54 protein-coding genes, 1 tRNA gene and 1 pseudogene (2 of these 56 running past the window's edge) are annotated in these 57,203 nt (G+C 58.2%); 17 read left to right on the plus strand and 39 right to left on the minus strand.

What is annotated here, in order from left to right:
• Positions 1 to 306, minus strand: partial view of an alpha/beta hydrolase gene (locus B0G81_RS19170; RefSeq protein WP_134143165.1) — the beginning only. 573 nt of this gene lie to the left of the window's left edge; only the first 306 of its 879 coding nucleotides appear in the window; it begins with the start codon at positions 304 to 306; the stop codon falls past the left edge of the window.
• A 94-nt stretch (positions 307 to 400) separates the two neighbouring features.
• Here B0G81_RS19170 and B0G81_RS19175 point away from each other — a divergent pair, with 94 nt between their 5' ends.
• Positions 401 to 1,303, plus strand: coding sequence for a LysR family transcriptional regulator (locus B0G81_RS19175; protein WP_134138001.1), 903 nt, complete (start codon positions 401 to 403; stop codon positions 1,301 to 1,303).
• Between the two features lie 12 nt (positions 1,304 to 1,315).
• On the opposite strand, the gene B0G81_RS19180 is transcribed toward B0G81_RS19175, so the two are convergent.
• Positions 1,316 to 1,507: a hypothetical protein gene (locus tag B0G81_RS19180; protein WP_106279230.1), complete on the minus strand. Its 192-nt coding sequence runs from the start codon at positions 1,505 to 1,507 to the stop codon at positions 1,316 to 1,318.
• Positions 1,508 to 1,568: 61 nt separating this feature from the next.
• On the minus strand, positions 1,569 to 2,477 hold the full coding sequence (locus B0G81_RS19185; protein ID WP_116139937.1) for a LysR family transcriptional regulator: 909 nt from the start codon (positions 2,475 to 2,477) through the stop codon (positions 1,569 to 1,571).
• A 141-nt stretch (positions 2,478 to 2,618) separates the two neighbouring features.
• Between B0G81_RS19185 and B0G81_RS19190 the strand changes: the two genes are divergently transcribed.
• The 3 genes from B0G81_RS19190 (at position 2,619) to B0G81_RS19200 (ending at position 7,176) form a co-directional block, all read left to right on the plus strand.
• Positions 2,619 to 4,739, plus strand: a complete 2,121-nt coding sequence (locus tag B0G81_RS19190) for a 3-hydroxyacyl-CoA dehydrogenase NAD-binding domain-containing protein (RefSeq protein WP_134138002.1) — start codon at positions 2,619 to 2,621, stop codon at positions 4,737 to 4,739.
• An 85-nt stretch (positions 4,740 to 4,824) separates the two neighbouring features.
• On the plus strand, positions 4,825 to 6,033 hold the full coding sequence (locus tag B0G81_RS19195) for an acyl-CoA dehydrogenase family protein (protein ID WP_134138003.1): 1,209 nt from the start codon (positions 4,825 to 4,827) through the stop codon (positions 6,031 to 6,033).
• A 12-nt stretch (positions 6,034 to 6,045) separates the two neighbouring features.
• Positions 6,046 to 7,176, plus strand: a complete 1,131-nt coding sequence (locus B0G81_RS19200) for an acyl-CoA dehydrogenase (RefSeq protein WP_134138004.1) — start codon at positions 6,046 to 6,048, stop codon at positions 7,174 to 7,176.
• A 113-nt stretch (positions 7,177 to 7,289) separates the two neighbouring features.
• Here B0G81_RS19200 and bfr read toward each other — a convergent pair whose 3' ends face one another.
• Positions 7,290 to 7,766 (minus strand): bacterioferritin, encoded by a 477-nt coding sequence (bfr, locus tag B0G81_RS19205; protein ID WP_134138005.1) that lies wholly within the window; start codon positions 7,764 to 7,766, stop codon positions 7,290 to 7,292.
• Between the two features lie 708 nt (positions 7,767 to 8,474).
• On the opposite strand from bfr, the gene B0G81_RS19210 reads away from it, so the two are divergent.
• Complete coding sequence (locus B0G81_RS19210; RefSeq protein WP_134138006.1) at positions 8,475 to 10,274, plus strand: cytochrome P450; 1,800 nt, start codon at positions 8,475 to 8,477, stop codon at positions 10,272 to 10,274.
• Positions 10,275 to 10,310: 36 nt separating this feature from the next.
• Positions 10,311 to 11,366 carry a pyridoxal-phosphate dependent enzyme gene (locus B0G81_RS19215; protein ID WP_134138007.1) on the plus strand — a complete coding sequence of 352 codons (1,056 nt, stop codon included), beginning with the start codon at positions 10,311 to 10,313 and terminating at the stop codon, positions 11,364 to 11,366.
• Positions 11,367 to 11,533: 167 nt separating this feature from the next.
• Here B0G81_RS19215 and B0G81_RS19220 read toward each other — a convergent pair whose 3' ends face one another.
• Both B0G81_RS19220 and B0G81_RS44745 read right to left on the minus strand, forming a co-directional pair.
• Entirely contained in the window at positions 11,534 to 12,079 is a 546-nt protein-coding gene (locus B0G81_RS19220; protein WP_134138008.1) for a thioesterase family protein, read from the minus strand.
• Between the two features lie 94 nt (positions 12,080 to 12,173).
• Positions 12,174 to 12,428 carry a hypothetical protein gene (locus B0G81_RS44745; RefSeq protein WP_243856541.1) on the minus strand — a complete coding sequence of 85 codons (255 nt, stop codon included), beginning with the start codon at positions 12,426 to 12,428 and terminating at the stop codon, positions 12,174 to 12,176.
• 525 nt (positions 12,429 to 12,953) lie between these two features.
• Here B0G81_RS44745 and B0G81_RS19230 point away from each other — a divergent pair.
• Positions 12,954 to 14,288, plus strand: a complete 1,335-nt coding sequence (locus B0G81_RS19230; protein ID WP_166679027.1) for a site-specific integrase — start codon at positions 12,954 to 12,956, stop codon at positions 14,286 to 14,288.
• Between the two features lie 830 nt (positions 14,289 to 15,118).
• On the opposite strand, the gene B0G81_RS19235 is transcribed toward B0G81_RS19230, so the two are convergent.
• Entirely contained in the window at positions 15,119 to 16,783 is a 1,665-nt protein-coding gene (locus B0G81_RS19235; RefSeq protein ID WP_134138010.1) for a P-loop NTPase fold protein, read from the minus strand.
• Between the two features lie 710 nt (positions 16,784 to 17,493).
• Here B0G81_RS19235 and B0G81_RS19240 point away from each other — a divergent pair.
• Both B0G81_RS19240 and B0G81_RS19245 read left to right on the plus strand, forming a co-directional pair.
• A complete protein-coding gene (locus tag B0G81_RS19240) occupies positions 17,494 to 17,799 on the plus strand; it encodes a hypothetical protein (protein WP_166679028.1) in 306 nt (101 codons plus the stop codon).
• 202 nt (positions 17,800 to 18,001) lie between these two features.
• Complete coding sequence (locus tag B0G81_RS19245) at positions 18,002 to 18,769, plus strand: hypothetical protein (protein ID WP_134138011.1); 768 nt, start codon at positions 18,002 to 18,004, stop codon at positions 18,767 to 18,769.
• A 480-nt stretch (positions 18,770 to 19,249) separates the two neighbouring features.
• Here B0G81_RS19245 and B0G81_RS19250 read toward each other — a convergent pair.
• Both B0G81_RS19250 and B0G81_RS19255 read right to left on the minus strand, forming a co-directional pair.
• Positions 19,250 to 19,510, minus strand: a pseudogene (locus B0G81_RS19250) (SIR2 family protein); the annotation flags it as partial.
• Between the two features lie 45 nt (positions 19,511 to 19,555).
• Complete coding sequence (locus B0G81_RS19255) at positions 19,556 to 20,122, minus strand: hypothetical protein (protein ID WP_134138013.1); 567 nt, start codon at positions 20,120 to 20,122, stop codon at positions 19,556 to 19,558.
• A gap of 1,715 nt (positions 20,123 to 21,837) precedes the next feature.
• Between B0G81_RS19255 and B0G81_RS19265 the strand changes: the two genes are divergently transcribed.
• Together B0G81_RS19265 and B0G81_RS43715 are read left to right on the plus strand one after the other, a co-directional pair.
• Positions 21,838 to 22,518 carry a DUF2971 domain-containing protein gene (locus tag B0G81_RS19265; RefSeq protein WP_166679029.1) on the plus strand — a complete coding sequence of 227 codons (681 nt, stop codon included), beginning with the start codon at positions 21,838 to 21,840 and terminating at the stop codon, positions 22,516 to 22,518.
• A 320-nt stretch (positions 22,519 to 22,838) separates the two neighbouring features.
• The gene (locus B0G81_RS43715; protein ID WP_166679030.1) at positions 22,839 to 23,240 is read left to right on the plus strand and encodes a hypothetical protein; all 402 of its coding nucleotides are present in this window, start codon (positions 22,839 to 22,841) and stop codon (positions 23,238 to 23,240) included.
• Here the strand turns inward: B0G81_RS43715 and mauJ are convergent.
• From mauJ to B0G81_RS19290, 3 genes are all read right to left on the minus strand, one after another.
• Entirely contained in the window at positions 23,237 to 24,667 is a 1,431-nt protein-coding gene (mauJ, locus tag B0G81_RS19270; RefSeq protein WP_166679031.1) for a methylamine utilization protein MauJ, read from the minus strand. The two genes, B0G81_RS43715 and mauJ, sit on opposite strands and share 4 nt — an antisense overlap.
• A gap of 636 nt (positions 24,668 to 25,303) precedes the next feature.
• On the minus strand, positions 25,304 to 25,618 hold the full coding sequence (locus tag B0G81_RS19280; protein WP_134138018.1) for a hypothetical protein: 315 nt from the start codon (positions 25,616 to 25,618) through the stop codon (positions 25,304 to 25,306).
• Positions 25,619 to 26,879: 1,261 nt separating this feature from the next.
• A complete protein-coding gene (locus B0G81_RS19290) occupies positions 26,880 to 27,194 on the minus strand; it encodes a hypothetical protein (protein ID WP_208328543.1) in 315 nt (104 codons plus the stop codon).
• A 264-nt stretch (positions 27,195 to 27,458) separates the two neighbouring features.
• Here B0G81_RS19290 and B0G81_RS19295 point away from each other — a divergent pair, with 264 nt between their 5' ends.
• Positions 27,459 to 28,472 carry an IS110 family transposase gene (locus tag B0G81_RS19295; protein ID WP_134138019.1) on the plus strand — a complete coding sequence of 338 codons (1,014 nt, stop codon included), beginning with the start codon at positions 27,459 to 27,461 and terminating at the stop codon, positions 28,470 to 28,472.
• Positions 28,473 to 29,248: 776 nt separating this feature from the next.
• Here B0G81_RS19295 and B0G81_RS19300 read toward each other — a convergent pair.
• From B0G81_RS19300 to B0G81_RS43720, 11 genes are all read right to left on the minus strand, one after another.
• On the minus strand, positions 29,249 to 30,604 hold the full coding sequence (locus tag B0G81_RS19300; protein WP_134138020.1) for a restriction endonuclease subunit S: 1,356 nt from the start codon (positions 30,602 to 30,604) through the stop codon (positions 29,249 to 29,251).
• A complete protein-coding gene (locus B0G81_RS19305) occupies positions 30,601 to 32,043 on the minus strand; it encodes an N-6 DNA methylase (protein ID WP_134138021.1) in 1,443 nt (480 codons plus the stop codon). Before B0G81_RS19305 ends, B0G81_RS19300 begins: the two co-directional genes overlap by 4 nt.
• Positions 32,044 to 32,057: 14 nt before the next feature.
• Positions 32,058 to 35,411: a type I restriction-modification system endonuclease gene (gene hsdR, locus B0G81_RS19310; protein WP_134138022.1), complete on the minus strand. Its 3,354-nt coding sequence runs from the start codon at positions 35,409 to 35,411 to the stop codon at positions 32,058 to 32,060.
• A gap of 418 nt (positions 35,412 to 35,829) precedes the next feature.
• Positions 35,830 to 36,096, minus strand: a complete 267-nt coding sequence (locus tag B0G81_RS19315; protein ID WP_134138023.1) for a hypothetical protein — start codon at positions 36,094 to 36,096, stop codon at positions 35,830 to 35,832.
• 318 nt (positions 36,097 to 36,414) lie between these two features.
• Positions 36,415 to 37,188 carry a hypothetical protein gene (locus B0G81_RS19320; protein WP_134138024.1) on the minus strand — a complete coding sequence of 258 codons (774 nt, stop codon included), beginning with the start codon at positions 37,186 to 37,188 and terminating at the stop codon, positions 36,415 to 36,417.
• Entirely contained in the window at positions 37,185 to 37,430 is a 246-nt protein-coding gene (locus B0G81_RS19325) for a hypothetical protein (RefSeq protein ID WP_134138025.1), read from the minus strand. The genes B0G81_RS19320 and B0G81_RS19325 overlap by 4 nt, the downstream gene beginning before the upstream one ends.
• A 7-nt stretch (positions 37,431 to 37,437) precedes the next feature.
• Positions 37,438 to 38,265 (minus strand): hypothetical protein, encoded by an 828-nt coding sequence (locus B0G81_RS19330; RefSeq protein WP_134138026.1) that lies wholly within the window; start codon positions 38,263 to 38,265, stop codon positions 37,438 to 37,440.
• Complete coding sequence (locus B0G81_RS19335; protein ID WP_134138027.1) at positions 38,252 to 38,872, minus strand: hypothetical protein; 621 nt, start codon at positions 38,870 to 38,872, stop codon at positions 38,252 to 38,254. Before B0G81_RS19335 ends, B0G81_RS19330 begins: the two co-directional genes overlap by 14 nt.
• Before the next feature lie 497 nt (positions 38,873 to 39,369).
• Positions 39,370 to 39,600, minus strand: coding sequence for a hypothetical protein (locus B0G81_RS19340; RefSeq protein ID WP_134138028.1), 231 nt, complete (start codon positions 39,598 to 39,600; stop codon positions 39,370 to 39,372).
• Between the two features lie 119 nt (positions 39,601 to 39,719).
• Positions 39,720 to 40,094: a hypothetical protein gene (locus B0G81_RS19345; RefSeq protein WP_166679032.1), complete on the minus strand. Its 375-nt coding sequence runs from the start codon at positions 40,092 to 40,094 to the stop codon at positions 39,720 to 39,722.
• On the minus strand, positions 40,042 to 40,215 hold the full coding sequence (locus B0G81_RS43720; RefSeq protein WP_166679033.1) for a hypothetical protein: 174 nt from the start codon (positions 40,213 to 40,215) through the stop codon (positions 40,042 to 40,044). The genes B0G81_RS19345 and B0G81_RS43720 overlap by 53 nt, the downstream gene beginning before the upstream one ends.
• Before the next feature lie 507 nt (positions 40,216 to 40,722).
• Between B0G81_RS43720 and B0G81_RS19350 the strand changes: the two genes are divergently transcribed.
• Positions 40,723 to 41,061 carry a hypothetical protein gene (locus B0G81_RS19350; protein WP_134138030.1) on the plus strand — a complete coding sequence of 113 codons (339 nt, stop codon included), beginning with the start codon at positions 40,723 to 40,725 and terminating at the stop codon, positions 41,059 to 41,061.
• Positions 41,062 to 41,377: 316 nt separating this feature from the next.
• Here the strand turns inward: B0G81_RS19350 and B0G81_RS19355 are convergent, their stop codons facing one another.
• On the minus strand, positions 41,378 to 41,722 hold the full coding sequence (locus tag B0G81_RS19355) for an antitoxin MazE-like protein (protein ID WP_208328544.1): 345 nt from the start codon (positions 41,720 to 41,722) through the stop codon (positions 41,378 to 41,380).
• A gap of 344 nt (positions 41,723 to 42,066) precedes the next feature.
• On the opposite strand from B0G81_RS19355, the gene B0G81_RS19360 reads away from it, so the two are divergent.
• A complete protein-coding gene (locus B0G81_RS19360) occupies positions 42,067 to 43,047 on the plus strand; it encodes a hypothetical protein (RefSeq protein ID WP_134138032.1) in 981 nt (326 codons plus the stop codon).
• A 67-nt stretch (positions 43,048 to 43,114) separates the two neighbouring features.
• On the opposite strand, the gene B0G81_RS19365 is transcribed toward B0G81_RS19360, so the two are convergent.
• The 6 genes from B0G81_RS19365 to B0G81_RS19385 form a co-directional block, all read right to left on the minus strand.
• Positions 43,115 to 44,226, minus strand: a protein-coding gene (locus B0G81_RS19365) for an IS3 family transposase (protein WP_134138033.1) whose coding sequence is annotated in 2 segments (ribosomal slippage) — positions 43,115 to 43,977 and positions 43,977 to 44,226 — 1,113 coding nt in all. Because the reading frame shifts where the segments join, the coding sequence is not laid out codon by codon here.
• Between the two features lie 237 nt (positions 44,227 to 44,463).
• On the minus strand, positions 44,464 to 44,886 hold the full coding sequence (locus B0G81_RS19370) for a phage antirepressor KilAC domain-containing protein (protein WP_166679034.1): 423 nt from the start codon (positions 44,884 to 44,886) through the stop codon (positions 44,464 to 44,466).
• Positions 44,879 to 45,091 carry a hypothetical protein gene (locus tag B0G81_RS43725; RefSeq protein WP_166679035.1) on the minus strand — a complete coding sequence of 71 codons (213 nt, stop codon included), beginning with the start codon at positions 45,089 to 45,091 and terminating at the stop codon, positions 44,879 to 44,881. The genes B0G81_RS19370 and B0G81_RS43725 overlap by 8 nt, the downstream gene beginning before the upstream one ends.
• A 151-nt stretch (positions 45,092 to 45,242) precedes the next feature.
• Complete coding sequence (locus tag B0G81_RS19375; protein WP_134138035.1) at positions 45,243 to 46,460, minus strand: YdaU family protein; 1,218 nt, start codon at positions 46,458 to 46,460, stop codon at positions 45,243 to 45,245.
• 25 nt (positions 46,461 to 46,485) lie between these two features.
• Positions 46,486 to 47,016 (minus strand): AlpA family transcriptional regulator, encoded by a 531-nt coding sequence (locus B0G81_RS19380; RefSeq protein ID WP_243856545.1) that lies wholly within the window; start codon positions 47,014 to 47,016, stop codon positions 46,486 to 46,488.
• A 10-nt stretch (positions 47,017 to 47,026) separates the two neighbouring features.
• The gene (locus B0G81_RS19385) at positions 47,027 to 47,329 is read right to left on the minus strand and encodes a hypothetical protein (RefSeq protein WP_166679036.1); all 303 of its coding nucleotides are present in this window, start codon (positions 47,327 to 47,329) and stop codon (positions 47,027 to 47,029) included.
• Positions 47,330 to 47,448: 119 nt separating this feature from the next.
• Here B0G81_RS19385 and B0G81_RS19390 point away from each other — a divergent pair, with 119 nt between their 5' ends.
• The 3 genes from B0G81_RS19390 (at position 47,449) to B0G81_RS19400 (ending at position 48,977) form a co-directional block, all read left to right on the plus strand.
• Entirely contained in the window at positions 47,449 to 47,652 is a 204-nt protein-coding gene (locus B0G81_RS19390) for a hypothetical protein (protein WP_134138037.1), read from the plus strand.
• 3 nt (positions 47,653 to 47,655) lie between these two features.
• On the plus strand, positions 47,656 to 47,910 hold the full coding sequence (locus B0G81_RS19395; RefSeq protein ID WP_134138038.1) for a hypothetical protein: 255 nt from the start codon (positions 47,656 to 47,658) through the stop codon (positions 47,908 to 47,910).
• 143 nt (positions 47,911 to 48,053) lie between these two features.
• On the plus strand, positions 48,054 to 48,977 hold the full coding sequence (locus tag B0G81_RS19400) for a BRO family protein (RefSeq protein WP_134138039.1): 924 nt from the start codon (positions 48,054 to 48,056) through the stop codon (positions 48,975 to 48,977).
• Positions 48,978 to 49,331: 354 nt separating this feature from the next.
• Here B0G81_RS19400 and B0G81_RS19405 read toward each other — a convergent pair.
• From B0G81_RS19405 to thrS, 9 genes are all read right to left on the minus strand, one after another.
• A tRNA-Pro gene (locus B0G81_RS19405) sits at positions 49,332 to 49,408 on the minus strand.
• Between the two features lie 63 nt (positions 49,409 to 49,471).
• The gene (locus tag B0G81_RS19410) at positions 49,472 to 49,885 is read right to left on the minus strand and encodes a MerR family transcriptional regulator (protein ID WP_134138040.1); all 414 of its coding nucleotides are present in this window, start codon (positions 49,883 to 49,885) and stop codon (positions 49,472 to 49,474) included.
• A gap of 46 nt (positions 49,886 to 49,931) precedes the next feature.
• The gene (locus tag B0G81_RS19415) at positions 49,932 to 50,342 is read right to left on the minus strand and encodes an integration host factor subunit alpha (RefSeq protein WP_134138041.1); all 411 of its coding nucleotides are present in this window, start codon (positions 50,340 to 50,342) and stop codon (positions 49,932 to 49,934) included.
• 69 nt (positions 50,343 to 50,411) lie between these two features.
• Positions 50,412 to 52,847: a phenylalanine--tRNA ligase subunit beta gene (pheT, locus tag B0G81_RS19420; protein WP_134138042.1), complete on the minus strand. Its 2,436-nt coding sequence runs from the start codon at positions 52,845 to 52,847 to the stop codon at positions 50,412 to 50,414.
• 164 nt (positions 52,848 to 53,011) lie between these two features.
• Entirely contained in the window at positions 53,012 to 54,025 is a 1,014-nt protein-coding gene (gene pheS / locus B0G81_RS19425) for a phenylalanine--tRNA ligase subunit alpha (protein ID WP_166679037.1), read from the minus strand.
• 158 nt (positions 54,026 to 54,183) lie between these two features.
• Positions 54,184 to 54,543, minus strand: a complete 360-nt coding sequence (gene rplT / locus B0G81_RS19430; RefSeq protein WP_006052502.1) for a 50S ribosomal protein L20 — start codon at positions 54,541 to 54,543, stop codon at positions 54,184 to 54,186.
• A 29-nt stretch (positions 54,544 to 54,572) separates the two neighbouring features.
• Positions 54,573 to 54,770 (minus strand): 50S ribosomal protein L35, encoded by a 198-nt coding sequence (gene rpmI / locus B0G81_RS19435; RefSeq protein WP_012433738.1) that lies wholly within the window; start codon positions 54,768 to 54,770, stop codon positions 54,573 to 54,575.
• A 249-nt stretch (positions 54,771 to 55,019) separates the two neighbouring features.
• Positions 55,020 to 55,544 (minus strand): translation initiation factor IF-3, encoded by a 525-nt coding sequence (infC, locus tag B0G81_RS19440; protein WP_074263967.1) that lies wholly within the window; start codon positions 55,542 to 55,544, stop codon positions 55,020 to 55,022.
• A 49-nt stretch (positions 55,545 to 55,593) separates the two neighbouring features.
• A protein-coding gene (thrS, locus tag B0G81_RS19445; RefSeq protein ID WP_134138043.1) for a threonine--tRNA ligase crosses the window boundary here: on the minus strand, positions 55,594 to 57,203 show its 3' portion. 298 nt of this gene lie beyond the right edge of the window; 1,610 of the gene's 1,908 nt are visible here — the last part of the coding sequence; the start codon falls outside the window, past its right edge; the stop codon is at positions 55,594 to 55,596.

Genomic DNA, 57,203 nt, shown 5'->3' on the forward strand with positions numbered 1-57,203 from the left:
GCCGATCACGGCGAAGCGGTCGAAACCTTGCGCACGCATTAGCGCGACCTGATCGGCGGCCATGCGCCGTTTCGAATAGTTCGCGTGGTCGTGTGTGCCCTGCGGTTTGCCGCTGTCGCCGTAGCCGCGCAAATCCGCGGCGATCAGCGTGAAGTGCCGCGCCAACGTCGGTGCGACCTTGTGCCAGATCGCGTGAGTTTGTGGATGCCCATGCAGCAGCAGCAAAGCCGGCCCGTTGCCGCCGCGAATCGCGTTGATGCGAATGCCGTCGACCTCGGCCGACGCGTCTGTGAAACCTGCAAACATCATTGCCTCCCCTGTTTGAATGAAGTCTAATTGATGCCTGCAGCGATATGGTTTCTATTGGCGCAATCCGGAATTAACTTTTAGGAACGAATCGATGGACGGCTTTTCCGACCTCAATCTGTTCGCGCTGGTGGCGCGCCATCGCAATCTCGCCGCGGCTGCACGCGAACTCGGCGTCACGCCGCCGTCCATCAGCAAGCGGCTCGCGCAACTCGAACAGCGTCTCGGCGTGCGTCTCGTGAACCGCACCACGCGGCGCGTCAGCCTGACGGCGGAGGGCGAGATTTATCTGGCGAATGGCTCGCGCATCCTCGACGATCTCGCCGAACTCGAACAACTGGTCACGCAGAGCCGCGCCGAGCCGACCGGTCTGTTGCGCGTGAATGCGTCGTTCGGTTTCGGCCGCGCGCACATCGCCCCGGCCATTTCGCGTTTCAGCGAGCGGTTCCCGTCGATGAAGATTCAGTTGCATCTGACGGACCGGCCGGTCAGCTTGCAGGAGGAAGGCTTCGATCTCGGGATTCGTTTCGGCGAAGTGCCGGATGCGCGCATCAACGCGCGCTTGCTGCTGAAGAACCAGCGCGTCGTATGCGCGTCGCCGGCTTATGTGAAGCGGCACGGCGCACCGCAAATGCCGCACGATCTCACGCGGCATGCCTGCCTCGTCCTACGCGAAAACGAATCGGCGTACGGCACGTGGCATTTTTCGCGCGGCAAGAAATCGGAGACGGTGAAGGTGGACGGTCCGTTGAGCAGCAACGACGGCAGCGCCGTGCTGAAGTGGGCGCTCGACGGCCGCGGCGTCGCTGTGCGTTCGGCGTGGGAAATCGCGGGGCACTTAAGGCGCGGCGAACTGGTGCCGCTTCTCGCCGACTGGGCGCTGCCGAACGCGGACATTCACGCGATCTATCTGGAGCGGCACCGCTTGTCGGCCAAGCTGAGGACGTTTATCGATTTTCTCGGCGACGAGTTGCGCGAGAGCGTACAGACCGCCTAGCGAGACGCGTGCTCACCCTGCCCGCTTATTGCGCTGTTGGGCCCGGCTAGCGCGCCAGCGCAGCACTAAGCTGATGAGCGCGGCAAAGGCGGCAGTCGCCACGTAACCGGCGAGACGAATCGCGTCTTCGCCCGGCAAGCGGGAGATCAACAGAACAACTACGGCAAGTGCCAGCACGGCTAGAAGTCCGATGATCCATTTCATCTCTTGTCTCCGCTCTTTTTGCGTAGCATACCTGCGCGAGATACAAGATGAACCTCGTCGTTTACGCGGGCAAGCCTCTGCCCGTGCCATGCGCCTGCTGCAAAATGAAATCGATGAACGTCGACGCCGCGCGCGTGTGATGCCGGTTCGGCATATACAGCATGTACATGTGCGTCCCGAAGATGCTTAAGCGCCATTCATCGAGCGCGGTGAGCACGTCGCCGCGGCGCAGATCGTCCTGCACCACATAATCCGGCACGAGGCCCACGCCGAGTCCCGCAAGCACCGCCTGGCGCAAGAACAGAAAGTTCTCGGAGATGATGCTCGGCTCCAGCAGCACTTCATGCCGTTCATCGCGCAAATATGCGGCTACCCGCAACTGCCGGCCGACCACTGCAGCGGTAATCAGCGGCGCCGTGCGCAGATCGTCGAGCCGCTGCGGCATGCCGTGCCTGTCCGCAAAATCCGGCGACGCGCATGCCACATACCGCACCGGCCCCATGTCGCGCGCGACGAGGTTTTGCGGCGGCTCGGACATCACGCGCACGGCGATATCGACTTCATCGCGCATCAGGTCTTCAACGCGGTTCTCGAACATCACATCCAGTACGATGCCCGGATAAAGCCGCTTGAACGCGATCAGCCAGTCCGACATGACGAGTTGCCCGTAACCGCTCGGCACGCTCAGCCGCACGCGCCCTTGCAGACTTTGCCCGAGCGTGGTGACGGATTCGCGCGCGGCGAGCAGCGCGTTCTGGATCGTGCGGCCATGTTCGTAGAGTTGCAGACCGATCTCGGTCGGTTCGACCCGGCGCGTGGTGCGCCTCACCAGTTGCAGCCCGATGGAACGCTCCAGCTGATTCAGGTGGTAGCTCACGTTCGCGCGGCTCATTTTCAGCCGGCGCGCGGCTTCACTGAGATTGCCCGCGTCCAGAATGTCCACCAGCAGGGTCAGCGAGTTGACGTCCATGGCGGCGCCTTTGTCAAATAAACTTTGACAGTCTGTCAACCGCCCATGTAATTGTCAATAAACCTTGACCGACTCACAATCGGGACAGTTCGCCAGACCCGGCATGCTCTGCCATGCGGCCCATCACAATCAGGAGACGCCATGACCCCCAACCCTTCGGCCGATGTTGTCACGCGCGAATTGCGCGGCAAGGTGCTGCTCGTGACGATCGACCATGCGCCGGTCAATGCGTTATCCGCCGACGTGCGGCGCGGCCTGCTCGCCGCCGTCGAAGCCGCGGATGCCGACAAGGCCGTGGAGGCCGTGCTGATCATCGGCGCGGGGCGCAATTTCATCGCCGGCGCGGACATTCGCGAGTTCGGCAAGCCGCCGGTGCCACCCTCGCTGCCGGACGTGTGCAACCGCATCGAGGCGTGCACGAAGCCGGTAATCGCTGCGATTCATGGCGCGGCGCTCGGCGGCGGTCTGGAAGTGGCGCTCGCGGCGCATTACCGGATTGCCGTCGACGGCGCGAAGCTCGGCTTGCCTGAAGTGCAACTCGGCCTGTTGCCGGGCGCGGGCGGCACGCAGCGCACGCCGCGTTTGATCGGCGCGCAGGCCGCGCTCGATCTGATTCTGAGCGGCCGCCACGCCAGCGCGAAGGAAGCGCTCGCGTTCGGTCTGATCGACCGTCTCGGCAGCAGCGACGACATCCTCGCCGAAGGGTTCGCGTACGCGCACGAGTTGCTGGCCGCCCACGCGCCGGTGCGCCGCACGCGCGACGCGTCGGCACTCAGCGAGCGCGCCGCGAGTCTCGCCGCCGTCGCCACGGCGCGGGCGGAAACCGCGAAGAAATCGCGTGGCCTGTTCTCGCCGCTGAAAATCGTCGACGCCGTCGAGGCCGCCATCGAACGGCCTTTCGACGACGGTCTGCGGCTCGAACGCAAGCTGTTCCTCGAATGTATCGACAGCCCGCAGCGCGCCGGTCTGATTCACGCGTTCTTTGCCGAGCGCGAAGTGCTCAAGGCGCCCGAAACGCGCGACGCCAAACCACGCGCGCTGAACGCGATTGGCGTGGTGGGCGGCGGCACGATGGGCGCGGGCATTGCCGTCGCGGTGCTCGACGCGGGCTTGCCGGTGACGATGATCGAACGCGACGACGCGTCGCTCGCACGCGGCCGCGCGCACATCGAAAAAGTCTACGACGGCCTGATCGCCAAAGGCCGCCTGAGCGTGGAAAAGAAAGCGGCGCTCATGGCGCGCTGGAGCGGCAGCACGTCGTACGATGCGCTCGCCGGCGCCGACCTCGTGATCGAAGCCGTATTCGAAGACCTCGCCGTCAAACAGGCCGTATTCGCCGAACTCGATCGCGTCTGCAAAGCGGGCGCGGTGCTCGCGACCAATACCTCGTATCTCGACATCGACGCGATCGCGTCGAGCATTTCGCGTCCCGCCGACGTGATCGGCCTGCACTTCTTCTCGCCTGCCAACATCATGAAGCTGCTGGAAGTGGTGGTGCCGAAGCAGGTCAGCGCCGACGTAGTCGCCACCGCGTTCGAGCTGGCGAAAAAGTTGCGCAAGACGCCGGTGCACGCGGGCGTGTGCGACGGCTTTATCGGCAACCGCGTGCTCGCCGTGTATCGCAGCGCCGCGGACGCCATGATGGAAGACGGCGCCTCACCCTATCAGATCGACGCAGCCGTGCGCGCGTTCGGCTTTCCGATGGGACCGTTCCAGGTGGTGGATCTGGCGGGCGGCGACATCGGCTGGGCGGCACGCAAACGGCGAGCGGCCACGCGCAATCCCGCAGCGCGTTATGTGCAGATCGCCGACCGTCTTTGCGAGCGCGGCTGGTTCGGCCAAAAGACCGGACGCGGCTTCTATCTGTACCCCGAAGGATCGCGCAGCGGCACGCCCGACCCGGAAGTCGAAGCGATCATCGATGCCGAACGCGTGCGCGCCGGCATCGCGCCGCGCAGTTTCACTGACGATGAAATCATCCGCCGCTACATGGCCGCGATGATCAACGAAGGCGCCAACGTCGTGCACGAGCGTATCGCGCTGCGGCCGTTGGATGTCGACGTGACGTTCCTGTACGGCTACGGCTTCCCGCGCTATCGCGGCGGTCCGATGAAATACGCGGACATGGTCGGCCTGCCGACGATCCTCGCCGACATTCGCGAGTTCGCCAAACAAGACCCGCTCTTCTGGAAGCCCTCGCCGCTGCTGGTCGAACTGGTGGAGCGCGGCGCAGATTTCGCGAGCCTGAACCAGAGCGTCTGAAACGGCGCATCATCGTCGACTTGCATCAGGCTGACCGGACGCGCGCGTGCGCGCCGGTCGCTCAACCCAATTCGGAACACCCGCCATGGATCTGAACTTCACTCCCGAGGAAGAAGCCTTCCGCGCCGACGTGCAGGCCTTTCTGCGCGACAAGCTCCCGCAACGTCTCGCCGACAAGGTCCACGGCGGCCGCCGTCTTACGCGCGACGACATGGCCGAGTGGCACGCCATTCTCAACGCGCAAGGCTGGCTCGCCAATCACTGGCCTAAAGAGTACGGCGGCCCGGGTTGGAACGCGGTGCAAAAATTCATCTTCGAAAACGAATGCGCGCTGGCCGGCGCGCCGCGCGTGGTGCCGTTCGGCGTCAACATGCTCGGCCCGGTGCTGATCAAATACGGCAGCGAAGCGCAAAAGCGTCATTGGCTGCCGCGTATTCTCGACGGCTCGGACTGGTGGTGCCAGGGTTATTCGGAACCCGGCGCCGGCTCCGATCTCGCCTCGGTCAAAACCACCGCCGTGCGCGGCATCGACGCGCAGGGCGAGCACTACATCGTCAATGGACAGAAGACATGGACCACGCTCGGCCACTACGCGAACATGATCTTCTGCCTCGTGCGTAGCGCGACCGATGTGCGCAAACAGGAAGGCATCAGCTTCCTGCTGATCGACATGAAGACACCGGGCGTCGAAGTGCGCCCGATCATCACGCTCGACGGCGAACACGAAGTCAACGAAGTGTTTTTCACCGACGTGCGCGTGCCGGTCCAGAACCTCGTCGGCGAAGAGAACAAGGGTTGGACCTACGCCAAGTATCTGCTCACGTATGAGCGCACCAATATTGCGGGCGTCGGCTTCTCGGTGGCCGCGTTCAATCGCCTGCGCAAGATTGCAGCGAAACAGCGGCGCAATGGCAGGCCGCTCGCGGAAGACGCCGCGTTCGCGACTCGCATGGCGCGCGTCGAGATCGATCTGGAGAACATGAAGACCACCAACCTGCGCGTGATCGCGGCAGTGGCGGGCGGCGGCGTGCCCGGCGCCGAAAGTTCGATGCTGAAGATTCGCGGCACGGAGATCCGTCAGGAAATCTCGTCGCTTACGCGGCGCGCGATGGGTGCGTACGCGCAGCCGTTCATCGAGGAAGCCTTGCATGACGGCTTCGACGGTACGCCCGTCGGCCCGGACGAAGCCGCGAGCGCCGCGTCGCTGTATTTCAACAATCGCAAGCTGTCGATCTTCGGCGGCTCGAACGAAATCCAGAAGAACATCATTTCCAAAATGATCCTGGGACTGTAAGGGGCGCACGTCATGAATTTCCAGCACACCGAAGACCGCCGCATGCTGGCGGATACGCTGAACCGTTTTGTCAGCGAGCAGTACGGTTTCGCCACGCGCGACCGGATCGCTCAGTCTCACCAGGGCTATAGCAGCGACTTGTGGAGCCGCTTTGCCGAGCTCGGCATTATCGGCGCACTGTTCGATGAAGCGGATGGCGGTTTCGGCGGCGGCGGTTTCGATATCGCCGTAGTGTTCGAGAGCTTGGGCCGTGGTCTCGTGGTCGAACCGTTTCTCGATACGCTGATCGTCGGCCGTGCCATTGCGCGCAGCGGCAACGAAGCGCAGAAGGCCGCGCTCGCGGAATTGATTGACGGCTCGCGGATCGTCGCGCTCGCGCACGGCGAACCGGACAGCCACTATGAACTATCCCGCGTAACGACGCGCGCGGAGCGAAGCGGCTCCACGTGGCGACTAAACGGAGCCAAGGCCGTGGTTCAGCACGGCGAGCACGCTTCGCTTTTTCTGGTCTCGGCACGCACCAGCGGTGATGACGATAGCGAAGCAGGCGTGACGCTCTTTCTCGTGCCGCGCGATACGCCCGGTGTCGGCGTGCGCGGCTATCGCAAGATCGACGGCGGCCGCGCTGCTGAAGTGACCTTCGACAACGTCACGCTGAACGACGGCGCATTGCTCGGCACGATTGACGCGGGCTTCGCGACACTCGAATACGCGATTGGCTGCGGCGTGCTCGCGTTGTGTTCCGAAGCCATCGGCGCGATGGATGTCGCCAAAGACTACACGCTCGAGTATCTGCGCACGCGCAAACAGTTCGGCGTGCCGATCGGCAGCTTTCAGGCATTGCAGCATCGCATGGCCGATCTGCTGCTGGAGATCGAGCAGGGCCGCTCAGCCGTGATCAACGCCGCGGCGGCCCTCGGCGCCGAGCGCAAGGTGCGGGAGCGCGCGATGTCGGCGGCCAAGTACAGCATTGGGCGAATCGGCGCGCTAGTCGCGGAAGAATGCATTCAGTTGCATGGCGGTATCGGCATGACGTGGGAACTGCCGCTCGCCCGCTACGCGAAGCGCCTCGTGATGATCGATCATCAACTCGGCGATGAGGACCATCATCTCGAACGATTCGTGGCGCTAGGCCGCGAATAAAGCGCCCACCGCGCGGCCATTTCCCGCCAGTCGCCTCACGATGGGGCGCTTGACGCTCAGCCCGATCCGCCGGCGTTCAGTTCGTTGTCAGTCGAACATTTGCCAAAGCGAACTCACTCCGGCGAGTCCATGCCCGATTGCAGATAGTTCTGAATGCCGACCTTGTCGATCAACTCAAGATTCGTCTCGAGCCAGTCGATATGTTCCTCGGTGTCGTCGAGAATATGGGTCAGGATCTCCCGCGAGATGAAGTCGCGAACCGATTCGCAATAGACGATGGCCTCCTTGCAGGTGGCCTGCGAAATCTGTTCCAGCTTCAGATCGCACTCCATGATCTCTTTGGTTTCTTCGCCGATTAGCAGCTTGTGAAGGTCTTGCAGATTCGGCAGGCCGTTCAACAGGAAGATGCGCTCGATCAGCAGATCGGCATGCTTCATCTCGCCGATGGATTCGTCATATTCATGCTTGCCGAGCTTGACGAACCCCCAATGCTTGTACATGCGCGCATGCAGGAAATACTGATTGATCGCGGAGAGTTCGTTCTTCAGTTGCGAGTTCAGATATTCCAGGACCTTTGGGTCGCCTTGCATATTACCTCCGTGTTTCGTGTGCGAAGCCCCCGGCGCCGGCAAAGGACGATGGATCGGGCAGGATCTTCAGTGGCATTGCACCAACACCGAACCTGCCTCGCGTCTTGTATTTTTGGCCGTTACCCCAGCATAGCGCATCGAACTGGCGGGACAAAAAATGAGAATCGTTACCAACGCCTGACGGCAGGCTGGCGCCGGTACAGCCGACGCATGGCAAGCGCCGTGCCACCGGCAGCGCAGGTTTTTTGCCACCACGACGACAGCCGATTCGACCTGCGCAATGCGCTGCAGAGTTCGTAGCACGCGGGAAGATTCCCGACCCTGGCAAACGCTCGCAATCCGGCAATCGACAGCCGGGTCCCGGATGCGCCGAAAAGGCGGCACGACACTAGATAGCGTGCTTGGCTCCCTTCGATAAACGACTAGTATGGTTGGGTGAGTGCCCTCCTCGGACCTCGGGGAGTACAGCATGGATCGCGACTTGTCTGTCGTACAGACCCGGCACAGGATTCCGCCCTGAAGCCCGCTCACGACGCCAATTAAATGCGGTGCGCAGTGACATGAACGCGCCCGCTTCCTCACGCCGCGCAAGAACCTGGTTGCACGTTGCAACGCAAAAACGTTCGCCGTCGACAAGACGCCGGAGCCTCTCTTGTGTTCACACGATCAATGAAAAACGATGCCTGCCCGGCGCGAAGGAGCGACAAAATGAACGCGAGTCTTCAGGCAGTGCGTTCGGGTTCCCCGGACACGATAGTGATAGCGCGCACGAAAGAACTTGAAGACGACGGCATCAAGGCGGCGAACGTCGACGGGATCGATCTGATCGTTCTTCGCCACAGTCACGCCATTTCGATTTTTCAGGGACGCTGCCCGCATCAAGGCACTCTCCTGTCCGAAGGCACAGTCAAAGACGGTGTGCTCACCTGCCGGGCACACAGTTGGCAGTTCGACTGCTCGTCAGGCTGCAACCAGGGACCGGTCAGTTCGAATCTGAAGCGCTTCGACGCAATCGTCGAGGACGGCGAAGTTAAAGTCGATCGCAACGAGGTGCGCGCGTGGAATGCGCAACGCGCTGACCCGGCTGGGACAATACCGTGCCGCGAATCTCCCGTGAGATCGCTTGCCCAGCTTCCTGGCCCAAAGCGCGTTCCGTTTCTCGGCAATACGTTGCAACTACGTCCCGAGAAGCTGCACCTCGTCCTCGAACAGTGGTCCAGAGAATTCGGCCCTGTGTACACGTTCAGATTGATCGGCCGCCCGTTCGTTGCGATCGCCGATCCGATTCTCATCAGCCAGGTCTTGCGCGATCGCCCCGGCGCCTATCGCCGCTGGAACGTGATCGAAACCGTTGCGCGCGAACTGGGTATCAACGGCGTTTTCTCCATGGAAGGCGAGGCCTGGCGACGGCAACGGCAACTCGTCGCCAAGGCACTGGATCCTCTGCATTTGCGTGCCTTCTTTCCGCTGCTCTGCGAGATGACGCGTCGGTTGCTGCAACGCTGGGAGAAAGCGAATCGCGATCAGCAATCCATCGATATCCAGAAGGATCTGATGCGATACACGGTGGACGTCACCACCAATCTCGCGTTCGGATACGACATGGACACCATCGAGAGCGAGGGCGACGTGATCCAGCGGCACCTCGAAGTCGTGTTCCCGATGATCAACCGGCGCATCAACGCGCCCTTCCCCTATTGGCACTACGTCAAGCTACCCGCCGACAAGACGCTGGATCGCGCGTTGATTGCGGTTCAGGCGCTCACGAAGGACCTGATCGCCGCCAACCGCGCGCGGCTCGCGCAGCGCTCGGAGACGGACGCGATGCCCACGAATCTGCTCGAGGCGTTGCTCATGGCGCAACAGGAAGGAGAAGCGCCGCTGACAGACGACGAAGTGCTGGCCAATGTGTTCACCATCCTGCTGGCCGGACAGGACACGACGGCGAACACCATCGCCTGGGTGGCGTACTTCATGGCGTCCCTGCCAGACGTCCAGCGAAGAATGCAGGAAGAAGTCGACGCCGTTATCGGATCCGCGGCCATGCTCGAAGATTTTGACACGGGTGATGCGCTCCTCTATCTGAACGCGGTCATCAGCGAGTCCATGCGGCTCAAATCCGTTACGCCCGTTCTCGCAGTCGAGCCGAATTACGACGTGCAAGTGGGCGACATTGCCATCCCGAAGGGCGCGGTGCTGTCGCTATTGACGCGCGAGGCAGGTTTGCAGCAAGGCGGCCATTCGAGGGCCGACCTCTTCGATCCGGAGCGCTGGCTCACCGGCGAGAGTGCCGCCAGCCATCATCGGGCGGGGTTCATGCCGTTCGGCTCGGGACCGCGTCTGTGTCCGGGACGCAGCCTCGCCTTGATGGAAGTGAGATCGGCTGTCGCCATGCTGTGCCGCAACTTCGATCTGCTGCTGGTGAACGACGCGGCCGAGGTGGAGGAAGTGTTCGCGTTTTCGATGGTGCCGCGAAACCTGCGCATCGAATTGCGTCGGCGTGGCTAGTCGATCTCTTCAAACGAATACGAAAGCGAGGACATCATGAGCTTTCCTGGCATTCTGCATCATGCGCGCACGTCGTTCGGGAATGATGTCGGCTCGGGCTATCTCGGCGACGTTTCCCGAGCCGATATCGAGCGCGCATCGGAGACGATCCGGGGAACCGTCGTCCGCACACCGCTGTTGCCCTACGCCGCTGCCACGGATCGAAGCGTGTTTCTCAAACCGGAGAACCTTCAGCCACGAGGATCGTTCAAGATACGCTGCGCGCTGAATGCGGTATCGAGCCTTACGGCCGCTCAACTGGCGAACGGTGTCTATACGGCGAGCACCGGCAACTTCGCGCTTGGCGTGACCGAAGCGACGAGGGTTCGCGGCGCGGACGTCAGGGTGTATGTCACCGATACCGCAGCAAGGAGCAAAATCGAGGCGCTTCGCTCGCTGGGCGCCGAGGTGATCGAAGTGCCGTACGAAAGATGGTGGGCAATACTGTGCGGTGAAATACCGCCCGGCGAAACCGGCACATTTCTGCATCCTTGTGCGTGTCGCGATGTGGTCGTCGGCGACGCGTCGATCGGACAGGAGATCCTGGAAGACCTGCCGGATGTCGACGTGATCCTCGTGCCCTTCGGCGGCGGCGGGTTGATCATGGGTACTGCGCTGGCGTGCGCGCATTGGGACTCGCGTGCGAAATTGTATGCGTGCGAAAGCGAAGCGGCGGCACCGTTCTATTCTTCTCTTGCGGCCGGCGCTATCGTTGAGGTATCTGTCGACTCGACGCCGATGATCGCGGGCATCGGCGTCTCGACCGTGCTCGACGCGAATTGGCCATACCTCAATGCGTTGGTGGACGGCGTCATTGTGTCAACGCTTGAGGACACGGCCGAAGCTATCCGCTGTCTGGCGAAGCACAATCATCTTGTCGTCGAAGGCGCGGGCGCGGTTGCGCTTACCGCGGCCCTCCACCCTTATTTTGCCGGTAAGCGCATCGCCGCTGTGCTAACTGGAGGCGGCATCGATATGCATGTTCTGGCTTCAGTGCTGGCTGGCGACCGGTCGGCGTATCTCATGCCGTCGCAGCTTCGTAACTATGAATAGAACATCACTTCGCCGCAGGCGCATACGGAAGTGCAAGCGTGGCTGGCGCTCCTAATGATCGATTGGGCGCGTGGTATCAGTAGTTCGTTCAGGATGCCGTTTGATGCGGGCGCGCCTGGACCCGCACGACAGAGTGCTTACCGACGCGTGACGGTGCTCGCATCCTGTTAACCTGGAATAGACGAAGCCGACGGAAACACCATCCCTCCTTCGGCCTCGCTCCAACGCGCGACCCATTCGGGCAACGTGGGCGATGACTGCGTCACGCCGGACAGTTGCATTAACTCGGCAGTAGTCACGACACCGCCGCTTCGCTTCAGAAAGCGTGCCCGCACGACGGCCAGCGCGACTTGCGCATTGTCACGCACGAATCCTTGTTCGATGAAGATGTGCTTGTCGTCCCAGCCGATCACGCGGGTCCGGACGTCATAGCGATTGCCGAGTTCGAGCGAGCGGTGAAAACGCATCGTTTCCAGCGTGACGACCGGATACCAGCGTTGTGCCTTCAATTGACGCCACAAGCCGCTGCGCATCATCAGATCGACGCGTGCCAGATCCAGGATCGTGAAATAACGACCGTTGTTCATGTGAAGCAACACATCTAGGTCATTCAACCAGACGCGAAACGGCGTGACGCACGTATCGAGCACATGCAGCCGGCTGCGGCGCTGGCTGGTCAATATCAGAAGCAACAAACGAAGTAGCAAACTCATGGGGAAACCCGTTGATCAAGACGCGCCGCACGCGGCGGGCAAACGTGCATGGTAGACGGGCGCGTGGGATACGGGATGCGGGTGATGGGTAAATCTATAGAGCGCTTATTCGAAAACGAGCGGCTGCGATCGAGCCGCTGGTCGTAGACTCGAGCACCGGCTTGCTCGAGATCGAACGAGCCGAGCCCAAATGTCTCAGCGCCCTTCCGCCGAATGGCTCATTGGCCGAGTTGCAGCAGAACGCAAAGCCGCCGTAACGTACGTGCGTCGGAAAAATTTCTGTTAGAAAGCGCGGCAGCGTATCGTCGTTCATCGTTAATAATGCGCCGAAAGCAATCTGGATCATCACGATGGTCGCGAGATGCCGAATGATCCAAGCGTCATCATAACGGCGTTTAGGTCCGCGGCCGGCAAGGGGATAGTCGTCGCCAAGCGGCTGTGCGAGAAGAGGGTCAGTCGCGTTTCAGTGCAGGCCCTGATGTACAGCCTGCCTCGCGTGAAGCAGTCTCACGTTGCCGCGTGCGAGAGGCTCGGGCCGGAGTGGTGCGCGGCTCAAATGATGTGATCGTGATAGCGCGACGAACGATGGCAGCCTTGCCGCGGTGGCGGCCAAAAACGAAAAAGCCGCTACGCCTTACGGCGTGCGGCTTTTTAATCTTGGTCGGGGCGAGAGGATTTGAACCTCCTACCACCTGCACCCCATAAAGGTAAAGCATCGTCCGACAACATGCGGAAATTTCCGCAAAGTCCTTATAGATCAGCCAATAAACAGGATTTCATAGTTCATTGACATCCAGTAAAATTCACCGAAATCCACCTTTTTTTCGGACACGGTTCGGACACGGGTCGGACGCGGACACTTCGGGAGCACATTTTGGGACGACTGACAGCACGCACTATCGACGCAACGAAGCCAAGGGCCAAGCCGTTCAAGTTGACTGACGGGGACGGCCTACAACTTCGCGTGGCGACGGACGGCGCGAAGACGTGGCTAGTGAGATACATGTTCGATGGCAAGGAACGGCAGTACCGATTGCCTGAACCATACGGCGATGGGCCGGGCCGTATCGGCCTGAAGGATGCCCGTGACCGCGCCGCCGAGATTCGCGCACTGGCCCGCTCAGGGATCGACTATCAGCAACGACTTGTAGACGAACGCGCCGCCGTCGAGCAGGCCCGTAGCGCTGCGCAGGAAGCCCAAGTAGCCCTAGAGCGCCGTCTGAGCGTGCGCAAGCTATTCGAGCGATGGGCCGCCATGGAACTTGCTGGCCGCAAGGACAAGGGCGCAGAAACCAAGCGCGGCATTGAGAAAGACGTACTACCCGCCATCGGTGACCGCTACGCCGAGGAAATTACGCGGGCCGACGTCATGCATGTGCTCGATACGGTAATGGCGCGTGGCGCGAATCGACTGGCGAACCGACTGCTATCCGAACTCAGGCAAATGTTCGGGTTCGCGCTTGTGCGGGAAATTGTCACGACAGACCCTACGCATGGCATTGCAAAACGCGACGTGGGCGGCAAGGATACCGAGCGCGACCGGGTACTCAGCGAGTCCGAGATTCGCGCCCTGCCCCCCGCCCTTGCTGCGGCACACCTTCTTCACTCGACCGTGCATGCGGTCTGGCTGATGCTGGCAACGGGCGCACGGATTGGCGAAACGACGCGAGCGCGACGCACGGACATTGATCTCGAAGCAGGTACATGGACGATCCCGAAGGAACATGCAAAAAATCAGCGTGAACACGTCATCTATCTCTCCGACTTCGCGCGGCGGAAAGCTGAAGCATTGCTCGCACTGTCCGATGACGAGGTATGGATGATGCCCTCCCGGCAGGGCGAAGGCTCTGTCTGTTCGAAGAGTATGACAAAGCAAATCGAAGACAGGCAACTTGCCCACTACAAACGTGAGGCGCACTCAAACCGGACGGCGCACGCTCATGCACTCGAATTACCGGGCGGCAAGTGGACGCCGCACGATCTGCGGCGAACAGCCGGGACACTGATGGGCGAGCTTGGCGTGGATAGCGACGTGATCGTCAAGTGCCTCAACCAGACAGAAGAGCATAAGGTGAAACGCATCTATCAGCGTCAGGTGCGGCTCAAAGATCAAATTGAAGCGTGGCAACTGTTGGGCGAGCGGCTCGACCTGTTGACGCATGCGGACGCGGCGAACGTGGCGACGCTGCCCGCCCGAAAGAGCGCGTGAACAAGGACGTGGGGTGGTAGAAAGCTATTCCAATCGCGTCCAATCCTTCAAATTGCCACATCGATTGTAGGCCGTGCCGTGCAACCATCGCACGAGCATCGTCTTCAGTGGCCGCACGCGAAAACCTGTTGGAATGGCGTATTCAGGCAAACGAAAGCTTGTAGACTGTTTTTCGAACAGCAGAACAACTGTGGCTCTTACAAGATCAGACGTGACGGCGAACCCATCGTATATATACGTCGAGGTCCCGAAAAAGCTGGAAGACAAATACTATGCCGCCGCCAGCATAGGCCATGGATTTGGGGTTGTCGGAACGTACAAGTCAAACATGGAATATCAAACCGTAGTGGGCGAGAGAAAAATTATGCCCGTCTTCGTCGCCCAGTATCTAAAATTTTGGTGAGGCGTGGTGGCAGACAACATGTGAAGGTAAGGCGGCTGAAACACGGCGAGCGCAGTGGATCGTGCACTCGTATCAGCGGCGTGACCAAAGCGCAGAGAAGCGCACGACGTTTCTTCGACATACGCCGTTTCATGAATGAACGACGCCCAAGGCTACAAGGTCAAGGATATCGGCTGCATCTGCCCTCGGAAAAACCTTGACTGACCGCCTCAGGGCGTGAAACGGACCTTTGATTCTGCCGACAGCGGTCGTTCAAAATCCTCTCGCGGGTCCCTTCCCCCGGTCTGGCGTTGCTTATCCCGCCTGACATTGCACAGACCCGAATCTGACGCTGGCACGCTCGCAGGATTAGCGCTACCGAAGCGATTCTGGCAAGCGCGGCCTACACAGAGAGTCCGCCAAGTCGCGCGCTATTTCATATCTTCGGCTACCTACGCAAGCGACGGATCCGAATCTCATTGAGTTTCGATTCTGTCGAAATCTGATCCAGCGCTGCGCTGACCACGCCTGCAATCGGTTCTGTTTCCTCGCCCCTCCTGTGCGCGGCCCGGTAGAGGTGATCAAGCAACGGCCGGAGACTGTCACCCTGATATTCTTTGAACAAAGTCACAAAGTCGTCGGGAGAAGCCGTCAACAGCGCGGCCTGCAACCGACCGTCCCAATGTCCCTCCTCGACAAGGATCGCCGCCGCCGCATCCAACTCTAGCGGCCCCTCGTTTTCCGTCACCATCTCCGCAAAGCGTTTCCTGAGCGTCTCGTCATTGATGTCTTTGCTCCACGGCGAATCGTCGATCCTAAAGAGACCGGTTCGGTCCGCATTGAGCTGTACGTATCTCTCGATCAAGGCGTCGGCCTCGGCGCTGAAATCCAGTTCGCGAAGCAGCCGTACAGTGCTGTTCAAATTGAGCGGAGTTATGACAGTTGCCGCAACTTCAACGGCGTCGACGAACTGCTGCACCAGCTGTTCGGCTGTTCCGTCGATCCGGTCGTGGAATGTGTTCCACGCGGCGGTAAAGACGGCGTCTAACTGCCCTCTGCCTACGACTTCGTCCAAAGCCTGAGCGTGCTTCACTAGTTCCGAGCCGTGCGCATAGCCATTCTTGAGTATCGACAGCACTTCCGTATCGAATTCGTCACTGTGCAAGAACCCACAAGCGTGCAGCTTTTCTCGCCACACATCATCGATTGCCTCGCTGCCCTCCCGCATCGCGGCGGAGAACCAGTTATAGCTAATAATATGTTCAGGTTTCGGAAAGCCCCGGCCCGATTCATATAAAGCCCCTGCAAAAACGGCGACGGCGATCGCCCCCTGTTTCTTGACGTCTTCGGAGCATTCGGGGATAAGGCCATGAACAGTAGTAAGTCCATGAGCGATTTTTTGAATGGTGCGGATATTGTTGATATCGAGCTTTTCGATGCAAGGAGCGACGTATTCACGCATTGGCGTGTCAGCGGGAAGGCCGATTTCGATGGCTTCCGCAGCGGTCGTGACAAACTCCATCTTCTTGTCTATGACCTTTTCGCTAGCCCGTTCGTACTGCTTTGCCCGCTCGCCTAGCTGTTCTTCATTAAAGAGCAGAATGATCTTGCACTGGGATTCAACCTTTAGTTCCGAAACAAGGCCTAAAAGGTCGTCCATCTCAATGCCCGAGCCGAGCCGCTCGATATCATCAATGCATACGATAGTCTTGCTAATAAGCGAAGTTGCGACGGTCTCCAACAAAACCGTGACCTGCTTGCCGACAATGGGGATTTTGTCCGCCGACGCCGTTATGGCTTTCCAGATTGCCAGTCCGCGCCCCTTTGCGAAGAACGTCTCAGCGCTCTCGACGGCTTTTTCCAGCTTGTCATGTTGAACGGGAAAACGCCTCGTCTTGACCAGAATCATGGATCGCAATTCGCCGATCGATTTTGCGCCAAACGCGGAGACGTACGAGTACCAGCCAAGCGAACCGGTGCCGGTATAAGAATCAATCATAGAATAAAGGGCGTAGGTCTTGCCAACACCCCATTTCCCGCTAATCGCCAAAACCTCAGAATGCTGGCTGTCTAGAAAGTCAAATATAACGTTGTCGATCACGCCCCGGATCATGTGCCTTTCCTTTTTATGGCCCACCATTTTCGGCGGCGGCTTTGCCCCTGCAAAACCTAAATACTAGCTCCAAGCGCACGCACGCTGGCAAGCAGCGTGTCTGCTGTCAGCGCCTCTACAGCCGCGTTTCGCGGAGTGTAATTTTCGTTGCGTCGGTCATGTAGTGTCAGTGCCGTTTCGAGCGCCACAAGTGACACGCGAAGCTAGGCGGCTGAGTCGCGATGCCCTCCGCCGACATTCGACCCAAGAGCGGCGAGCGTCTGCGCAAACCAGTGCTTTCCTCAATAGCCAAATGTTGTCACGCCGCTCTCGGATCAGACGGGAGGTTAGGTCGGGAATCCCGATGCGCAGTGCATCAACGTCCCCTTCCTGGTCGATCCGAGCTGTTAAAGCTTCGATCTCATTCATCATCGGTTTCCGAAAACTTGCCCGGGAGCAGTGTAACCGACAGGCGCGAGCGATTAGCTACGGTGCGGACTACCGATTGTTGGCGATTTCCGCAATCCTTCGAACGTCTCAAATTGGCCGGTCTTGCCTGTTGGGGACCCGCGGGACACCACCCGTCCGACGCTGTCCCGATTCGCAAAATCAACCCTTGGCTCCGAGACAATCGTCTCGGCGGAGTGGTGACCTCGCGTCGACAGCACCCCGTTTGTAAGGTCGTTGTGCAACACTTTGATGTCACCCTATCGTCGACGCAGGTGAAAACGATGGATCAGCCACGCACGGTCATTACCGCCCCCATTCATTGCGCCGACTCGGCGGTGTGGTTTTCCGCCTTTCGGTTCGGCTGGGGATACCGCTCCTTCGCGCTGCCATTTGAAGTCGTTTGCGAAGAGCTTGGTGCTCGCAATGAGACTGCACACCAGGTGCGACTCGCGTTCGAGCTGAACAAACACCGAATTCTAAGGGCCGTCCAGCAATATGGAGCAGCTTCTGCAACTGGCGAGCGCATAACGCTGTCGGTGGCAGATCTTCAGCGCGAGACGCCCGAACTCGAGTACTTCGGAGCATAAAGGCGGATGCGCTTGACCGACCCCTGCCTGACGGCGATCGGCCGCACGCGACCCAGTTGAGCCACACAGATAATTCTCTCGGCCGTCCGCTTTCAGCCGACCGCACCTAATCGGTCCACCTAGAACGTCGATCGACTGTCGAGACGCGCGCCCTGACTGAAGGAAACGACTAACATTAGCCGATAGAACCGATGGGGGTCACATGTTTCGACCGCTTCGCGAGCGCAAGTTTCCCCAACTGACGCGCAAAGGCTTTCTTGTCCACAAGCCGGAGCGAAATGTTATAGAGGCGGTTAGCGCGACGTTGCGACATCCACTATTGTTGATTGTTGCAGGTTTCATCCTGACAGGAATGGTGGGCACCGCCTTGCAATATCAGCATCAAGAAAATGAAAAATCAAAAGATGCGGTAGCAAAATCCATGGACGACGTTAGAAAATCAATTGATGATTTTGCCGGCTCCTTCTCTGAATATGATTTAAGGACGAATCGATTGTTATGGGTTATGAGCCACAAACCAACTCAACCGTCTTTGGATAAAGCGGTCGAGCAATATGATGCAAGCTTTAGTCGCTGGCTTATGAGTCGGGAAATCGATACAACTATCGTGGACCATGCTGTGAGCGAACGCAGAGATACAATTACAGGCGGCTACTGGTCCAACATTGAGGCAGCGTCGAAGCGGTTGGATGCTTGCATTGAAGAAAACTTGGCATCGCCAGGACCAGCATACATCAATTTTCAACCAGCAGTCATTTGTCATTTGTCAAAAGAAAAATCCGTCTCCGCACCAATCTTATTAGGCAATATTGCTCGTTGCGTCAGAGTTTATGTAATGGCTGTGCGACCGAATCCGCGAAACGATTTCGAATCATTTTCATATTCATTTTGGCAAAGCAAGATGATTGCGGCCATGGACGCTTACGAATTGCCGGAGATTTGTAACGATTCTGCTTTTGAGAAAAACTGAGAATCGGCGACCTGACGTTGCGATATTGAAACAGCGAATAATCCTGTACGTTATTAAATGGTCCGTCGACCGTTCGACTGGTGCTCCTTTAGCTTCCTCGGCGTGTAGTTGAATTTTGTCGTTTCTTGAAAATGCACTGATAATCATGGTCCTGTTCTGAAGTTAGCAATTTCATCGCAGCGTCTCGAAATTGATAAGTGCTTTGATTATCTTAAAATGGACGACAATACAAGGTCAAAGTGCTATCGACAGTCGTATCCAGTCGTCTTTCGCGAGCGGACGGTCGTGAATCTTCTCTGGGTGACCGGAGATGGCCGATCCGCGCCCGACGATCGAGCGCGACGCCCACTCTCGCCGCGCGTGCGATGCAAAAGGCATGAGCCGACCCTAAGCGTACGTTCGAGAATCTCCCAACGCCGTCGTTGGAGTTGACCGACCTTGAACTGCCCCACAAAACGTTACCGCTTGTCCGCTAAGCGCTTATTTGATGGCCACAAGTAGGCTTGGAATTTCATCGTAGTTATCGACCCATATTACGTTGACGCCGAGGGCATTTGCGTCCTGCTCTTCCAGCAGTCTAGCGAGGGTGTCGAGATCCGCGTCCCCACTTCCGATATCCGGAAGTTTTTTAAAAATATAGTGGGAAAGTCTCTTTTCCGGATTTTTCCGCCAAGCGACATCGAGCAGCCGACGCAAATTAGGATCGGTCAAGCTGACCCCGACAAAAAGGCAAGTGTTTTGCGTGAATTTATTGAGCTGAACGAGATTTGACCAACTGACAGCGGATCAAAAAATATCTACGCTCATGCGAAGCCAGACTGCACTGAAATAGTTGCACTCTCGATCTATCAGGTCATCCAATTGCTGGCTGTATTTCATCATCTCCATGCTTTTCCATGGTGCGAAGCGAATGTCATTCTGATGATAGTTCAGGAAGCGCCATGTTTGTTTGGCTTTCTCGCAAACAAACGCAGAAGTCTGTGAGCGATTGCAAACTCGGTCTTCTCCACACGTTTCCATACGAGTTAGAAAATCTACGTACTTCTCGAGAGTTTGTTGGGGACGTACGGATGCAAACGAGTCTTTCATTTCCTGCTCGCTTGTTTCCGGAAGCCCAGCACGAATAATCGCCCCCTCGAGATGAAAGATAGGTTGTGCGAAGTTCACGCGGTATTCTTCGAGCAAATCGTGAAGCTTCGTGTTCCGAGTAAGATCATTTTGTTCAACCACTGCCGCCAGTTGAAAGTTTGCAATTATCACCCCCAGTACGACCACGACCGTCTGGATCCACGTCGCGATGTGCTGATGATCTTTATCGAATACATGAGAAAGCATTCTCATCAGTCTGGCCATATTGCCCCCTTGCGTCTGTACGCGGATCGCTCACGGAAATATAGACCGCGCAAAGGGGAATGTAGTGTGCGGCAGCGAACGGACGCGCCCGCTAGTTCGGCGCGCTGTGCGCTGACTTCTGGAGGCACGCGGATCAGATTCTTCGAGTTACGCCGATGAATGCGCTGATAAACACTTACCTTAATCGTCCGGTTGCGTATCGATTTCTGAGTGATCACGCCAGACGCCTTCCTTTGCGACGCTCCGCCATCGTGCGCGGCGTTGAATGGCCGCTGTGGATATATGCGGCAGGCTCAAGTCGACCCACTCCGGTCAGACAACTTTCCTCAAACCGGTCAGTCAGTCAAAGTCAGGTTTTGCAAACGGGAGTGCCACTAAGCGGCCGTTGGCGATCCCACCCAATCGGCCAGGAAGCGACGTCCTGCCTTGCCGAGACTGGGTCATTCAGACGACCGCTTCGCACATGGAAATTGCCATTTAAGCGCGGCACACGCCAACGTTCGGTCGTTAGCGGTCTCGACTTTATGTCGCAACTTTTGCGTAATAGCATACGATAAAGCCTAGGAAAGTGATGGCGTAGTTCCGACGTGTTTTTCCGTTTGGAATCTGAGTGCACGTCGAATTGACAGCGCGGAATAACGTTTCGAGTGGGCCTTCAAAGGGATCGACGAACATGCTAAATACAATCACTGTTGCGAATGTTTCCGAACTTATCGCCGCCATAAGCCTACTCAACGCTGAGGTTTCCAGATCCCATCTGTGGTACCGTGGCCATCGAAGTGCCACGTGGGCGCTTAAGCCCACTGCCTTTCGCGATGAGCATGAGCGACAAGAGCGCAACTACGTTCACCGTTTCCGGTGTCGAGCTGGAACGCGGTATTCCAGATCTCCTGATTACGATAATCGCGCGCTTTGGTTATCCCTCATGCAACACTATGGCCTTCCCACCCGTTTGCTGGACTGGTCGCGCTCCCCAATGGTCGCGGCCTACTTTGCGCTTGAATCATATTTATATGATTCAAAACTTAAGCCAGAGACTGCCGCAATATGGGTTCTTCAGGCGCATACTTTAAACAATTTGGAGTGCAACGATGAGATTACGCCTGCGATAGAGTCGCAGATGGTCGCTCCATTCCTGGACCCGGCGTTCGACACGACACCAGAAAACCATAAGGTCCTTGCGGTGATGGCATCTGAGCACGATCTACGAATGTTCGTACAACAGGGGTGCTTTACCGTTCACTCGGACCATACAGCCTTAGACCTTCGGTCAAACAGCCAAGATTATCTGACTAAGTTGGTTATACCGACAGATGCAGTCGAATCTTTCAGCAGGGAGATAGAGGTTTGCGGGTTTAGGAAAGGTGATATATATCCGGATCTACAGCATCTTGCGGATGAGCTGCGAGCAAAAAAGGGTATTTAAATAGCTCATGCGAGGGTACGCGGCAATTATTCGACCTCGGAAGTCAGCCGTGAGAACGGACTGTCGATCCGTAGCGAATGAAGCAAAGAAGGGCGTCTCGCCCGTCGCCGGAGGCGTGTGTATGACTAGAAGCGATCCGCGAGGGCAATACTGCGACGCCGATAAACCGCCTTGATTGGTAATTGCAAGCAGTTCGCATTCGTTAAATCTTCACTAGGGAATAGCTATGTATAAGCACGACCCTTACTTGTATAGATATCGGCCAATCGGCAATTCGATAGAATTCTTGGTGCAAGAGATTAATGGATATGTTTGGTGTAGCTATCCCGAAGGGTTAAATGATCCGTTTGATGGCGTTAGCGCCGCTCCGTATCCACAACAGCTTGGTATTCCAGTAAGGTCAGGGCGAGGCATCGAAGGATTCGTGTCATTTGTCTTTAAATGGGCCGTGTGCTGCTTCTCAGAAAAAGTTGACAACCCGGTCATGTGGGCTCATTACGCAAATAACTACTCTGGCGTATGTGCGTTCTATGACAAAGAGGCTATTGGATTTAAAATTAATGAACATAACAACCGTGAGAATCGTAGAGAAATTCATGAAGGCACCTTACCTCAGCGTATTGTCAAGCTTGACAAAGTTAACTACTTCGAAAAAATGCCAGACCTGTTTACCTCTGTGGAAGAAGCAATATACTCAAAAATGGCAGAATGGAGCTACGAGCATGAATGGCGCTTGGCGATAAATGGGATTCTGCAAACAGCAGGGGAAATGATGGAACCGTGGAACAAAAATTCAAAAAATGGCGTAACATTTAATCTTGAGGAATGCATAAAGAGAATTGATATTGGACACAGGGTGAAGGGACATGATCGACAGAGAATTGTTGAAACAGTGATGCAGTCGAATTCAAATATTGAAATATTCCTCATACATCCCTCAGGTAATGGGTTTAAAAAGGTCGCGCTGTAGATATAAACGAAATTCACTGTGCGTGTGTCGCACGATTCCGGAATGTAAAAATCGTTAATTCTGAGATTGCAGTGCGGAGTGAATTTGATTAGGTAAGATCGTTCGTCCATTGTTTGCCAATAACTAACGCCAAAGGAGGCAACCGACCGGCGATCTATATGCATGAACGCCGTCAAAGGAGAGTCTTCGTTACGAGTACCATGCGTCGCGGTTGATCTATTTGGCTTCGGTGGCGGCAATACGAGTAATTAATAGTTACCTAATTTCAATCGTTGAATGTCGGCAAAAGCCGCATTGCTGGCCCCAATCAGCCTCGTTGGATGACCGAACTAATCCGTTATCGGCCCGTGGATGCCCAAGCCTTCGGCTGGCTGCTCCGGGTCGGGCCGCATCACTCCGCTCTTCGAACTCATCGCTGGAAAGCGGCCAGTGGGATTCCACTGCTTGAAAGCGGCCAGTCGGCAGTGCGTACTCCCGACCCAATTTCGCCGTTCGATTCCGTGCCAACTCAGCGGCAGTTTCCGACGACACAACGGTCGTTCAATCAGTCGTCTTACTCCGACGCAGCGGGCCAGACTAAAACTGCGTCGATGCTGCGTTCAACAGACAGTAGCCTCAGCAGCTCAAGACCATCCAACCTCAAGACGCACTGCATCGACGGCTTCTGTAAGCAGGTTCACATTCCTAAACGCCGCAATGTTCGAAATTCGCAACCGTTCTAGTGCGCATCGCGGGTCAGTTCGAGGACGAGCATGGACTTGACGTGCTCCTTTAATCGCCAAAGAAATACATCGTGGCCGTTAGCACTTTCGATTTCGCTGTATGCCTCCGCGGCCCATCTCCGGGAGGCTGCATGGTCAAGTTCTGCGAACCTCGAAACGGAACCGTGATGCGCTACCGCGTTTCGGAACGCACACCATATATTCACATGCTTCCATACGTCTTCCAAATCCCTAATACCTGCTTCTCGCAACATGTTAAAGACGATGCTGACGGCTCCTTTGACTCGGCGTACCTTGTCGCCGTCCATGATTTCCTTTCCTGAATAATCCAAAAGCGGTTTAGCCTCATCGTAATTTCGTCCCTCAGCCATTGTTTCTAGAATTTGCCAGTAGCGAACGTACTGAAAGTCGTGGCTCGTCTCGCGACGCGCTTCCCGGTAGAGTCCCGCAAGAAACCGGTTCATTTCGTTCGATTGCAGCCCGTCAACCAACGTCTGAAGCATATGGGGATCCTCGCCGGAGATTATCCCAGTTGCGAGATTGCCTTTATAGGATCCGCGGAGCGGCAGCCTTTGAGCGGTCCCGCTTTGGTGATCCATTACTACGATGTCGAATATTTCGCCCCCCGCGTCGCGTGAGAGGGCGAGCGCGAGCACGAGAAGGCGGGTGTTGTGGACACAATATTGCACAGCCTCATCCGCACTGCTCGCGAGTACGTTGGGAAACTGGGCAACGCACACGGGGTTGGAACGCTGAGCTCCGATGTCGTCCTCATGCTCGTAGTCAAACGTCACCTTGACCGTTGTGAAGTCACGGAAATATGCGTTAATAAAATCGACTGCGTTGCGCGAATCAATACCACCTCCGGTCGGCACGATTTCAAATCTATCGAAGCGCATCCTTGTGGTGATAAGGAGACCCTTAACGAAGAGAAAAACCGAGAACGACAGCGCCTCGTTCTCGCGCGATGATCGCGCGTCGACAGGTGACAAGAAATCGGCCATCAGTTTCTGCTCGGCCTTCTCCAAGGCTTGAAGGACATCAAACTGTGAACGTAAAGATGCTGGCGCATCGGATATCTGAAATACCGCTCGCGCAAAGTTGTGGCCGGCGTGGAACGCTTCGGTGACCGAGTCAGCAGGTAAATGCTGCCCTGAGACCACTGAGACGAGTTCAAAGAATCCGAAGTCGAGAAACTGCGACGTGTCGATGCTGGCTTCAAAGGACGGGTGATCGCCCGGAACCCTTGTGGCGCCAGTAGTTAAACACCACTGCGGATTGAGGACGCCGACTTTCCAAAGATGGATCTGTATGTTGTCAGATGACACGTTCTCGGGAAAATCAACGCGAATTCGGACAACATTTCCCTTTGTTACACACGGCTGATCTATTTGAGCTTGCACTCTTGATGTTATTGTCGAATCCATAGCTTCCATAGTCCTGCGATGATGGCGGTTGACGGTAGTACCTTGTGGATCAGTCGGTTACCACCGGCCTATCCCAAGTGGCTAAGATCCGTGAATCAGTAGTGTCGCGCGCGTGTTCAAGGCGCTGACGAACCTACGTATGTCCGAGGACCAGACTGAAAACGATGTGCTAAGGAAGCTTCTCGGGTTGCCGACAATGGTTGTTGTCAGTCAGCCGTCGAGTGATGAGCCAGCACGGGTTTGCAAAGGCGTGTCGTTCCCAGCGGGAACGAAGTTCAGAGCGCCATTCAAGGGCAAGGAATATCAAGCTGAGGTCAAAAACGGAGCGCTCCTGTACGACGGCGTCGAATACACGTCTCCGTCTGCAGCTGCCAACGTTGTAACGAAGACCCCCGTGAATGGTTGGACGTACTGGCAATGCCTTCGCCCGGGAGATACGCAGTGGGTCCAAATGAAGGCGCTCCGCGTGTGAGTGTCGGCCGGACGCGCGAAGCAGGCGCGCACCAGCCAAATGACTTGTGTACCTAGTCCCCTACCCGAACTCTAGCAGGCGCATGTGCCAAACATGCCGAATGACACATGCAACGGGCACTCAAACTTCACCCGGGAATACGTAGTACTCGCCCAAGAGCGAGATCAGTCGCCGCTCGGCGGGTTATCTTCGAGATGAATGATGTGGGCGATAGCCGACGTGACTTCCGCTTCGTTGAAGAGGGTCCCAGTCACTTCAGTTTCGGCAGCGCTGATCACGTCCTTACGCACTTGCTTATCGTCCTTGCCGAAAACAAACGCGATCATCTGAATGGCCTGCTGGTCCTCCGAAGCGATAGGAATTTCATCGGGCACAAGATTTTCCTCGCCCCCATACCAATCGGTCTGACCATTTTTCACAAGGTGTTCAATGGTCTGGGAATATGTCTTCATTGGCTCGTTGGGCAAAGTGTTAGTCATGTGCGATCTCCGGTGACGGGCCGTTGCCGGCCCACTACAAGTCCCCAATGGGTTTGTTCCGTCGACAGGATACCGCACACCGCGTCGCCCATGGTCGGGGTACCACGCATACAACTCAACATCATTCAAGTTTCTGCCTCCGTCGCCGTTATTACGTTTCGGCGTTACGGATTGGATCGCTCTTTGACTGAAAAACAACGTAGGGAAGCAAACGAACATATGGAACCGCGAGTTAAGTTTTTTTTGTTGGCTGCTGTCGCTATCGTGTTTCTTTGGAAACTCCGAAAGCACACGTTTTGGTTCATTGTCGTGCTCGTTATAGCGGGTTTTTTTATGGTAACTGACAAGTTCGACCTATTGAAAGCTGTCCAGTGCGTTCAGACGCAAGGCGTTCAGCCATGCGTTTTCCCAATAGCGCGAGCGACTGCCGCGCAGCAATGAGAATCGCTCCTCTCGCAGTGATCCGTTTTGCTCATTCCGAACGGGAAAGCTTCTAACGGGAGCACGCACGCTACACTTCGCCGCTCTTTCCTTACCACCACGGCTTCCGGTGAGGGCGTAATGAGCAAACCGTAAAACCGTACAGGACGAGGTCGGGTAGGCGGTGTTCAGCCAGAATTGTGACCAAATTTTTTCACGAAATTGTCGCGGTCTCGCGCGAGACCGCGACGCTCAAGTCCGATTTGGCAGGTTTCGGATGCAGATCAGCCATTCGAGTGACCGGTCTAGGTTGCGCACGAGTGGCAGAACTTGGCCGCGTTGAGGCAGTACGACTGGTAATTTGCTGGCCGGAAACCGGCCATTGAGCGGGGACGGACGCGGCCTTGGTTATTCAGATTGGATGGAGGCCTCGACCGACGGCTCTTGGCCGAACTAAGACGACTGGTGAGCGGCACAGTTCGACCTGATAAAGACACTCAGCCTCCTTCATAAGAGGCATTTTCAGGCCGTTTCGTCTCTTACATACAGCGGAATTGCAACGAAGCGCTGGCGGGTTTGGCGAACCCGGAATCGCTCATTTGCAATGACACGGTTTGGACCTTTTTACCTTGTTTCCCGCAGAAGTCGTTTGCCTCGCGGTATATGTCAGCTTTCGGCCCGTCAGCGGGACCGAATCCGACTTGCGCACTTCGCTTGGATACTGTGTACGTATCACCGTCCATCGGCACGACGCCCGTGCTCGAACACGCTGTGGTTAAACAAGCGAGAACGAGCATCGCAGTGCAGGTCTTTTTCATTGTTCTGTTTTCGGGGAGATCAGCTACTTCTGTTGGATTTCGATACGCTGATTCGCTTCGGCCCTGAACTTCGGGCGTTGAAGCTGCGGGTCGTCGGGCCTTAGGCAATAGAAAGTGATTTCAGCTTCGCCGCAACCGCCGTGCAACGCGCATTCGCTTGACTGTTCGTGATCGAGCAGGATTTCCCGGGTCTTCGACTCACAAAAGGCATTCGCCTCCGTCAGGGCTTGACCCTTGGCCGAAGCAGGACCGCCGAACGGAACACGCGTGGAAATCGTGTAAGTGTCAGGACCGACTTTTATCGGTCCCGTGTCAGTGCAACCGGCAAGTGCGAGCACTGCGCCGCATAGGACTATCAGTTTCATTGCGTTCCCTCGCTATTATTATCGGCACCTCGGCTTAACGGCAATTCGCCGCCCGAAGTTTAGCCCGTACCGGCTGATCGCTCCTTGCACCCGGTTGTGACTGGAAAACGGCGTTGATTGTCGACCGTCTGAGAGCCGATGTCGAATGATGATCATGTAGCCGGCCTCCTCGCCGCGGTTATGCGACGAGGGTTAAAGTCAGTTTGCGAAACGCACTTTGACCCTGCGGAGACCGACATGAATTATTGTGGCATAGACCTGCATTCGAACAACTGCGTGGTGATCGTCAGCGACGAGAACGACCGGATGGTGTACCAGAAACGCTTGCCAAACGAGCTCACGCAGATCGCGGCGGCGCTTGAGCCGTACCAGCACGAACTGGCGGGTGTGGTCGTCGAGAGCACGTACAACTGGTACTGGCTGGCGGATGGGCTGATGGACACAGGCTACCGGGTACACCTCGCCCATCCTGCTGCCATCAGGAAATACGACGGACTCAAGCACAGCGGCGATTTCGCCGATGCGGCCTATCTGGCCCAGCTGCTGAGGCTCGGGTTGCTGCCCGAGGGCTATGTCTATCCGCGCGAAGAACGCGGCGCACGCGACCTGGCACGCAAGCGCATGCAACTGGTGCGCTATCGCACCGCGCAGATCCTTTCGATCGAGGGCATCCTGATGCGGCAGACGGGCAGCAGAATAAATGGCGAGGCAGTCAAACGGCTGACAGCCGGCCAGGTCGATGAATTTGCATTTACGCCCGATGTCGCGCTGGCCGTGGAGGCCAACCGCGCGGTCAGCCAGGCGCTGGGGCAGCAAATTGAGGCGCTGGAGAAGCGACTGCGGGAACGCGTGAGCCTGCGTGCCGAGTACCGCCTGCTCAGGACGGTGCCGGGCATCGGCGACACGCTCGCGACCACGATCATGCTCGAGACCGGATCGATCAGCCGCTTTGCCCAGGTCGGCAACTTCAGTTCCTACTGTCGCTGTGTTGACAGCTTGAGGGAGAGTAACGGCAGGAAGAAGGGTGAAGGCAATACCAGGAACGGCAACAAGTATCTTGCGTGGGCGTTTGTCGAGGCGGCCAACTTCGCGATGCGTTACTGCCCGCAGGCCAGAAGCTTTTACGATCGCAAGAAGAGCAGGACGAACCGTGTCCTGGCGATCAAGGCTCTGGCACACAAGCTCGCGCGGGCGTGCTACCACATGCTGCGAGACCAGAAGCCCTTCGATGTGCACCTGTGTTTCGGGTAACGGTTTGGCCAGGGGCGGCGAGCCAGGACAACGGACTGGTGTGAAACCACTCGAATGATTTGGACGCCGCCCTTGCGCCATCTGAACGGATGCAGAACACTGAATCGCCCAGGCCGTGAGCCATCAAAGGACTGGCGTCGTCGTCATGGCGATAGCCACAGGGAATGCAAACACCCCCCTGGACATGGCCTGGCACCAAAGTTTCTCTGGGGCGGCAACTGCCGCCAGGGCAGTCGCGAAGCAATGCGACAGGCTTGATCCCGACGGGTGTCTGGTGCGATTCGGTTCGCAACCAACGACTGAGAAAACGGGCGCGGTTAGTGTTTGCACGAATGAAGGTGACGCGCTGTTGTCACTCTGAATTGACGCAACTGTTTGCGACGTACTTTTTTTGCCCTTGACTCCGGCCGGCTAATGGGTGTCCGTAGTTGGCCGGTCACGGTCCGATGCTGATTGCCTAGGTTGTTCACCAAAGGTCGACTCGCGTCGGACCGTAGCCGACCCGTCTCTGCCGTTCAACAGTAGAACGCCCAGCCGTCTATTCTCAAAGTGCAACGGTCATTCGCGCGTCTGCTCCGTCGGCAGATCTGCGCCCATCCTGTCCGTCCGTCCTGTCCGTCCGAAGTGCCAGCTGCAGCAATGCGGCGCCCTTGTTGCATTTGAACTATGCCAATATCAAGCGCCGTGATCGAACCGACAATTCGTCGCACGGTTGTGGATCTACAGAACCGCAGCGACGGGAGGTTAGCGAACGTCGCGCGGCATCATCGAGGCCCTTAGTCGACTAAAGCTTTCGCTGATCGCTTCGCGCGCTTTCCGGCTGACGCGAGCAAGTCAGTCTGTGCCTTCAGTCGTTGAAGCAACTTCTCCGCGGGCTCATCGTTGGGGTCTTGTGGGACGAGTTCACCGCGGAAGGCTTTTGCCAAGAGCGCGGGCGTGAGCTTTTCGAGACGCTCGACGGCGCGCTCGTACTGCGCTTGAATCCTGTCGGCGACGGCGAAAAGTGACTCGACGCGCTGAATAATTTTCCTTTGTGCTTCGAGTGATGGAAGAGTTAGCGGGAAGTTCTTAATTTTTGAGAGGTTCAGATTTGGCTGATTTCCGCCTTCGGCTAACTCACGCATCTCAAAATAGTTAGCCTCTAGAATTAATCTAACAAAGCGTCGATCAGCTCTTTTCTCATCGACGCGCACAGCTGCACACGCCTGGTTAATCGCCGCAGGAATCGCCAACTCTGTGACCTGACCTCGCGTTTTGCCTTCTCCGTACATGGCAACCAGCAGCGTGCCAACAGGATAAATCTTGAGTCTATGTGCTTTTATCGCCTCTCCGGTCACGAATTCTTCTGCTTGCGTGACTGCTCGCTGGGAGGTCGCGGAGCTTGTTATCCAAGGAGTGCCTGTGACCGCGTAAAACGACTCATTGGAGCGCAGAGGGGTGGAGCCCGTTCCAACCTCTGCGACCGTTCCCAAGCTACAGGCTATCCAACCGTTTCTTCGCGCATCGGCCGTTTGCAACTCACCTTGAAGATTGCCCGATGTGGCCGCGGACAAAATCACTCGACGAAAGTGCTTAAGCACTGCGGGAACGCGATCTAGCCTGACACGCGCAGCATCCACACGCGCCAACACCGCGTCGAGCTTGTCGGCGATGCGCTTTTGTTCGGGGAGGGGGGCTAAGGGTAGGGTTTTCCGCAAGAGAAAGTCTTTGGGAACGCGCTTGTGACCCACAGACCCCGTCATATTGATTTCGCCCTCTTTCAAAAAGCTGGCGGTTTTCAGATACGCAAAGAGGTATTTGGCTAAAACTGCGCTACTAGGTCGAAGTACAAAGTACTCTGAGCTTCCGGCACCGATGCCGTTTGGTAGTCCAAAGGGAATGCCACCTTTTCCGTTTTCGAAACAAGGTGTGATTTTCGCTAACACCACGTCCCCGTCAGCGAAGTGCGTATAGCTCTTCTTAATTTCGCCCCAAGGACGCTTCTCAAACCTTACCTGTTCGAGGTACCCTGTCGCCATCAAAGGCATAGGCACAAAGCCAGCCGCATCGTCATCACCCAAGGCGTTCTTGGGATTCAGCTCTGTCAATTGCTCAACGCGTGCATATGTCCATCCGCTCGGAAGCTCGCTCATTCCTCGACAGCCTCCACACCAAGTTCATCCATCAAAGCGCGCAGTTCATTGAGCGCGCCTTCGAGCTCATCGATTGCTTCCTGCGCCAGTACCTCGGGTTTTTCGATCTCGCCATTCACGCCGTCGCTTTCATCCTTGAGCCAAGCAATATCAAGGCTATCACCGCGCCTGGCGATGTCCTCGCGCGAGAAGTATCTGAAACGGCCTTCCTCGCCAGTGTCGATTCGCGCGACGCTACCATCCGGCGCGTCGCCGTACGCTTTCTCGAAGTCTGCGAAATGGGCGCGCGTCAACGGCGTGCGCTTGCCAAACTGCGGCATGTTTGCGCGGAGGTCATAGACCCACACGCCAGCCGTGTTGCCCTTCTCGGTCTTACCGCGAGTGAAAAAGAGAACGTTTGTCTTCACGCCTTGCGCGTAGAAGATGCCCGTCGGCAAACGCAAGATCGTATGCAGATTGCACTTCTCCATAAGATCGCGGCGAATGTCCGCGCCAATGTTAGATTCGAAAAGCACGTTGTCGGGTAGCACCACCGCTGCACGACCAACTGGTTTGAGTGCACGATAGATGTGCTGCAGGAATGCAAGCTGCTTATTGCTCGTCGGGTACGTGAAGTCGTCCCGCGTCGGCAGACCTCCGCCCTTCTTGGTTCCGAACGGGGGATTCGTGAGGATCAGATCCGCCTTCGGCAGTTGCTGACCTTCGCTCGAGAGCGTGTCGCCGTAACGGATGCCGCTAGTTTCTCCTGACTCAAGATCATGCAGCATCAAATTCATCAGCCCTAGCCGATGCGTGTCCTGCACTAGCTCCATGCCGTGAAACTGCAGCCGGTACTTTTTGTAGGCCGCTTGGTCGAGTGATTCGATGTCGTTGTGCTCGCGAATAAAGTGATTCGCGGCAATTAGAAAGCCTCCCGTGCCCGCAGCAGGGTCTTGAATCACCTCCCCCAACTTCGGCTGCATTAGGTCCACGATGCTGTCGATGAGCACGCGCGGGGTGAAGTACTGTCCCGCGCCAGACTTCTTCTCACCGGCGTTCTTCTCCAGCAAGCCTTCGTAGAGATCGCCAAGCCCCTCAGTCCTTGCCGAATACCAATCAATTGCATCGATGGCTGTGATTAGCGCCGTCAACGTCGTCGGATACTTGATGAAAGAACTCGCGTTAGCAAAAATCTCTTTGGTGATTAGGGAGCCGTGCGTGCCAAGGTGAATGAGCATGACCTTATAGGCTTCGAGCCGTTCTGGCGCAGCCTTGCTTTCGAGGTCATCCCAGCGATACCCCTCCGGCAGCTTATCTTCGGTGCCGGTTTCCTTGGCCATTTTGAGGAACAGCAAGTATGTCAGCTCGGTCACATACTCATGGTAGGTCACTCCATCGTCGCGCAGGACGTTACACAGGTTCCACAGCTTCGCGACAATGTCAGTAGTGATATTGCTCATCAATCAATTCTCTTTTAGTTGGCAGCGGCTTGCTGCCAGATGGCTTCATTCATATCTGCCAGCACTTCGGGGAGTTGCTGCTCGAAAATTTGGTTCAGGCGCTTGAAGCCGCCCTGCTGCCCGAAAGGGCCTTCGTTAATGGAAACATCATCGAGGACGATGTTGGCTTTGATCTGCTTCGCGATGCGCTTGAGCCAGTCTTGCTGCATCGGAGGTAGTTTGCGGTCACGGATCACGCGATGCACGGCAGCGTCTACGCGCTGGTCGAACGGGATGAGCGCGTCGCCGAGCGCGGCCTGCCGCACAAAGCCCAGCACACGCGCCGCGATCTCGTGATTCGATTTCTGCGCCCACGCATGCGTGAGCGAGTTTTCGTTGAAGCCCGCGCGATCGAGCGCGACCACAAGCTCCCTCAAATCCCGGCGCGTCAGTTCGCGCGGACGCTGCACCACGGCCATTAGTGCGGGCAAGGTGTTGCTGTTTTCCTTCACAAACTGCGCGAAGCGTTCGAGATAGTCCTCGGGCCGACCATATACCGGGGACACGTCAACGAGCGAATCCTGGTGGGAAGATATCACAAGAGGATCCGCCGGCACGTCGCGCTTGCGATCGAGAGTCTCGCCAAGGCCAACGTTGTTCGTCCACCATTCCGCGAGCTTCTTGATGTCGGCGGTTCTGATGAACTGCGCGAAGTCTTGCGGATCGCAGCCCGCGTGTTTGAGCGCGTTGGTCTGTGTCTCAGTGAGATGTCGCGTTTTGCGCTGCCACTTCGCGAGCAACTGCTCCCGCGCGCGCTCCGCTATGGGCTCGTCAGGATGGTCGGCAATTTCTTTCGCCAGCTGCGCGAACCCGATGTTCGGATTCTGCACAACGGGCTTCATGCTGTTCAGGGCTTCGAGGTTCGCATAGAGGTCCACGGCATCGAAGATGCGGAAGACTTCTTTCTCGATCTCGTCGCATCGGCGCGTCGCGCGCCCAAGCATCTGTTCGTACAGAATCCGGCTATTGACCCGGCGCAAGAAAACGAGGTTGCTGATCGACGGCACGTCGATGCCGGTCGTGAGGAGATCCACGGTCACCGCAATTACTGGAAGCGCCTCGTTGCGGTAGCGTCGGATGAGTTGCAAGGGCTTGTCTGCCGCGCCAGTGATTTTGAGCACCGCGTCATCTTCGATCTCGATGCCCTTGGCTTCGAACGCGTCTTTCAGCAGCCGCACAACCATATCCGCATGCACATCGGTCGCGCAAAAAATGAGCGTCTTGTCTGGCCCTGCGGGATTTAGATAGTCCGCGAGCGCATCGCAAACCGTCTTGTTGAATGCTTCAGTAATGACCTTGCGGTTGAAGTGTGCGACATCGAAGTTCAGTTCATCGGGCGTCTGGAACAAGTCCATCTGCTGCGTGCCCGCGTTGTAAAACTGAACCTGCTCGCCCGGTTTGTAGTGAATGCCGCTGTCGCTCAGGCTGGTGCGAATGCGCAACGCAGGATCATGGTCGATGAGGTGCCCGTCGAGCACGGCCTCCCGGTAAGAATAGACGAAAACGGGCAAGCCGAAAATTTCGGTCGTGTGTAGCGCGGGCGTCGCGGTGAGCCCAATCTTCACTGCGTCGAAGTGATCGAGCACGCGTCGGTACTTCGAGATGTAATCGCCCTGATCGCGAAACTGCACCTCCACATCGCTCATCTCTCGATCGAGCAAATAGCCCCGATGGCATTCATCGACAACGATGCAGTCATAGGAATCGACCGGCAAGCCGCCTTCGTCCGAATAAAGCACGCGCTGGACGAGACCCTGCACGGTCGCGATATGCACTTTCGTATCAGCCTCGGGCTGTTGATCGTCAATCTCCTTGATCCCGAAAACATCGGCGAAGCGCTGGAGCGACTCCATCTGCGTTTCCTTGAACGCATTCGCGGCCTGCTCCCCGAGCGCAGACCGATCGACGAGGAATAGAATGCGCCGGAAGCGTTGGGCCTTGAGCAGCCGGTACACGAGCGCAATGCAAGTCTTCGTCTTGCCCGTCCCCGTTGCCATCGCGAGCAAAATGCTCTGCTTGCCTTCCTTGATGGCGCCCTCGGTCGCGACTATCGCGCGCCGCTGATAGTCGCGCAGCGGGAAGCCGTAGCTGAATGCCAAGCTGTCGAGCTTGGCTTCTGCGCCGTCGATGTCTTGCTTGAGTAACTCGCGCACGCCACCCGGCGTCCACCAACCGCTAAGTGTCTTGCGATGATTGGTCGGGCGGCGTAGGTCGCAGAACCAGATGCCACTCACTTCGGCGAACTGCTGCTGGAACGGGCGACCGTTGGTCGCGAACACGAGCGGGACGCGGAACTGGCCCCACTGCGTGGGCAGTGGCGCGTTCGCCTCATCCAGCGCGTCCTTCGCATACCGCTTGGCTTGGTCGATTGCCGAGACGACGTTCTTCGCGCCGCGCTTGGCCTCGACCATTGCAACGCACTCCGCGCCAATGAAGAGCGCGTAATCCGCGGGGCCGCTCGCCGTGGGCCACTCGGCGATGGCAAGGTAGCGATTCGGCTCCGGACGCGTGCCCGCGCTGTAGCGCAGCGTAACTGAGTCAGCTTCCCAACCCGCGTCGCGAAGTTGCTGGTCGATAAGCTCGCGCGTGGCCTTCTCGTCGAGATGGATCAGGCTCGCGGCGTTGTCGGCTTGCTTTTGCAGCTGGACCAACTGCTCCTTCGGCTGCTCCACGGCCTTGGCCTGCAATTCGGCTAGCTGCGCCGCCGAGTCTGACTGCAACTGCGCGAGCTTGCTTTCGAGCGCTTCGACCGTCTGGCTCCCGTCGGTCGCGAGGGACTCCCAAAGCTTCGCTTCTTCCTTGGCCTGCGCGGCGAGTTGCTGCGCAGTCTGCACCTGCCCCGCTTGCTCCTGGAACTTCTGCTGGAGCTCCGCTAGCTCCGCCTTCAGCGCGGTGGATTCATCAACCGGAGCAGCGGGAGGGATGAACGCGCCGCCCTTGAAATCCGCATTAACGAACGCGCGATGAAACCAGAAGCCGAGTTGCGTCGCGACCTTGAGGCCCTGCAGCGCGGCGCGATGGTCACCGGAGAACTGATGGACCGCCTCGTTACCGGCCTTGCGGAGCCAATGAAACAAATCCGCGGTATCGCGGGGGAGCCAGCCGCCGCCCTTGAGTCGCGACAGTAACGCGGCCTGATTGTCTTCGTCAGCGACATAAATGCCGACGCGCGCCGCGACCTGCTGCGCCATCGCCTCGCCGAACTGGCGCAGCTTTAGCAAACTCGTATTGGGATCGTCGACGAAGTACCGCTCGGCAGCTGCCCCGAGAACGGCCAAGTCTTCCTGCAGGCGCGCCAGATGCGCAAAGTTTGAGCGAGGCTGGGACATGTCTAGTTGTTCTCCTACGGCGCGCTCGCGCCCCGGACCCGCATTCTAGCCCAATGTTCTCAGCAGTCTGTGAACGTTTAATCCCGGGATGTTGCATAGCTTTCACGAACGTATCCGGATTGCCGCTTTTAGCTAATCCTCGTTCGTGGTCAACGGGAAGCCGTGGACGAACGCAGGGATGATTAGTCTTGCGTCCAGTTTTAGAGAGGAACAGGCATTCGAACGTCTCGGCGGCGGCTACGACGAACGACTGAAGGTGGCCGAACTGAGACCGACGACTGACACCGTCTGTCAAATCAAGTCCAGACTTCTGCATCTTAATGTGGCGACGCCGCCCCGCTCGAACGAGCGCGTGAACAAGTAACATCAAAGTGTCCCGTACTGACGGTCGGCATCTTGAGCCCGGTGAAGAAGGTTTTCATCCGCGCAAAGAGGCTCTCGCCGCTCGCACGCCGAGGAATCCCGCCGCCCTCGCCATCGGAGCCGCCGCCTGAACTGCCCGAACCACCCCGCCGACGAAGCGGCCACGCTTGTCGCGGCCCTGATAGGCATTCGGGGTCGTGCGCGCGGTTCGCGCGTGCGCATCTTTTTCGCGGGCCTTTTGCGCATGCTCAGTGGCCCGCTGCCGCGTCATCGGGTCGATAGCCTTCGCAACCGCCGTCAGTTCCGCTTTCGGCTCCGCCATGAAGCGACCACGCTCGTCGCGTTCGCGCGAGAGGCGTTGGCGATGCGTGGAAGACTCTTGCCGTCATCGGTCTTCTGCGCAGAAGGGAGGGGCACGGCAGGACCGCGCGAGCCCTTTGCAGGCCGCGACTGGCCTGTGAGCGGCGCGCCGCCGAGCTGCTACTGATCACGCGCTGGCGGGCCTGTACTGCCTGCCGCGCGCCGCTTTTCAGGATCGCGAGGATTGCGCTCGTGTCCGAACGCACGCCGCCGAGACCACGCGTGAGCGCTTCGACGCTCACCGGCTTGTCGGAGATGAGAAGTCCGTTTGAATCTGCTTTCACATGGTCTCCGAGTCATTCAGGAAATATTCGTCCAAGCCCGGAACCGGCATTAAACGCCCCGCTGCGACTGCATCGACAATCTGCCGGAATTCGTGAAACTGCCCACGCATGCGCCGCAGCGGTCCGACACTGGCGGCGAGTGACTGTATTGCGGCCAGTACGGGTGCGCCACCGGCGTAGTCCTCAAAGCCTTCCTGAGCGGCAAACTTCTTGAACCGTGTCGCAACCACATCGATCGCATCGAGCAAGCCATCCACCTCGTCTGGTCCGATCCGGGTTTCGCGCGCCGTGCGTACCCCGGCCTCGATAAAGTGGTTCAAGACCCCAGCCATCATATTTTCGACGCCACGCAGCAATGCGTGCTGCTGAAGCACTACAGCATCGGGCTCCATGTTCGGCGACAGGCCAAGCAGCCAGTCCACCGACACGGCGTAGGCTTCTGCCGTATGCTTGAGAAAACGCCAGTCTTTCGGAGTCGGGATCTCGCCCGATTCGATTCGCGCCACGTCCACAGGCCCTTCCGACGCGAACCGCGCCGCCGCCTCTTCGAAGGTGAACCCGTTCATGACGCGAGCCTGAATGAGCCTGTAGCGCAAGGCTTCCAGTTCGGCGGGGCTTACGCGGGAGCGCACGAAACGTTTCAGCGGTTCCCGTAGTGCGGCCATGCCCGCATCGTCGGCGGCTTCGCGCTTCGTCGTCACGGGCCGTTCCTCGGTAAGGTCAATGGCCTTCAGACCGTCGCGCGGCCTTATGTATCCGTTGATTGTCATGGGTTGGCTCTCGGCACGCGTTGCAGAATGGTTTCGAGCCGGTCCACGGCGCGTTCAAGGCGCTCGGCCTGCGTCTGTGCGGCAGCGCGCACGCGGGTTTCACGCCACTTCTTTTTGCACGCACGCGAGTGAATCGTGCCAGGCCGAATGCTGTAGCGCTGCGCCAGCACCTTTGCGGGCATTCCGGCGCGGTACTCGGCTTCAATTTCCGCCCAATCCGCGCTGCTCAGGGGAGTCGTCATGCCGACCTCATAGGTACAGGGCTCGAATATCGCGCCGATCCCAAGCCGCAAGGCTTGATAATGTCGCCTGCACGCTGCACGAAATCATGACGCCCGATTCGTCGCGTGGGTTGGTAATCGGCTTCCCCAGACTCTCAATCACCATCGGCGCATACAGCATGTCGCCGTACTTCATGCCGAGAATCTGTGGAACCACAGAGGGATAAATCGTCTGTAAAACGCCATTGTCGCCGCCCGTCGTCAGCGCTCCGGCAATGACGCCATCGCTGGCGAGCAGTTGCGGTACGGCCCATTCTTCGAGTTGGGCAATAGGGTCTCGCACTTCGGTTTTCGGATCGGAAATAGCGCGGAAATGCAGCGTGACTGAGAGCTTCACAGGTGGCATCCCCGTGAAGGTCTGCGTGCTGTTGAGCTTAGTAATGCCGGTCCGGCCCTGCGATTGTGCGATCGTGGCGAGCGCCTTGTCGGCGGTCGTGGAATTGGTGTGCTTGCTTATGAACGCATCAATGAGTGGCGTCAGAGCGCCCGATTGAAGCATCGCACTGAGGGTCGGGGCCTTCGATTCGGCCCCGGCCCCCTCAAACGGACTTGTCCAGTTGAACGACATTTCCTGCTGACCGTCCGTGATCGGGCAATGCACTTCGAAGCCGTCATCCACCGTGAAATTGTCACTGGCGGACAGCGTGCGGACGTCGCGGCTTTGCGTCCAGCCGTCGCCGCCTTCGACCCGCTTCAAAGGGTAAAGAACGCAGATTAGCTTCGAACTGAGTCCGCCCCAGTCTGACGACAGAACGCGGCCCGAAGAGCTTCCCGAGAGACGGTCAGCAGACGGCATGCGCGCCGCCGTCGAGCAAGTCGAGATCGAACAACGGGTCGGATGCGATAAACGCCTTCGCGCGACGAACCTGCTCGTGCCTTGCTTCGAGGTCGCGCCGCCACCTTGCAAGCTCTTCTGAATTGGGTTTCAACAGGTCCGCACCGTCAATCTGTCCATCGGCCAAGCCCGCTTCGAGAAGGCGCTCACGATGCAAGGCGCGTGCGCGCTCGTAGCCGCGAATCCTCCCTTCGATGTCGGGAATTTCGACGTTGCCAACATCGAGTTCGGTGCGAACTGCCTGGCAAGTCTGCTGGGCGAATTTAAGGCGCGCCGTCTTGATGAATTCATCAAGAGCAGCATTTCCTGCGCGGGCTTCGGACACGAGCCGCCCCAGTGCTGCCGCCTCAGCGGTCAGGCGCTCGCACAGGGCGACTTCCTCGACGACCCCAAGCGCGATGTGCTCGGCCAGGACGCCACGCGCACCCTCGGCGTCAGCTAGCTGCGCACGCAGTGACGCCACCCGGTACGCCATATGCACGCAAGCCTTGCTTTTCACGGCGTCGAAAAAAGCACGTTTTTCAACGAGGCCAGCATCGGGCGCGACAAGCAGATGCAGATTGTTCATTTGGAAGTCTTCGATGATTGAGAAGGCTTCATGCTCGCACCCAGTACCCGTGACACGGCGGCGCGTTTTCCAAACAATCTAGGTCAGAATGCAAACCGTGCGCATTGCGTTTCCGAACGCCATATGGCACGCGCGCACCCGCACGCGCACGCACCCACGTCGTGTAAGAAAAGTCCGGCATTCGATATGGTCTCAAGAGCCCAAAGCCGCGTCGCGCATAGATTTCGCGTGGTTTTTCAATCGATTCGCGGCGTCCGTCGAAAAGCACCCGTATTCGTCGGCAGTCTTCGGTGAACAAGAATCCATATCGCAACTGTTGCGCTGCCTGATTCAGCATGGCACGCGGGCGCATGCATACGCGCGCACACGGCGTGCATAAAATTCATCGCCTGGTGACGAGGATCATCACGAGTTTGCGGGCAGGTTGATTCCCGAGCGCGAGGAAGCCGCCATTCGGCATGGTGCGATCCGCTTTATGCCGAAGTCGAACGGTCACCTCACTTCCGAAATATCTTCGCCGTTGCGCGTTCTCGGTAGTGTTTGCCGTCCTTATCCATCTTCCACGGGTCGGAGTAGTGGGATTCGCAAAGCGGCTCGGCTTCGGGATCCTTGTCGATGCGCTGCTTCTCGGCGCGGCGATAGCGTCGGTGCCAAATTTTCTTGTCTTGCGCCTCGCTGACTGCCGTTGTCACCGGCGTGATAGGGGTTTTGGGTCTACTTCGGCTCATGTTTGCACTCCATTGCGGTAGCTGGACGTGCAAAAGCCCGCACGGTTTTCACCGGTTTTCACCGGGCGGGCTGCGAGTAAGACGCGTATTGGCCGTATGCCCAAATTCTATGAGTTAGTTTAGCCGTCGGCAAGCTCGCCCGCGCATTGTTCGGGCTGAGCGGCAGAAGAAGCCCAGTCTGATAAGTGCTCGGCGCGCTCGGCCAGCATTCCCGCAGCGTGTCCCGCTAACGCAAGCAAGGCGTCCTCGTCTTCCGGTTCAAGGAAGGATGAATGCTCAATATCGCGTCGAACAGTACTTGCGCGCACGAGCCGAATGGTCGCTTCGATGCCGCGTGCGACGGCGTGCGCGCGCTCCATCTCGCTTGCCAGCTTAAGCGCGCCGCCGACCTCGAATTCGAACGTGTCAAGCGCATGCTCGCCATACAGGGTGTCGGGCTGGTTATGCATGGCGCGCCTCCGCTCGGACGATTTCCGCAAGACGACGAAGAGCATCGCCGGTCACGTCGAGGGCATCTCGATAGCTCGGTGCGAGCGCGGCGGCGCGCAATGCGGCGCGGATGATTTCAAGTTGAGATTGGGCTTGCTCGGGGCAAGCGAAGATAACGGATCGCATGGCGACTCCTATTCTGGTTGGATGACCCCAGCCCCCGACGCCAATCGGGGTGGCCAGGCGCAAGACGAGGTTGGCGTACCGGCGAATAGGAAACCGGCGAGCGCGAGCGCTCCCCCGTCAAGGCCCGACCATAGAGAGCACATGACGCGCAGACGAAAAAATACCGCCAAGCGGCGGTTGTCCGCCTATTCGATTCTGGACGCCAATCCAGGTTGCCTGTTGTTTCAGGCACGACCGCAGTATAACCGAGCGCCGCTGGTTTTCAAGCCGTGGTCCGTCATTAAACGCGCTCCATCCCGGAAATCGCCTGAGCACCGAATCGATTTGATCTACTATTCAATGTTATACCATCGTAATCCCGATATTTTTTCACGAAGGAGCCCGATTTTAATATCGGTAGCGATATAAATTATAGGCATACCAATACTTTTTAAAAAGCACGATTTATTTAGTTGTTTCGTCGCGGCAATTGTGGATAATGGCGTTCCCCCAACTTCGACCGACCCCATGAAGCAATACCCGATGTTTAAGAAAGATTCCGGTCAATCGGAGGATGATGGACAGAAGGACCTTGACCTCAGTCCCGAATCTGACGTTCGTGAAGCCGGTGGAGAAGCCGTGACCCCGCCAGAGAATGCGACTCCTTGGGGAGGAGCCCATCCGCGTGTTAAACGTCCCTTCAGCACTCAGTTTCCCGAAGAACTCAAGCTGAAGTTGATCTGGCTAAGAACCAATCTACCTAATATGTCCATTCAAAAACTGGTGTACGAGGGGACTGCGGAATATGTTGAGAGATTGCTTTCCGTGCATTACCCAAATTACTGCTCTCGACCGGAATTCGATTAATCCTAGCCACACCATCTCTTGATGGCCCGCACTGGGCGAAAATGCGCGGACTAAGAGCCAGGGTTATTGAAACCTCGTGCATCAGTTCGAACACGGCAAGCGTGGTAACGCCCATCCTATTCCGGATGCCTTTGTGCCGCGATTCGTTCGCGCGCCTCTTTAACGACGGCGGCGAAGTGCGGGGCTTCTTTCGCGCAGCTTTGGCTCGCCGCCAACCATCAACCGCTTACCCACATGATCGCGATTTCTTCGGCGATGGTGAAACGTCGCGGGCGCGGCTCAGGTGTGGGCTTCGACGGACGAGTGGCGGGCTTTTTCATGGGTCCCCGTCGCGGGTATCGGCGGCGGCTTCCAGAAAATCCATGATCTCGGCTTCGCTCGGGTCGCCCACGCTCGACAGGGGTTCACGCCTGCACTCAGCGGCAAACTTCGCGCGCAGGCGCGCGCTGCGCGAGTGCTTGAGCCGAAACCAGAATGACGCGGGCCTGCGCTCGCGCATCACCTGAGCGAACGGGCGCGCCTGCGCGAAATCCTGGGCGGTCCACTCCGGGTTATCCGGGTCGGCGGCGATGCCGCGCTGGATTGCGGCTTCTTCTTCGTCCGTCGGGCGGATCAACTTGCGACGCGTCGGCTTAGGCGGACGCGTGGTGGGTTTTCTCATGGATTCAGGTCGTCAGGGTCGGCGGCAGTTCACGTAAGTGAAAATCTCGACATAGCGCACGACAAGGAATGCGCAATCTGCTTCGCTCAGCGAGCTTCATACTTGCGCCCATAGTATGACAGTCGCTCAGTCTTCGGTGGGTGAGGCCTCGCTGTGATCCAAACGGTCGCCCCAGATCAACGAACACCTATTCCTGAAATGGACCTATCCTGCCAGCGATATATGAGCCGGGCCGTAAATTGCGGCGAGGCTGCGCGACGATCACGTAGCCATCGCGTCGCCAATGACCGGCTTCGTGCATCGCGTAGAATCCTCGCCTACCGGCGTTACGCGACATAATCACAATGACCATAAAACCGTCTCTGGCTACTTCCACACGCACCGTCTACGGGATCGTAGGCTTCGAAGAAGCGATCGCATGCGCGCGTGACGTGCTAGGACATCGGGAAGTGATTTCTATTGGTGGGGTGCAGGGGACCATTGAGTTTCCCGCTCTGCCGGAGTGGTCGCCCACTGAAAGCGACCCCCTGAGCATGCCTTTGGTCCCCCCCCAGACAGCGAAAGACTGGAAACGCGGTAGCGAACCTTTCTGGTGGGGACGGCCGACGCGTTATCCAGCCGGGTACGCCAACGTTACCTGTGTGCTGCTCGAATTCGTGGTTCCGGATTCGGAACTGAAGTCCACCGGAAATCAAATCCGTGATGCGTTCATGCAGTGGCGATCAACATTCAATGATTTTTTGGAGTTGATCACCAAGCAAAGACGAACTCGCGTTGTCGAAGTCACGGGCGAAGTTTCTGGACTGCACATGTTCTACTGGGATGCAGACGGCAAACATGCTTGGGCTTACGACGACAATATTCATGTCACCATCACCACCACGCCCGGAGACCCATATCTGAACCTGGCGCAACTGAAACAGATATGTAGCCTGTGTTCATCCAATGTGCGGCCATCGCTGGAATATTCGCTCCAGCTGGATGCGTATCGGGCGCTGCGAACGGCGGATTACCGTAAGGCGGTGATCGATTCGGCCACCGCAGCAGAAGTGGTACTTACGAAAGCCATCGTGAAGCGGTGTAACGAGCTTGGCGACGACCCCGAAAAGTGTCTAAAGGAGCGTAAGCACCGGACACTTGGAGGGCGGCTTGCACTTGCGCGCAAACTCGCTATCTCGTTGCCGGACATTGACCTTCATCAACAGGTGGTGGAACCCCGAAACGATGCAATACACGAAGGAAAGGTTATGGCCAAAAGCACTGCAACTCAGGCTGTCAATGCGGTTGACGATCTACTGGCCTTACTAAACCCCTCGCGCTCCTAGACCAGGCGATTGCCAGATGTTCGCCGCCCGCCGTAGGGACTGACCTGCCTGATTTCTTCAGGCCATTTCAGTCTTGGGGAACGGCCTCGGTTGCTTCAGTTGAACAATACTGCTGCTTGAACTCGTCGGGCGTCAGGTATGCCAGACTTGAATGTGGTCGAATCGCATTGTAGTGGCGCCGCCACTGCTCGATCACTACCTTCGCTTCGGCGCGTGTCCGAAACCATTCAAGGCTCAGGCATTCGTCACGGAATTTGCCGTTAAAACTCTCGTCCGCGCCGTTCTGCCACGGCTTTCCGGGATCGCTGAGCGCCATTTCCATGCCGTTTTCGGCAGCCCACTTCAGGATGGCCCGTGATACGAATTCCGGGCCGTTATCTGAGCGCAGGTAGCGTGGCGCACCGTGAACGCTGGCCAGTTGTGACAGGACTTCGATGACGCGCTTCGACCGGATCGATCCCGCAACGTCAAGCGCCAGGCACTCACGTGTGTACTCATCGATCACAGTCAGACACTTAAGTTGCTGGCCGTTGGCGCAGGCGTCGAATACGAAGTCGTATGCCCAGACGTGCCGGGCCGCCGTCGCCGGCTGCGGCCGTGGGCGACGAACCGACACCCGCCGGCGCGGGCGCTTGCGCGGCACCTGCAGGCCTGCCAGGCGCCACAGCCGCCATGCCCGGTCCGCGCACATCCCGTGACCCTGGCGCCCCAGGAAGATCTGGATGCGACGGTAGCCGTAGCGCGGATATTGCGCCGACAGAATGCTCATTGCGGCAAGCACCGGTGCGTCCCGTTCAGCAAGCTTCGATTCGTAATTCAACGCCGACCGTGCGACCGACATCAGCGCGCACGCACGTCGCTCAGACAGGCCCCGCGCTTTCGCGTAGGCGGCCTGCTGGCGTCGCGCGGGCGCGCTCACCACTTTTTTCCGTTGATCTCTTTCATTACGTCCAGCTCGAGATCCCGCTCCGCCAGTATCTTCTTCAGTCTGGCGTTCTCCTGCTCCAACTGCTTGAGCCGTTTAACGTCGGCTGCTTCGAGGCCGCCAAAATGCTGGCGCCAGTTGTAGATCGACTGCTCGCTGATCCCATGCTTCTTTGCGACCTCGGCGACCGGCGCCTTGTCTGCCTCACGCAGGATCGTGACCATCTGCCCGTCGGAAAACCGGCTCTTTTTCATGACTTCCTTTCTCCGTTGGAAGCCATTCTCTCAAGTTTGAGCTGGTCCGAAAATTCCAGGGCAGGTCAGGGCCACCTGGAACACGAATCCGCGCCGCCGCTGCGATGCCACATGACTGCAATAGCGGGGGTTGAAACACAACCTCGCGACGCTGGGCGGCGCACACCGCAACGGTTGCTATTCGCTCTCACGCGTGCGCGCCCGCGCGTACGTGTATAAAAATTCGAGCGGTGCCGGTCAGGTGTCGGGGTCGTCAACGTTGAAGCGGCGCGAGATTTCCTGAACGCCCGCCAGTGTGATTTGCGGCCACGAGCTTTCGACGGGACCGCGTTGCACAGCCCATTCGGCGTCTACCGCTTTGCGCGTGGCGCGCCAGCCGCCGCCTTCAACCCGATGTAGCCATCCCGCCTCTTGAAGCCATTCGAACAGGGCCGAGCGCCGCATCCCAAGCATCCGTGCGGCATCGGTAACGGATCGACAATCGGCGTACAGCGCGCGCGTGGTTAGAAAGACGTCGCCGCGCTTTGCCGTGTGGGCTTCGAAGATTTCCTGTACACGATCTTCAGCAAGTGGCTTCAATCCGTGCCGCTCGCAAATGGCGCGCATTCGGGCGGCGCGTTTAGCGAACCGAGGTGTCATTTTTTTCGAACGGTCACTCATGCGGGCCGCCGTCGATGAACTTCCCCACGGCGATGCGGACGCCATGATTCGCGGCAAGGCGTTTTGCCACATCGGCAGCATTGTCGGTCCGTCCGTCGCGGTGTGCCCGCGTGCGCTGCTCGACGGCGTGCAAGACTGCCCTCGCATGCCGAAGGCGGCGAAGGTCTGCCGCGATTCCGGGCGGCGGTTTGTGGTGGTCTTTCATTACTTTCCTAAATGTTGTTAGTTTTCCTAAATTGATGAGTTGCCCGGACGCGGTGAAACGTCCTCTATCGGCCTCGACGCACCTTGGATGAACCGCGCATTGGCGAGGCATCGCAAAGCCGTCAGCGGGCCTGCATTCGGGCTTCGACGGGTCATGTTGCAATCCCGCCTCCGATACCTTTCGATTTGAGGAGCGCCTTGACCCCGGCCATTGTTCCGCGCGATAGGTCAGACGGGCCGGTACGCACCTCTCCGCAAGACTGCGCAACGCCCATCGGGGTAACTGACAACGGACCCGACGCAGGCGGCTTGCCGCCGTTGTCGATAGCCGTATGGATGCGGGCGTGCCACGTCTCTTTCGATTCGCCGGAAAGCGCCGGACCAACGCCGACTTCGTTCGCCATTACGAGCGCAGACGCATCGGACAGCCACCACGCGCCGCCGCCATTCCTCTTCGGGGAAGGAGCGGGCGGACTTTTCGCATTCGCAATGAATCGGTCAATCTGATCCGCGTCTTTCAGGCAGACCTGAATGCCGAGGTACTTCTGGCCTCGGTCGTTATCGCCCTGGTTGTACGGCGTCAGACTGCACCCCTGAATAGCACGGCAAAGATCGCGCGGTGAGTAGCCAGCCTTCAGCGCGCGACGGATGACGCCACGGCGCTTGTCGTCGAGCTTCGACTTTGGCGTATTCATGGACTTCCGCCAATACTCGAAGACACCCTCGATGTCCGCAGATTCTGATGCCTTCGATTCGGAAGGCGCACCGAGACCGTCCGTAGGATCGGACTCGGCTTCTTCGGGTTTTTCCTCTGCGTGTTCATCGAACAACTCACCAGTCTGGTCGAGTGCCAACTCGACAATGCTTTTGACCTTTTGGTTATTGGTTACTGGTTGTTGGTTAGCTTTCGATCCGGTTTCCGCTGGGTAGCCGCTGGGTTCCTGATAGGAACCGGATTGAAACCCGCTGGGTTTTTCTTGGTTTCCGTTCACTTTCGGTTTGGTTTTCCCCGGGTCGCCCGGCGCGCCAGGTTCATCGCTATGCGACTTGCGAGGACGGCCACCCTTTTTCCCGTTTTCCTTGGCAATTTCAGCCTTCACGCGGTAGACCGCGATTTCCTTTTCGCAGCGGGAGTGATGCCAGCCGACGGCGGTCTTCGTGAAAAACTCGGCCAATATCTGGTTAACGGCCTCGCGCTCATCCTCGCTGCGAGCGATGACTTTGCGGCACAGCGCATTAACGTCGAGCGTAAGTTGCTGTTCCGTATCGTAGTAGACCTCGATTAGGTCGCGATAGACAGATCGTTCGATGCGCGTCAGATGGCGAGTCGCGCGGTCGAAGTCACCGATGTGGTGGGGGTAATAGTTCACGTCGTCTTCCCGCCGTGCCGGTGGCTCACGCCGCATCCGAATGAGCAGCGATGCGGTCGGCCATCCAATCAAGCACCGACGACTCGACCCAGGCGATTGCGCGAGCACCGATCTTTACCGGCGCTGGGAAGGTCCCGGCATGGACGTAGGCATAGATGCTAGAGCGGCCATAACCCGTGCGGCGCATGACTTCCGGCAGACGCAGGAAGCGTGGCGGGTTTGACGATGACAGGAGACGCGTTTCTTTGGCGGGATGGCGGCGGCCGGCGCGGTTCTGATAGCGGCGTCGTCCGTCGGGGTCGGACTCACCACCGTCGCCGTCATCGTCGTCACCACCCGGTGCAGCGGCAGGGGTTCCGCCATCACCCGAACCGCCCGCATCGATATCGGCTACAGCGCCGCCGCTTACTGACGGGATCGACTTGTCTGCGCGGCACGACTTGCGGCCTTCGGCGAGATATTCGAACTCGTTGCGCTCACGCGAGCGAATCCGGTAAATCGCCATGAAGCGATCAGAGTCGCTAGCCAACGAGCCCACGAAGATCATTTTGTTCATTGGTTCCCCCTTAGGCGATGTGTTTGTAGTTGCGCACTGCGGTTGCAAGGCGACGCGCGGCGTTGTACTTGGCGCGGCGCGCGTCCTGAAGTGCCTCACACAACGTGCGGGTCGCGTGGCGAAATTTCGGGCAATCAGTATCGATGAAATCGATGCCGCTAGACTCCTTGTAGCGCTCGCAGCCCGCCGAAAATTTGTGTTCAGCGGAACGGGTTGCCGCCTCCGCGTCGAAGCTCTCCACGGCACGCTTCGCAACCGTGACAGCATCCCACTTGGTTCCGCGCCCAGCCTTGAAACTCGTCTGCTTGGTCATCTCGTTTTGTCCATTGCGGTTTGATAAAGCATCGTCATTAAACCAAGCTCCCCAATTGAACGCAATCCATCCATCAGGAAAATATCCTTTGTATTCAATGTCTTATTATCAGCATATCTATGTCACAACGTGAGGTATTTAACGGCGGAAAGCGCGCCAGCAAGGGATTCCGCACAGCACGCGCCGATGCACAAGAGTGCGATTTCCGCGCCGCCATGCCGCAGAAAAAAATGCAGATACCCCGAAACGAGTTAGGAAAACGCAGCGCTTTAGCTGCAAAAGCGGTCTTTAAGATCAGCCTACCAACCAACGAAACGGAGTGAGCCGTGATCGACCTGAATCCCAAAACCCCTGACGTGATAGTTCTTGTCCGTCAGGTAGCGAAGGAAATCGGACTGACGCCAGCGACGGTGCGCCGCCGCTCGCGCGCCGGAAAGCTTCCGCGCCTGATTCAAATCTGCGACCGTGGGAGCGGCGTTTGGCGCTCTGAGCTTGAGAAATGGAAGGCGGACCCCTTGGCATATGTCCAGACCTCCAAAGCCGCCAACGCGTCGCCAGCCGACGACGGCACGACCGATTAACACAGTACAGCCGACCTGATCCCAAGCTGGTTGATCCAATCCATCCTTTAGTACGACTTATCTACATTCCATGTCCTGTAGCCGACAAAGAGCCTGAGCACCGCGAAACCGAAGGCGCGTAAACTCTTTCAGAGAGAATCACCATGGACCAATTCACGAAAAATGAAGTCGCCCAAGCCACCGATGTGCTGATGGTTCGCGACAATGCCGCCCCCGACATGCGCGGGTTCGTGTTCGATATGAATGCCGTGCGCGTCATCGTCATCGACGGCGAGCCCTGGTTCGTTGCGAAGGACGTGGCGGAAGTTCTCGGCTATGCCGATACGGACAAGGCTATTCGCGCCCACTGCAAGGCGGCGACGACCTACCCCGCCGAAATGGCGGGCCAGGTTCGACACATCAAACTGGTTTCTGAGCGCGACCTGTATCGCTTGGTCTTTAAATCGAAGCTGCCCGCCGCCGAGCGCTTCGAAGATTGGGTCGTATCGCGGGTGCTGCCGAGCATTCGCCGGACTGGTTCCTATTCCGCGCCGCCCGTGATTGCCGCACCGAAGGCGAAGCACCTGCCGAGCCAGCGCGGGTCGGTCGAGGCGGCAACGGCCATTGTCACGATGACGGCGACGCTGCTCAATTTGAGCCAGTCAGCACGGCTGCTCTCGGCACAACGCTTGGCAGATGAGTACGGCGTCAGTCGCAGGCTTCTGCCCGCCACAGCTTCCGACGAACCAGCCGATTGGAATTCCGGGGCGGCTGAAGAAACGGCCTCGCTCTCAGCCCTGCTTCAAAAGCACCAAGTGAAAATGGGTGCGATTAAGTTCTACTTGGTGCTGCAAGCCGCTGGGGTCGTCATGCGCCGGACGCGTCCGACCACTCAGACAAAGCGCTATCCGAGTGGCGTCCGGCCATTTTGGGCGGTCACGAAAGATGGTTTGAAATTCGCGAAGAACATCACGAACGTAGTCGCGCAACGCGAGGTCGCGCCGCACTTTTACGAAAGCCGCTTCGGCGAACTGCTGGAATCCGTGAAGCCGACGATTGCGCGGATGCAGAAGGAAGGGGAATTGTGAGGCGACATGTCCTCTGAGTATAAGTCGCCGCCGCCGTCATCGCGGTGCCTGCGGCAACCCCTTCGGGGCGGCAGGGTCCGACGGTAGGCGACCGGTCAGGCGTCGCGCAACTGGCGAGCGAGACCGGCGTTTGCTAAGCAAACCCGCTCACCTTTGCGCGTACCGGGTGGACGGACTTCCATTTTATCGCGTTGAATATCGTCGTTCGCCACCGCCACAAATGCGCCCCACCGTGCGCATTTTTTCGTTGGCCGCTCGATCCGCGAGTTTCAGATTTTTCGGACACTATTCGGACACGATAGCCAGAAATGAAAAATGGATTACAGGCCGAAGCTTGTAACCCATTGATTTCTTTGGTCGGGGCGAGAGGATTTGAACCTCCGACCACCTGCACCCCATGCAGGTACGCTACCAGGCTGCGCTACGCCCCGAACAGCTAAAAATTATAACAGACACTTCATTCGATTAGAACCGCCTTCTGTTAACAAAGGCGACTAGTGCCCCAACAAATCGATTACGTGCAGCAATTCCTTACGCAACTGCTCGACGTCTACCGTGGTGGCAGCTGTGGTTGCCGCCGGCACCACTGCGCCCTCGCCTTCCTCGATCACATCGCCCGGCGCACCGTGCGCTCCACCGCCATGTGAATCGAGCCGGTTGCGCGCGCCGTTGATCGTGAAGCCCTGCTCGTACAACAACTCGCGAATCCGCCGGATCAACAGCACCTCGTGGTGCTGGTAGTAGCGACGGTTGCCACGCCGCTTGACCGGCCTCAACTGCGTGAACTCCTGTTCCCAGTAGCGCAAGACATGCGGTTTCACGCCGCATAGTTCGCTGACCTCACCAATCGTGAAGTAACGCTTCGCCGGAATCGGAGGCAAGACGACTTTTTCGATCGTCGCTGTCATCGTCAGTTAGCCGTCGTGGTGGGTTGCGCAGGAACGCGCCAGTCGATTAGCGCGTGAAGCTCGCGTCAGCGCCGTTCTCAACCAGTGCTTTCAGCTTTTGACTTGCATGGAACGTTACAACGCGACGCGCGGCGATTGGAATCGCCTCGCCGGTCTTCGGGTTTCTGCCGGGACGCTGGGGTTTGTCGCGCAACTGGAAGTTGCCGAAGCCCGACAGCTTCACGCTGTCGCCACTCTCCAGCGCGTCGCGGATCACCTCGAAAAACGCTTCGACCATGTCTTTCGCTTCCCGCTTGTTGAGCCCGACATTGTCGAACAGCAACTCAGCAAGTTCCGCCTTGGTGAGCGTCGGCGTTTCAGTGGAAACGACGGCGGATGATGTCGGAATTTCGCGCATCATGGCGCTACGCTGCGCCGTAAGAAGGGCTTCGAAATCACTCGAGTTCATTTCATTCATATCTATCAAATGGCGCGCCAAGCGGAAAACAATGGATGCGGATACAGCCGTGCAATTGTTAAATGCGGGTTATCCGCGCAACCGTGCGCCATATACTCGAGCCAGACGTTCCACCAGAGTATGAATAGCCAGATCGACCGTTTCATCCTGAAGGGTTCCGCCAGTATCTTGCAAGGTCACACGGAACGCAAGGCTTTTCTCGTGAGCGCCCAGACCACCGGAAGTGTTTGATTTTGGACGGAATTCGTCGAAAAGCACAACCTTCTGAACCGTCTTGCAGGCGGGTTCGGACTGGGCCTTCTGGAGCTCGTCCAGCAGTGCCTGGACCTCGATTTTCTGATCGACGACGACCGCAATATCACGACGCACCGGCTGAAATTTAGACACTTCAGACGGAATGGGCAATACGCGCTGCATTAATGCTTCCGCTTCGATTTCAAACAGAATCGGTGCATGCGGTAAATCATATTTTTGCATCCAGCGCGGATGCAATTCGCCAATCCAGCCGACTGCGCGGCCATTCAGTTCGATACGCGCGCTACGTCCCGGATGCAACGCCGGATGTTCCGCTTTGACGAAGCGGGCGACGGCCGGCGCCAGCACGGCTTCCAGGTCGCCCTTCACGTCGAAGTAGTCGACCGTGCGCGTCGCCGCGCCCCACTGCTCTTCGAGCGCGGGACCGTACGCGAGGACGCCGATCATCTTCGGCTGCGCGAAGCCTTCGACCGTGAGCTCACCGGCCTTGATCGACGGATCGTGCAGGAACACGCGGCCGGCTTCGAACACGCGTACGCGATCCGCCGTGCGACGGTTCAGATTCGTACGCAGCACGTGGATCAGGCTGCCGAACAGAGTCGTGCGCATCACCGACAAGTGGCTTGCAATCGGATTCAGCAGACGTACCGGCTTGTCGTTGCCGGCGAAGTCCTGTTCCCACTCGGCGTCGACGAAACTGAAGTTCACCGTCTCCGCGTAGTCGCGCGCCGCGAGCGCGTGACGGAGCTCGTGGATCGAACGCTGCGTCTCATTGGTCGCGCGCATTTCGCTGGTCGCGACCGGCGGACGCGCCGGAATTCTTTCGAAGCCGTAGATGCGCGCCACTTCTTCGATCAGGTCTTCTTCGATTTCGATATCGAAGCGATACGACGGCGGCATCACCGAGAACGTGTCTTCACTGCGCTCGAACGACAGGCCGAGGCGCGTGAAAATCTGCGCGATTTCGTCCGCGTCGATCTTGATGCCGATGATGCGGTTCGCACGCGAAACACGCATCTTCACGGGCTCGCGCTTCGGCACGTTGACGATCTGATCGTCGACCGGGCCGGCTGCGCCGCCGCAAATGTCGAGGATCAGTTGCGTGATGCGTTCGATATGCTCGACGGTGGTCGCATAGTCGACGCCGCGTTCGAAGCGATGGCCTGCATCGGTCGAGAAGTTGTACTTGCGCGAGCGGCCACGAATGCTGTCGGGCCACCAGAAGGCGGCTTCGAGATAGATGTTGGTGGTGTCGAGCGTGACGGCCGTGCTGTCGCCGCCCATGATGCCCGCGAGACTTTCGATGTGCTGCTCGTCGGCGATCACGCCGACCGTTTCATCCAGTTCGACGGTGTTGCCGTTCAGCAGCTTGAGCGTCTCGCCCGTGCGGCCCCAACGCACGTCCATGCCGCCGTGGATCTTGTCCAGATCGAACACGTGCGACGGACGGCCCAGTTCGAGCATCACATAGTTCGAGATATCGACCAGCGCGGAGATGCTGCGCTGGCCCGAACGCTCCAGACGCTCGACCATCCACTGCGGCGACTTGGCGCGCGCGTTCACGCCGCGAATCACGCGGCCCGAGAAACGGCCGCACAGATCCGGCGCCGAGATTTTGACGGGCAGCGTCTCGTTGAGCTTCACTTCAACCGGCTTGATCACGAGCGGGTGCAGCGGCGCGCCGGTGATCGCCGAGGTCTCGCGCGCCACGCCGAACACCGACAGGCAATCCGCCTTGTTCGGCGTCAGCTTGATCTCGAACACGGCGTCGTCGAGATTGAGCGTTTCGCGGATGTCCTGGCCGATCGGCGTATCTTCCGGCAGGATCAGCAGGCCGCTATGATCTTCGGAGAGCTTCAGTTCGCGTGCCGAGCACAGCATGCCCTGGCTTTCCACGCCGCGCAGCTTCGAGAGCTTGATCGCGAAAGGCGCGCCGCCTTCTTCAGCGGGCGGCAGTTGCGCGCCCACCAGCGCGACCGGCACCTTGATGCCGGGCGCCACGTTCGGCGCACCGCACACGATGTTCAGCGTCGCGCCCGTGCCGGCGTCGACCTGACACACGTTGAGCTTGTCCGCGTCCGGGTGCTTGACGACTTCCAGCACCTGGCCGACGACGATCTTCGAGGTCGGCGGCGCGGCCGGCCGCAGGTCTTCGACTTCGAGACCGGCCATCGTCAACGCGTGCGACAGTTCGTCGGTTGTCAGTTGCGGATCGACAAAGGTTCTCAGCCAGGATTCCGGGAATTGCATGGTTCTGTGTACGTTCTGATCAGGTTAGGTCCACGTCCGGCAATGTTTTGACTCGGCGCGATGTTCATGCGATGCCACTCATCGGACACTGCCGGGGACGCTGCACGCGGCAAGCACTGTGTGCCTTGCCGCGCTCTATGCTTGTCGCGTTCGTACGCGCCGGTTCAGGCGAATTGACGCAGGAAACGCAGGTCGTTTTCGAAGAACAGACGCAGGTCTTGCACGCCATAACGCAACATGGTGAGCCGCTCGAGGCCGCTGCCGAAAGCAAAGCCGATGTAACGCTCCGGGTCGAGGCCCATGTTGCGGATCACCGTGGGATGAACCTGGCCCGAGCCCGAAATTTCGAGCCATTTGCCGGCGTTCTTGCCCGTTTCGAACAACATGTCGATCTCGGCCGACGGTTCGGTGAACGGAAAATACGACGGACGGAAGCGCACGAGAATGTCGTCGCGCTCGAAGAATTTCTTGAGAAAGTCGGTGTAGACGCCCTTCAGGTCCGCGAAGCTGATGTTCTCGTCGATCCACAGGCCTTCAACCTGGTTGAACATTGGCGAATGCGTCGCGTCGCTGTCCACACGGTACGTGCGGCCCGGCACGATCACCTTGATAGGCGGCGTGTTGGTGCGCGCATAGCGAACCTGCATCGGGCTGGTGTGCGTGCGCAGCAGCAGTTGGCGGCCGTCGGCATCTTTGCCGTCGACGTAGAAGGTGTCCTGCATGGAACGCGCCGGATGATTTTCCGGGCTGTTCAGCGAGGTGAAGTTGTACCAGTCGGTTTCGATTTCGGGGCCGTCGGCCACGTCGAATCCGATCGTACGGAAAATCTGTTCGACGCGCTCCCACGTGCGCATCACCGGGTGCAGACTGCCTGCGCCGATGCCGCGGCCCGGCAGCGTGACGTCGATGGCTTCAGCCGCGAGGCGCTGGTTCAGCAGCACGTCGGCCAGCGCCTGACGGCGGGCCGTCAACGCGGCTTCCACTTGTTGCTTGACGAGGTTGATCCGTGCGCCTTCGGTCTTGCGCGTTTCGGGGTCGAGTTTGCCAAGGCCCTTCAACAGTTCGGTCAGCGCACCCGATTTGCCGAGAAAGCGCGCTTTCTCGTTCTCGAGGGTGGTGACGTCGGAGGCTTCTGCGAAGGCTTTTTGCGCGTCGGCGACAATCTGGTCCAGATCCATTGATCCCATCATTTCAACGTCAGTGTTCAATCGAAGCAAAACTGGTTCTACCAACAAAAACGGGGCTCGGTGAGGAGCCCCGTTTTTGCTGCAGCGTCACCGAGACTACCGGATCTTCGCTGCAACGAACCACGCAGTATTAATTGCCAGAAGCGCAATCAGGCTGCAACGGCGGCTTTCACCTGCTGAACGATCGCAGCAAAAGCAGCCTTGTCGAACACAGCCATGTCGGCCAGCACCTTGCGGTCGAGTTCGATCGAAGCCTTCTTCAGGCCGTTGATGAACACGCTGTACGTCATGTCGTGCTGACGCACCGCCGCGTTGATACGCGTGATCCACAATGCACGGAACACACGCTTCTTGTTGCGGCGATCGCGGTAGGCGTATTGGCCTGCGCGCATGACCGCCTGCTTGGCGATGCGATAGACGTTATTGCGACGGCCGCGGTAACCCTTGGCCAGCTTGATGATCTTCTTGTGACGGGCCCGTGCGGTAACCCCACGTTTTACTCGAGGCATGTCTTGCTCCTATGAGTTTCGGTTAAGGGTTAAGCGAACGGCAGCATTGCGCGCACGGAGTTCATATCTGCATCATGAACTGCCGTCGAACCGCGCAAATGGCGTTTGTTCTTGGTGGTCTTCTTGGTAAGAATGTGGCGCTTGAAGGCTTGACCGCGCTTGACGGTACCGCCCGGACGCACCACGAAGCGCTTTGCAGCACTCTTCTTGGTCTTCATCTTCGGCATGACAACTCCATTATTAGATGGATATGGGTGTGCGGTCAGCCATTGGCCATTACCCGCCCTTCGAAACCCACTCCACTTGGTATGCAGACCGCCTGAACTGCCGGCAGCCGCTTTTCGGGAAGCGACGCGCATTGTACACGCGTCGTTCCGAAACCTGCTGAGGCGGCACCGGACACCCGGCGCCGCATCGTTTCAAACTTCACTCACAACCAGAGCGCGCACCACACGGTGCGCCGCAGCGCTGATCGCTTACTTCTTTTTCTTCGGAGCGAGCACCATGATCATCTGGCGCCCTTCCATTTTCGGCATCTGCTCGACCTGACCGACTTCGTCGAGGTCCGTGCGCAGGCGCTCGAGCATGCGCATACCGATTTCCTGGTGAGCCATTTCGCGGCCACGGAAACGCAACGTGATTTTCGTCTTGTCGCCGTCGTCAAGGAAGCGGATGAGGTTGCGCAGTTTGACGTTGTAGTCGCCGTCATCAGTGCCCGGGCGGAATTTGACTTCCTTGACCTGGACGATCTTCTGCTTCAGCTTGGCCTCGTGTTGCTTCTTCGCTTCCGAGTACTTGAACTTGCCGTAGTCCATCAAGCGGCAAACCGGCGGAACCGCTTGCGGAGCGATTTCGACCAGATCCACGTCTTGCTGTTCCGACATGCGGAACGCATCAGCGAGTTTCACGATGCCGAGCGGTTCGTTCTCGACGCCGACCAGACGCACCTCGGGTGCCGTAATTTCACCGTTGATGCGGTGCGCAGACTTATCAGTAGCGATGTTACGTTTCCTCTAAAATTTAAAAAAACGAGCCGGGCTGCCAAGTGGCTCAATTGAACGACTGCACATCCTGGCGCAGACGCTCAATGAAGGTGTCGGGGGGCATCACACCCAGATCGACACCACCACGGGCACGCACGGCTACCGTTTGGGCTTCACGCTCTTTGTCGCCGACCACAAGCAGGTACGGCACCTTTTCCAGCGTGTGCTCGCGTATTTTATAGCTAATCTTCTCGTTGCGCAAATCCGCCTCTACTCTAACCCCTTGTTTTTGCAACGATTGGGCTAAAGAACGCGCATATTCCGCCTGACTTTCCGCGATATTCATCACTACGACCTGCATCGGCGCAAGCCATGCGGGCATTGCACCAGCATGGTGCTCGATCAGAATGCCGAGGAACCGCTCCATTGATCCGACGATTGCCCGGTGCAGCATGATCGGGCGACGGCGGCTGTTGTCTTCGGCAACGTATTCCGCGCCCAGACGCTCCGGCAGCACCATATCGAGCTGCAGCGTACCGCATTGCCACGAGCGGCCAAGCGCGTCCTTGATGTGGTATTCGACCTTCGGGCCGTAGAACGCGCCCTCGCCCGGCAACTCTTCCCACGTCACGCCGCAGGCCGTCAGCGCCTCGCGCAGACCCTGCTCCGCGCGATCCCAGGTCTCATCCGTGCCGGCACGCGCGTCCGGGCGCAGCGATAGCTTGATCTCGACATTGTCGAAGCCAAAATCCTTGTAGACGCTCATCGCCAGCGTATTGAACGCGATCGATTCGCTGATGAACTGGTCTTCGGTACAGAAAATGTGCGCGTCGTCCTGCACGAAACCGCGCACGCGCATCAGACCGTGCAGCGCGCCGGACGATTCATTGCGGTGGCACGAACCAAACTCGGCGTAACGCAACGGCAGATCGCGGTACGAGCGCAGACCGTGATTGAACACCTGCACGTGACCAGGGCAGTTCATCGGCTTGATCGCGTAGTCGCGCTTTTCCGATTCCGTCGTGAACATGTTTTCACGATAGTTCTGCCAATGGCCCGATGCTTCCCAAAGCGAACGGTCCATGATCATGGGCGTCTTGATTTCGAGGTAACCCGCGTCGTTCACGCGACGGCGCATGTACTGCTCGACCTGCTGCCACAGCGTCCAGCCGCGCGGATGCCAGAACACCATGCCCGGCGACTCGTCCTGCATGTGGAACAGATCGAGTTGCTTGCCGAGCTTGCGGTGATCGCGCTTCTCCGCTTCTTCGAGCATGTGCAGATACGCTTCCTGGTCTTCCTTCTTCGTCCAGGCCGTACCGTAGATGCGCTGCAATTGTTCGTTCTTCGAATCGCCGCGCCAGTAGGCCCCCGCGACCTTCATCAGCTTGAATACTTTCAGCTTGCCGGTGGACGGCACGTGCGGACCGCGGCACAGATCGGTGAAGCTGCCATGCGAGTACAGCTTGATGTCGTCGGTAGCGGGAATCGATTCGATGATCTCGGCCTTGTACTTTTCGCCGATGCTCTTGAAGTAGTCCACCGCTTCGTCGCGCGACACTACGCGGCGCGAAACGGGTTCGTCTTTCTTCGCGAGTTCCTGCATGCGCTTTTCGATCTTCTCGAGATCTTCCGGCGTGAAGGGACGGTTGTATGCGAAGTCGTAGTAGAAACCGT

This window comes from Paraburkholderia sp. BL6665CI2N2, assembly GCF_004366535.1.
Taxonomy (GTDB): Bacteria; Pseudomonadota; Gammaproteobacteria; order Burkholderiales; family Burkholderiaceae; genus Paraburkholderia.

Coding starts and splice junctions, on each gene's coding strand:
- B0G81_RS19245 (WP_134138011.1), top strand. CDS start 18,002: ATGTTTCGACCGCTTCGCGAGCGCAAGTTTCCCCAACTGACGCGCAAA.
- B0G81_RS19175 (WP_134138001.1), top strand. CDS start 401: ATGGACGGCTTTTCCGACCTCAATCTGTTCGCGCTGGTGGCGCGCCAT.
- B0G81_RS19195 (WP_134138003.1), top strand. CDS start 4,825: ATGGATCTGAACTTCACTCCCGAGGAAGAAGCCTTCCGCGCCGACGTG.
- B0G81_RS19185 (WP_116139937.1), bottom strand. CDS start 2,477: ATGGACGTCAACTCGCTGACCCTGCTGGTGGACATTCTGGACGCGGGC.
- B0G81_RS19400 (WP_134138039.1), top strand. CDS start 48,054: ATGGACCAATTCACGAAAAATGAAGTCGCCCAAGCCACCGATGTGCTG.
- B0G81_RS19210 (WP_134138006.1), top strand. CDS start 8,475: ATGAACGCGAGTCTTCAGGCAGTGCGTTCGGGTTCCCCGGACACGATA.
- B0G81_RS19410 (WP_134138040.1), bottom strand. CDS start 49,885: ATGACAGCGACGATCGAAAAAGTCGTCTTGCCTCCGATTCCGGCGAAG.
- B0G81_RS19325 (WP_134138025.1), bottom strand. CDS start 37,430: ATGACGACTCCCCTGAGCAGCGCGGATTGGGCGGAAATTGAAGCCGAG.
- B0G81_RS19380 (WP_243856545.1), bottom strand. CDS start 47,016: ATGAACAAAATGATCTTCGTGGGCTCGTTGGCTAGCGACTCTGATCGC.
- B0G81_RS19280 (WP_134138018.1), bottom strand. CDS start 25,618: ATGACTAACACTTTGCCCAACGAGCCAATGAAGACATATTCCCAGACC.
- mauJ (WP_166679031.1), bottom strand. CDS start 24,667: ATGGATTCGACAATAACATCAAGAGTGCAAGCTCAAATAGATCAGCCG.
- B0G81_RS19295 (WP_134138019.1), top strand. CDS start 27,459: ATGAATTATTGTGGCATAGACCTGCATTCGAACAACTGCGTGGTGATC.
- B0G81_RS19300 (WP_134138020.1), bottom strand. CDS start 30,604: ATGAGCGAGCTTCCGAGCGGATGGACATATGCACGCGTTGAGCAATTG.
- B0G81_RS43715 (WP_166679030.1), top strand. CDS start 22,839: ATGACCGAACTAATCCGTTATCGGCCCGTGGATGCCCAAGCCTTCGGC.
- B0G81_RS19305 (WP_134138021.1), bottom strand. CDS start 32,043: ATGAGCAATATCACTACTGACATTGTCGCGAAGCTGTGGAACCTGTGT.
- B0G81_RS19200 (WP_134138004.1), top strand. CDS start 6,046: ATGAATTTCCAGCACACCGAAGACCGCCGCATGCTGGCGGATACGCTG.
- B0G81_RS19255 (WP_134138013.1), bottom strand. CDS start 20,122: ATGGCCAGACTGATGAGAATGCTTTCTCATGTATTCGATAAAGATCAT.
- pheS (WP_166679037.1), bottom strand. CDS start 54,025: ATGGATCTGGACCAGATTGTCGCCGACGCGCAAAAAGCCTTCGCAGAA.
- rpmI (WP_012433738.1), bottom strand. CDS start 54,770: ATGCCGAAGATGAAGACCAAGAAGAGTGCTGCAAAGCGCTTCGTGGTG.
- bfr (WP_134138005.1), bottom strand. CDS start 7,766: ATGCAAGGCGACCCAAAGGTCCTGGAATATCTGAACTCGCAACTGAAG.
- B0G81_RS19240 (WP_166679028.1), top strand. CDS start 17,494: ATGGATCAGCCACGCACGGTCATTACCGCCCCCATTCATTGCGCCGAC.
- B0G81_RS43720 (WP_166679033.1), bottom strand. CDS start 40,215: ATGCGATCCGTTATCTTCGCTTGCCCCGAGCAAGCCCAATCTCAACTT.
- B0G81_RS19220 (WP_134138008.1), bottom strand. CDS start 12,079: ATGAGTTTGCTACTTCGTTTGTTGCTTCTGATATTGACCAGCCAGCGC.
- B0G81_RS19190 (WP_134138002.1), top strand. CDS start 2,619: ATGACCCCCAACCCTTCGGCCGATGTTGTCACGCGCGAATTGCGCGGC.
- B0G81_RS19370 (WP_166679034.1), bottom strand. CDS start 44,886: ATGAGTGACCGTTCGAAAAAAATGACACCTCGGTTCGCTAAACGCGCC.
- B0G81_RS19315 (WP_134138023.1), bottom strand. CDS start 36,096: ATGGCGGAGCCGAAAGCGGAACTGACGGCGGTTGCGAAGGCTATCGAC.
- rplT (WP_006052502.1), bottom strand. CDS start 54,543: ATGCCTCGAGTAAAACGTGGGGTTACCGCACGGGCCCGTCACAAGAAG.
- B0G81_RS43725 (WP_166679035.1), bottom strand. CDS start 45,091: ATGAAAGACCACCACAAACCGCCGCCCGGAATCGCGGCAGACCTTCGC.
- B0G81_RS19345 (WP_166679032.1), bottom strand. CDS start 40,094: ATGCTCTTCGTCGTCTTGCGGAAATCGTCCGAGCGGAGGCGCGCCATG.
- B0G81_RS19355 (WP_208328544.1), bottom strand. CDS start 41,722: ATGAGAAAACCCACCACGCGTCCGCCTAAGCCGACGCGTCGCAAGTTG.
- B0G81_RS19360 (WP_134138032.1), top strand. CDS start 42,067: ATGACCATAAAACCGTCTCTGGCTACTTCCACACGCACCGTCTACGGG.
- B0G81_RS19235 (WP_134138010.1), bottom strand. CDS start 16,783: ATGATCCGGGGCGTGATCGACAACGTTATATTTGACTTTCTAGACAGC.
- B0G81_RS19335 (WP_134138027.1), bottom strand. CDS start 38,872: ATGAACAATCTGCATCTGCTTGTCGCGCCCGATGCTGGCCTCGTTGAA.
- B0G81_RS19180 (WP_106279230.1), bottom strand. CDS start 1,507: ATGAAATGGATCATCGGACTTCTAGCCGTGCTGGCACTTGCCGTAGTT.
- B0G81_RS19385 (WP_166679036.1), bottom strand. CDS start 47,329: ATGACCAAGCAGACGAGTTTCAAGGCTGGGCGCGGAACCAAGTGGGAT.
- hsdR (WP_134138022.1), bottom strand. CDS start 35,411: ATGTCCCAGCCTCGCTCAAACTTTGCGCATCTGGCGCGCCTGCAGGAA.
- B0G81_RS19350 (WP_134138030.1), top strand. CDS start 40,723: ATGAAGCAATACCCGATGTTTAAGAAAGATTCCGGTCAATCGGAGGAT.
- B0G81_RS19340 (WP_134138028.1), bottom strand. CDS start 39,600: ATGAGCCGAAGTAGACCCAAAACCCCTATCACGCCGGTGACAACGGCA.
- B0G81_RS19330 (WP_134138026.1), bottom strand. CDS start 38,265: ATGCCGTCTGCTGACCGTCTCTCGGGAAGCTCTTCGGGCCGCGTTCTG.
- B0G81_RS19390 (WP_134138037.1), top strand. CDS start 47,449: ATGTCACAACGTGAGGTATTTAACGGCGGAAAGCGCGCCAGCAAGGGA.
- B0G81_RS19415 (WP_134138041.1), bottom strand. CDS start 50,342: ATGAATGAAATGAACTCGAGTGATTTCGAAGCCCTTCTTACGGCGCAG.
- B0G81_RS19215 (WP_134138007.1), top strand. CDS start 10,311: ATGAGCTTTCCTGGCATTCTGCATCATGCGCGCACGTCGTTCGGGAAT.
- B0G81_RS19320 (WP_134138024.1), bottom strand. CDS start 37,188: ATGACAATCAACGGATACATAAGGCCGCGCGACGGTCTGAAGGCCATT.
- pheT (WP_134138042.1), bottom strand. CDS start 52,847: ATGCAATTCCCGGAATCCTGGCTGAGAACCTTTGTCGATCCGCAACTG.